The sequence below is a fragment of the Desulfoluna sp. CYM3A genome, from assembly GCF_056829965.1.
In genome coordinates this window covers 394,197-450,623 of record NZ_CP186556.1, presented here as the reverse complement: position 1 = coordinate 450,623, position 56,427 = coordinate 394,197, and the positions used below count along the sequence as shown (strand labels likewise).

The following is a 56,427-nucleotide window of genomic DNA, read 5'->3' as shown; positions in this document are numbered from 1 at the left end:
TTGCCCAGGGGATCGAGGATGGAAGCGGTCTCATCGCTGATGCCATGGGGGATCCGAAACGCGTTTACAGCAGGCACGGCAATGTACTCGGCAAAGCAGCCGGTACGGTTCACGCCGATGCCTTCGGTGTTGCGGCAGAGATGCCGTTTTCCCGCCTTGCAGTTCCGGCAGTAGCCGCAGGTGATGTGCCCCTCGGCAGACACCCGATCCCCCGCCTTGTAGCCCTCCACCTCGCTTCCCACCTCCACGATCTCCCCCACGAACTCATGGCCGATGACCATGGGGGCCGGCACCGTCTTTTGCGACCACTCGTCCCAATTGTAGATATGGATATCGGTGCCGCAGATGGCGGTTTTCTTCACCTTGATCAGAATGTCATTGTGACCGGGCCTGGGAACCTCAACCTCTTCCATCCAGATCCCCGGTTCGGGCTTTGCCTTGCTCAACGCCTTCATTGTCTCCATCGCTCACCTCATCTCCTTGTAAACGTTAAAAAACGCCTCCGGCGGCCCTGCCGGGGGCTAAACTTTTGAAAAGTTGAACAAACAGGCCCCAAAGCCATATTTTAAGTTTGCGCCAACATAAATACGGATATGATTTGACCCGAGGAACGAGGGCAAAGCGCATTCGTAACCAGCTTTCAAGGTGGCACACCTTGCCGCCGAAGGCTTGTTTTTATTCAATGATATGCAACGCTTTGCCCACGTTTATAAAGGCGGCGATGGCCTTATCCAGATGGGCTTTGGTGAGGCCTGCGGACATCTGGGTGCGAATGCGTGCCTTGCCTTTGGGAACCACCGGAAAGCTGAACCCGATGACGTAGATGCCTTCGGGGGTGGCCATACTGGCCAGGGCAGCGTCTCCGAGCATCACGGGGATGATGGGGTGGTTTCCGGGGACGAGGTCAAAACCGGCCTCTTCCAGGGCGGCCCGGAAATACCGGGTGTTTTCTTTGAGGGTGTCGATGAGCTCGGAGCTGGATTTCAAAAGGTCAAGGACGGCGATGGAGGTGGCGGTGACCACAGGAGCCAGGGTATTGGAGAAGAGATAGGGGCGGGAGCGTTGCCGAAGCCAGTCGATGACCTCTTTTTTTCCAGAGGTGTATCCGCCGGAGGCGCCCCCCAGGGCTTTGCCCAGGGTGCCGGTGATAATGTCCACCCGGCCCATGACCCCGCAGAGCTCATGGGTGCCCCGGCCAGTGTCGCCGGTGAAGCCCACGGCGTGGGAATCGTCCACCATGACATAGGCCCCGTAGGCATCGGCCAGATCGCAGATGGAGGCGAGGTCTGCAATGGTTCCGTCCATGGAAAAGACCCCGTCGGTGGCGATGAGGACAAAGCGGGACCCTTTGGCGGCTTTGAGCTGGGCTTCCAAGTCTTCCATGTCGTTGTTGGCGTACCGGAACCGTTTGGCCTTGCTGAGGCGCACCCCGTCAATGATGCTGGCGTGGTTGAGGGCATCGCTGATGATGGCATCCTCAGGCCCCAGAAGGGTCTCGAAAAGACCGCCGTTGGCGTCGAAGCAGGAACTGTAGAGGATGGTATCCTCCATGCCCAGGAACTCGCTTAGGGCAGCCTCCAGCTCTTTGTGGATATCCAGGGTGCCGCAGATAAACCGAACGGAGCTCATGCCGAACCCGTAACGATCCAGGGACGCGTGGGCCGCGTCGATGAGCGTTTGGTTGTTGGAGAGACCCAGGTAATTGTTGGCGCAGAGGTTGATGACCTCACGGGGCCCCTTTACGCTGATCTCAGCCTGCTGCTGAGAGGTGATGACGCGCTCCTCTTTGTAAAGCCCGGCAGCCTTCAGGGCCTCCGTCTCTTTGGCAAGGTGCGTAAGCAGTTCCGTCTTCATAACATCCCCCATGGTTGGTTGAGGCAAATAGAACAGACCCCTTCTCGCATCGAAGGCTTGTGATGATGCCCACCCGGTTAAACAGAAAGGGCCCTGTACCGGCCCCATGGAAAGCTGGAGCCCCCGTTATCGGTCCATCATCGCCTGATTATTGTCAAAACATACTCCTTGTGGGTTGTCAATTAAATTTTGACCCAAAAATTACCCATTACGCAAAATACAACCGTGAAAAATCTTCAATCATGAATTTTGCGTTAACAATTTTCGCATTTCTCAATCCGCAGGCATTTTCACCAGTAACGCCCCGACATGTGGTGGCGATACCAGGGACACCCGGCACAAGAGAACCAACAACAATGCAAAACGAATCCGGCCCGTCCTGAAAAAGGAAACCCAGGGGTAACAAAAAGAGTTGTGCAGCGATATCTTCGTGGGGTAATCAAGGTATATTCATCAGGCGGCAGAGGTGTTGCAGAATCCGAAGGCATGGGCCAAAACGGCGACCGTGTTGCCCGGTGTTTCTCCCTTCCACCAGAACCAAGGAACAAACCATATGTCAGAGCGAAGTTTCCAGACGGACCATATCGACAGGGCCATCATCAAGGCATTGCAGAAAAACGGACGCGAATCGTACAAGAACATCGCAAGGGAGCTTGGGGTATCGGACGGTACGGTGAGGCTCCGCGTAGAAAAAATGATCAGGAACAACTACTTGAAAATAAGCGCGTCGGTGGACCCGCTCTTTTTCGAAAACTGCATCATGGCCCAGATCGGCCTCAATCTCGAAGAACCTGCCAACAAGGAGGTGATGGAACAGATCTCACGTTTTAAGGGCGTTCAGTCCGTCAACAACGTCACCGGACGCTACGACCTTGTCATTGAGGTCTTTGTGGACTCTCGCAGCGAACTCAGAAAATTCCTCATCGAAGACCTTGCAACCGTCAGCGGCGTGAGGGGAACCGAAAGTTTTGTCTTTCTTGAGGCCATCAACAAATGGGCCAGTATTTCCGATTAATGGCCCCTGTTCATTCCGTGCATGACGCCCACCGGCTTATCTGATAAGGAATAGAAAGAGATATTAACAGGCTAAATAACAGCCTGAAACCATCAGATACCGGGCAAAGAACATGCGAAACACATTACTCGTATTTTACTCAAGAACCGGAACCACCAAGGCACTGGCAGAAACAATCCGGGCGCGGCTGAACTGCGACATGGAGGAGGTCTTTGACCTGAAGAATCGGAGCGGCTTTTTCGGGAATCTCATGGGGGGCTTAGACGCCTTGTTTCAGAGGCAGACTGCCATCAGCAAACCGTCCAACGATCCGGCAAACTACGACCGGATCATCGTCGGAAGCCCGGTGTGGTACGGCAACCTATCCCCTGCCATCCGCACCTGGCTAACCCGGAACGCCCCTCTCGCCAAGGAATCGGCCGCAGGATTCTTCTGCACCTTTGCGGGCAAGGGGAATATCAGGGCCGGGAAAAAATTCAGCGGCCTTGCCATGGCAAAGAATCCGGCCCTGCTCTGCGTTCAAAACGGTGAAGAACACGGCATCACCCAGGACAAGGTGGAGGCGTTTGCCGAGGATATGGAGAGGAAATACCCGGGTTAACCTGTCTCCTCGATAAACCCAAGCACCACGCCGTTGGGGTCTTTGACCAGCAGCAGCCGTAATCCGCCGGGCAGGGTTTTGGGACTCTCAAGTCCCGACGCGCCTATATCCAGAAGCCGGGCGTGGGTGGCCTCGATGTCGTCCACGTGGAAGGTCAGGGAGACCGAACAGGCGGCATTGGTCACAGGAGGGTCGGTGGCCCGCTTGATAAGCTCCACCTTGACGCCCGAAGGGTCTGTCAAAAAGGCCAGCTCCACCCCGGGGGACGGGGTCAGGCGACTGCTCAGCTGAAAATCAAGGGCCTCGGTGTAGAAGTTCACCGAGGCATCCATGTCGTCGGTTCCGACGGTTACAAACGCTATCTGCATGAAAAACCCTTTTGCATCAATCCATCCCTTAAAAGAGACGCTTCAGCCTGTTGTGGCCTCCCGCGGCCTTACCTGCCGCCCCGGAGTCCCACCACCAGGGCCACTTCCCCTTTGGGCAGGGTGAGGCGTTCGGCGATCTCGTCCACGGAGAGCCCTTTGGCGGCAAGCTGAACGATTCTCTGGCGGGATTCGGAGATGCGCTGCTCTGCGTTCTCTTCTTCGACGGCGGTCTGTTGTTGACGAGCCATGAGGGCATCGGCACGGTTCAGGTGTAATTTCAGGGAGGCGATGCGCTTTTCCAGGCCCTGGTTCAGTTCAGTGACTATGAGGCGTTTTTCGGCCACATGCCCGTCAAAGGCGTCGGCCACGGCCTTGGCCTCGGAGAGCACGGGTTCCAGCAGGGAGAGCACCCGGGAATGGGCCGCACGCACGGACTCAGCCTCCAGGCGTTGCCGTGTGCGCCGGGTCTGGATCAATTCGGACAGGGCCAGTGCCAGACAGGCAGTACCAAGGCCGAAGAGCAGAAAAGCCAGCATCGTATACAGAGTCATGGACGTGTCCCCCTCTCCTGAAGATCCGTGCTGAAAAAAAACATGGCGAAACATCTCGCGAACCAAACACAAAGGGCCGACGGCCCCTTGCCACCGCCCGGGCCTACATCAGGCGATACCCCTCCAGAACAACCCGGTCAATGACCCCTTCGGTAAGAAGGGCCCCGGCGGTCTTGCGGACCAACTCACGCAACTCCCGCTCCACGGGTTTTTCCCCGGACACCGAGGCGAGCCGTGCGGCAAGCTCATCGTAGATGCGCTTCCGGTAAAAGGTTTCATAGCCTGCCAGGGGATCTTTTTTTACCCCTCTTATGGTAAGCACCACGTGTGTGGCCACAAAGGCGTAGTCGTTTCCGTCGGCGGCAGGGATAAGAAAGTTCTCCAGACGGGAGATCACCTGGGGTTCGCCGGGCTCACCGGAGTCCAGCAAAGCCTCCGCCTCCTCGACCCCGGCGGTCTCGCCCACCTGGGCCACGGGAACGGCAGGGTCGTCCCCTTTGAGAAATATCCAGCCTGCCACCCCTCCCAGAATAAAAAACAGGCCGACACCGGCCGCCATGAGCACCCGCTTCTTCTTTCCGCCGGATGACTCCCGGGCGGGTTCCGGGTCCGCAGCCTCGACAGGCTCTCCAGAGGGAGGTGTTTCGATCTCGTCTGCGCGGGTCTGGGGCGGGTCTTCCAGGGTGTCGGTGAGGATGGTCTCGATCTCTTCATCGGAAATCTGGAACCCCTCATCCCCGGAGGGTGCAGGCTCTTCGGCATCCACACCGCTGTTTTTCAGCAGGCGATCGATGTCGTCCTGGCTGATGAGATCCTCATCGGTGCCCTCGGCCTCGCCGGTATCTGCCGGGGGGACATCATCCAGGGAGAGCTCATCTGGGGGCCCCTCGGGATCTGCCCCGGGCTCCGCCTCGGAGAGCACCCGCTGGATATCGTCCATGGAGATCATGGAAAGGTCTTCGTCGTCTGTGCCATCATCCTCAGGAAGCAGCTCGTCAGTCATCTCATCCTCCCTGCTGGATTCGGGGGTAGCCTCCGGGTCGTCGTCGCTCAGGAGGCGGTCTATTTCATCGGTATCGATAAAGTCCGAAATATCCCCAAGGGAATCGTCACCATCGGGAAACGCAAAGTCACCCTGTCCTTTGAGCAGGGTGTCGATCTGTTCCTGGGAAACGAAATTATCGGCATATGGGCTATTGGGGCGGGACATACGGCGCTACTTTTGATACCGGCGAATGCGTGATCGAAGTTTGATCAGCGACTGGGTGTGAATCTGACAGATACGGGACTCGGTGAGATCCATGATCTTGCCGATCTCTTTTAAGGTCATCTCTTCGTAGTAGTACAGGGAGATAACCGTCTGCTCCTTGTCCGTCAACCGTTGGATGGCTTCGATGAGAACCTGTTTCAGCTCCTTTTTCATCACCGAATCCGAAGGATCGTCTTCGCTTCGGATGCCTTCGGAAAAGGTACTGCCGCTGCCCTCGTCGCTGTCGTCGTTGCGGATGCACGCATCAAGGCTCAAAATGGCGGCGCTGTGAATGTCCGAAAGGGTCTTGTAGTACTTCTCAAGGGGCATGCCCAGCTCTTCAGCCACCTCCAGGTCGCTGGCGGGCCTCTCTTTGCGGGCCTCAATCTTCTGAACGGCAGCCTCTACGTCCTGGATCTTTTTCCGCATGGATCGGGAGTACCAGTCCATGCTTCGGAGTTCATCCAGAATGGCCCCTTTGATGCGATACTGGGCGTAGGTCTTGAGCCCCACATCCTTTTCAGGATCGAACTTGTCCACCGCATCGATAAGCCCCAGGGATCCGGCGCTCACCAGCTCGTCAAAGGCGACGTTGGCGGGAAGGCGAGACGCCACGCGTCCGGCGATGTACTTCACCAGATACGCGTACTTGCGGATCATCTCATCCCGTTCAAGCGGTGAGAAGTGGCATCGCCTCTTCTCCATTTTCTTTTCGTAGGCAGACGTCATGCAAACGATCCGATTATCCGACACGCCCGTCACCGGCGAAATATATCGCCTGCCAACGGTCGCAGATATGGACCTCTCCCCCCCTCGACTGTCTGACCGCTGAAGGCGCTAGGGGTTCTCCCCGGAAATCAGGCGGTTCATGAAAAACGATATGTTGCCGGTACCGGGTGTTCCGGACGGGGATTTGAGGATCTGTTCAGCTATTTTAGTAATACTTCTGCTTGATGCGGCTGCAGGGTATTGCTCAATTACGGGTTTTCTCCCGACGACAGCTTGTCTCAAATGATCATCAAAGGGAACGTACCCCACAAACTCAAGCACAACCCCTTTAAGGAACCTGTCCGCCGCCTGGCTCAAGGTGGCGTAGACCGCCTTGGCTTCCTGAAGGCCGCGGGCCATATTGACGAGCAACTTGAAATGCTTGGTGCCGTTCAGGAACATGACCTTGATCATGCCGTAGGCATCGGTTACCGACGTCGGCTCACCGGTAACGACCACTATACACTCTTCAGCAGCTGAATTAAAGTAAATTACATTTGAGGAAATCCCGGCCGCCGTGTCGATCAACATAATATCGTAAAGGTTATCCAGGCCCTCAAATTCAGCCAAAAGACTCAACTTCTGCCCCTCGGTAAGATCAGCAAAGGCCGTGTCCCCGGACGCAGCCGGGATCACCCCAACCCGACCGGAAGCCGGTGTGATCACCTCGGATAGCTCCTTCTCGCCTGTGATGACATGCCCCACATGGTACTTCGGGTGAATCCCGAAAATGATGTCCACGTTGGCCAGCCCCATGTCGGCGTCAAAGATCAACACCCGCTTTCCCATGTCGGCAAAAGCCACCGCGAGATTGGCCACCATATTGGTCTTGCCCACGCCTCCTTTGCCGCTGGTGATGGAAATCACGCGCGTGGAAGATGCCCGTAAGCCCCCCCTGCGAACGGAAGAGGCCCCTCTGCCCTTAACCATTTCCCTAAGACTGCTTGCCTGATCCACTGTTGTACTATTGCTCCATGTCGGTTTCTTGAGAGGGGTTTGAAAGGACCAGCCCCAGCACACTTTTTCTGTCTGCGACCACCAGGTCCTCCGGCACCCTCTGCCCATTGGTAATGAGCGATAAGGGAAGCCGGGCTTCTGCCATGGTGTCGAAAATCGATGCGGCGCGCCTTGTCTCGTCCACCTTGGTAAAGACAAGGGTCTCCGGCCTTAAGACCGAAAATCGCTGCACCACCTCCCGGGCATCCAGGCGCCCTGTGACGGCGCTCACCACCAGGTGCACCGACAGGGGCACGCCACTGCCCAGGATCGTCTTGAGTTCCTCCATGCGGGCGGTATCCAGATGGCTCTGGCCGGCCGTGTCCACGAGGATCACCTCGCAGCGCTCCAGCTTGGAGAGGGCCGACACCAGGTCCTCCCGGCTGAAGGCCGGAACAAAGGGAATGCCCATGATGGAGGCGTACGTCTTGAGTTGATCGATGGCGCCGATGCGGTAGCTGTCCACGGAGATGAGTCCCACCTTTCTCCCCTGCTTTAAAAACAGCTCCGCCGCCAGTTTGGCGATGGTCGTGGTCTTGCCCGATCCCGTGGGTCCTACAAATGTCGCCACCTGGCGTCCTTCCTGCGCCCGGCCGGAAAGGCCGAAGGGATCGGCCACCTTCACCTGTCCCACTAGCAGGGACAGCACTTCCCGCCCGATGCTGTCGGCGGGCAACTCGCCGTCGCCTGCCCGGCTCGCAAGCCTCTCCTCGGCCCGGGCCACCACTTCACGGGCCCGCGAATCCGAGACCCCGGCACGGAGCAGGGTCGTAAAAATGCTTTGGGTTTCCGGGTTCCGGAGGATCTGACGCTCCTCCTCGGCCTGCTGGGAGAGAAGCATCAGCTCCTTTAACGCTGCCAGCTCCGACTGAACGGCAGCCCATCCCTCGGGCGAAGGTTTCTCTTCGGTTATATCCCGCACCGAACGGGAGTCAACCCCGCCCTTGGTCACAGGGACCGCCTCGGGAAAAAGGGAGTCGGTATTCCCTGCCGGGGGCTTTTCCGCGTCCACCTCGAAGATATCACGTCCGTACGGGTTATTCACCCCCACAGGAATGCGCCGGGTCGATAAAATGATGGCGTCGTCCCCGATGCTCTCCTTCACCTTGGCCACGGCCGCCTGCATACTGCCTGCCGTAAAGGTCTTAACTGCCATGGGCCGACTCCATTCCGCCGGGCAGGGAGACCTTGCCCGTGGCCTTGATGTTCATGTTGCGGGTAATCTCGCCGTGGGACACCACCATCACCGATGGAATCCAGGGTTCGATAAGGGCCCGAACATGCCGTCTCAACACCGGCGAACAGAGAATCACCGGTTGAACATTCAATCCCATATTTCGGTCCACTTCCTTTTGAATTGCCATGATAACCTGTTCCGACACCATGGGGTCCAGGGCGAGCCAGGCGCCCCCTTCGGAGTTCTGCAAGGCTCCGCTGAGCTGGTCTTCCAGAGGCTGATCCAGAAGGATCACGGGCAACGAGCCGTCCCCTTGCTGGTACTGGGAGAGAAAGCCCCTTGCAAGGCGCTGGCGCACATACTCGGTCAACAGGTCCGTGTCCTTGCTCATGGGAGCGTAATCGGCCAGGGTCTCCACAATGGTGAGAAGGTCCCGGATGGAGACCCGCTCCCGCAACAGGTTCTGGAGCACCTTCTGCACCATGCCCAGGGTCATGAGGGAGGGCACCAGCTCCTCCACGGCCTTGGGGCTGGACTTGGCCAGGTTGTCCAGAAGCGCCTGCACCTCCTGGCGCCCCAGCAACTCGTAGGCGTTGTTTCGCACCACCTCGGTGATGTGGGTGGCGATGACCGTGGAGGTGTCCACCACCGTGTACCCGGCAAACTTGGCGTCCTCCTCCCGTTCCATGGGAATCCAGATGGCCGGCAGGTTAAAGGCCGGCTCCCGGGTGGGAATGCCGTCGATGGTCTGGTTCACGTCTCCGGGGTCCATGGCCAGAAGGTGGTTGACCATCATCTCTCCTGCGGCCATCTCCACCCCGCGAATCAACATGCGATACCCGGAAGGCTTCAGTTTCAGGTTGTCGCGGATGTGGATGGGGGGCACCACAATGCCCATCTCCGTTGCAAACTGGCGCCTGATGGCCTTGATGCGGCCCAGGAGGCTGCCGTCCTGGTTCCGGTCCACCAGGGAGATGAGCCGTAGCCCACCTCAAGCTCCATGCTGTCCATGGCCAGAAGGCTCTCCACGTCATCAGGACCGGAGTCGGCCGGGGCCTCCTCCATCTCGTCGGGGGGCATCTCATCCACGGATTCGCCTTCCCGGGGACCGAAGGCATAGGTCGCTCCGGCCAGGCCCAGCCCCAGAATCATAAAGGGAAACCCGGGCAGCCCGGGAACCAGCCCCAACAGAAACACGATAACCGAGCCGACGTAAATAGGAAAGGCACTGGAGAAAATATGCTTGGCAAACTCCTCGCCCATTCGCCCTTCGGAGCCGGAGCGGGAGACGAGGATACCGGCGGATGTGGAGATAACAAGGGAAGGGATCTGGCTCACCAGCCCGTCCCCCACGGTGAGCAGGGTGTAGTTCCCCGCAGCCGTGGCCACGTCCATGTCCAGCTGCATCACCCCGATGACGATGCCGCCCAAAATGTTGATGCCCGTAATGATGATGCCTGCCACGGCATCGCCTTTGACAAATTTGCTGGCACCGTCCATGGCACCGTGGAACTCTGCTTCACGGGCGATGAGCTCTCGGCGCTTCCGGGCCTCTTCCTCATCAATGTTGCCTGCGTTCAAATCGGCGTCGATGGCCATCTGCTTGCCGGGCATGGCGTCCAGGGTAAATCGTGCCGCCACCTCGGCGATACGGCCGGAACCGGCGGTGATGACCTTGAAGTTCACGATGACCAGGATGACAAAGATCACCATGCCCACCACGTAGTTGCCCCCCACCACAAAATTGCCGAAGGCCTGAATCACGGAGCCCGCGGCCGAGGCGCCCTCGTTGCCGTGGAGAAGGATGAGGCGGGTGGAGGCCACGTTCAGGGCCAGTCGAAACAGGGTCAGCACCAGGAGCAACGGTGGAAACACGGCAAAATCCGTGGGTTTCACCGTATAAATGGTGGTGATCAAAACGATGATCCCCAGGGTGATGTTCAGGGCCAGGAGCAGGTCCAGAATCACGGCGGGCAGGGGAAGAATCATGGCGGTGAGGATCCCCATGACGCCTGCCACCACGGCGATCTCCGCCGACTCCTTTTTCAATGCCCCCAAAAGAGGGGGCGCGTTGCCTGTGCTGCTTGCCATCTCGTGTCTGTCCTGCTCTGATCCGAAGTGTTGTCCGGCTGCGTCCGATATCCGTCGGCGGGCGTCATGATTTTGTCACCCCGCCTCCCTGCCGCCCCTTTGTCGCCCCCTGGTGCCGGGCCTTGCGGGCAGCGTCCCGACACGTCTTTTGCATCAAAAAGCGATTACATTACCGCCCTTTGAGTCGGAATACGTAGGCGAGAAGTTCTGCCACCGCCTGAAAGAGGTCGTCGGGGATCTCCCTGCCCACCTCCACTACTTTATACAAATTCCGGGCCAACGGGCGATTTTCCACCAGGGGAACCCCGTTTTCCCGGGCAATTTCCCGGATCCGCTGGGCAATTTTTCCCGCGCCCTTGGCCACCACCTTGGGGGCGGCCATCTGCCCCGGCTTGTAAGAGATGGCCACGGCCAGGCGCACGGGGTTGACCACCACCACGTCGGCGTCGGGCACCTCGTGCATCATCCGCTTTCTGGAGGCCTCGATCTGGAGGTTTCGAATTCGGGACTTCACCAGGGGGTCCCCTTCCATCTCCTTGTGCTCTTCCTTGACCTCCTGGCGGGTCATCTTGAGCTTCTCCTCAAAGCGCCAGCGCTGAAAAACGTAATCAGCCACGGCCACCGCCACCATGGGCAGGGTCACGGCCAGAAAGATCTTAAAGGCCACCCGCCCCATGTAGAGAAAAATCCGCAGGGCCGACTCATCGTAGAGAAGGGGAATGCGGGAGAGCTCCCCTTTGATCACCAGCCACGCCACATAGATGATGATGGTGAGCTTGGCCAGGCTCTTGACCAGCTCTCCCACGGCGTGGAGGGAAAACTTGTTCTGGAACCCCTTGATGGGATCGATGCGCTCGATCTTGGGCATCACCGCCTTGGGTGAAATGACAAACCCCACCATGATCACGTTGGAAAAAAGCCCCAGCACAAACACCGCCAGAAGCACCGGTGCCATGATGAGGAGAAAGAGACCCCCCATATGGAAACACAGATCCACCACGGCCTTGAGGGTCAGCGCCTCCACCGATTCAAAGGCAAAGGCGTCCCGGAAGAGATCCTCAAAATGCCCGGAGATAAAGCTGGAGGTCAACAAAAGAATGAAAATGGCCCCCAAAAGCACAAAAACCGACGGCAGCTCGGCGCTTCGGGCCACGTCCCCTTCTTCCCGGGCCTTCTCCCGTTTTTTCGGGGTGGCCGGTTCGGTTTTCTCCTGCATGGAGTCTTCAGCCACGGGTGCCTCCCATCATCTCCAGCATGTGGGTGAGAAGGGTGGCGTAGTCCCCCACAAAGCGCCCCACCATGATGTGAATCACCTGAAGGGTCAGGCCAAAGAGAAAAAGCCCCACGGCGATCTTCACCGGGAAAGCAAGCACCAGAACGTTCATCTGGGGCACAAAACGGGCGCACATGCCAAAGGCACAGCTCGTAAAGAAAAGGGCCACCATGGTGGGGGCCGCCACGCGGATGCCCACGGTGAACATGGCAGAGACCAGGGTCTCCAGGGTGTTCCAGAGACTCTGGGTGAGCAGCAGCCCCCCGGGCTTCACCAGATAAAAACTGTCGGCCAACGCGGTGATCACCACATGGTGCCCCCCAAAGGCCAGAAAAAGGAGCGTGGCCACGAGATACCCCACCTGACTCATGATGGCCATGGGCGACCCGGACTGGGGATCGATGGTGTTGATCATGGAAAAGCCCATCTGAAAACTGATGATGCCCCCTGCCAGCTGTATCGCGGCAAAAAAGAGCCGGGCGGAAAGGGCCAGGCACATCCCGAGGATCAACTCCGCCCCCATGGTGATCACCATGGGCACTGTCCCGTTCGGAAACACCGGGGCGGTTTTGGCCGCCACGGGCCAGAGGGTAAAGGCCAGCACCAGGGAGAGGGCGGTTTTCACCCGCACCGGGATCACCGGGCTGCCGAAAAAGGGAAAGAGAAAGAGAAGGGTGCTCACCCGTAAGAGCACCAGCAGGAAGATGCGGAACTCCGCGGTGGGAAAGTTGAGGATCTCCATGGGCCTACCGGATGTACATGGGGATGTTTTCGATCACCCGAATGGTAAAGGTGGTGATCTTCTCCAGCATCCAGGGCAAAAAGAAGAGAAACCCCAAAAGCACGGCCACGATCTTGGGCACAAAGCTCAAGGTCATCTCCTGAATGGAGGTGACCGCCTGAAAAATGGAAATCAACAGCCCCACCAGAAGACCCAGAAGCAGCATGGGAGCAGAGAGCAGCAACGTCAAGATGATGCTCTCCTTGGCAAAGGTCACCACAAATTCAGGGGTCATATCAGTAGTCTCCTTATACCCCGAAGCTTTTCACAAGGGACCCCACGATGAGATTCCAGCCGTCCACCAGCACAAACAGCATGAGCTTGAAGGGAAGGGAGATCATCACAGGGGGCAGCATCATCATGCCCATGGAGAGAAGCACGCTGGCCACCACCATGTCCAGAATGATGAAGGGCACATAAATGAGAAAGCCGATGATAAAGGCCGTCTGCAGCTCGCTGATGACAAAGGCGGGCACCAGGGTGGTGAGGGGCAAATCGTCGTGGGTCTCCGGCCGCTTGTCCCGGGCGACCTTGACAAACAGGGCGATGTCCTTTTCCCGGGTGTTGGCCAGCATGAACTTTTTCACCGGCTTTTCCACCTCGCGAACCATCTCGGTAAAGGGGATCTTCTCCTCCAGGTACGGGTTGAGTCCCTTGTCGTAGGCCTCCTGCCACACCGGCTTCATGACAAAAAAGGTAATGAACAGGGCCAGCCCCACCAGCACCTGGTTGGGGGGCGCCGACTGGGTGGCCAGGGCCTGGCGGAGAAAATGGAACACCACCACCACCCGGGTAAAGGAGGTCATGAGAATAAGAATGGTGGGGGCCAGGGCCAACACCGTGAGAAGGGCCAGCACCTCCAGGGCGACGCCCACCTCCGAAGGAGTGGTGGCCTGCCCCACCCCGATCTGAAGGGAGGGGATGGGAAACTCAGCCCAGGCACTCATGGGCAAAAGGAACAACACCCCGATGAAAGCAGCCGGGCAAAAATGCCTTATCAGCCCATTGCGATCACGTCTCATCCGGGGCCTCCCCTTGCTTTGCTTCGCCCCTGGCCATGCGGCGCCTGAGCAGGGTCTCGAAAAAGGACGGAGAGGCCTCGTCCGCATCGGCTATGGCCTCAACCTCACCAAAGGTATGCAGGGTACTGATCCCGGCCGGGGTCACCCCCAGAAGCAGGCGCACGCCCTCCACATCCACGAGCATGAGGCGCTCCTTGGGGCCCAAATGGTAGGTCCCTCGTACCGCCACGGCTCCCTGACCCGCAAGCTGCCGCATGCCGCCGATGCGCTTCAAAAGAAACACAACGCCCATGAGCACGGCCAGCACAACAAGCAGCATGCCCCCGGTTTTAAGCACCAGCGCCCCCATGTCGGGGATCGCTGAAATATCCTGAACCGCTCCCGCCTCCACGGCCTTCCCCCTTTACGACCTCAAGCTTCGCACCCGTTCCATGGGGGTGATGATGTCGGTTAAACGTACGCCGAACTTCTCGTTGACCACCACCACCTCGCCCCGGGCCACCAGCTTCCTGTTGATGTAGATCTCCAGGGGCTCGCCGGCGAGCTTGTCCAGCTCCACGATGGAGCCCTGGCCAAGCTGGAGCAGGTCGTTGACCAGCATCTTTCGACGGCCTAGCTCCACGGAGAGTTCCAGGGGGATATCCAGGATAAAATCGATGTCCTGGGTTTCGGCTCCGAAATCGTCCATTTCGTCAGTTTTGTTGCCGTTGTTATCTTCCATAGGTCTGTCCCTTTGCTATCGGGTGTAGAGTTTTTCTTCAATGCTGAAGGCCTGGAACCCACGCTGGGTCCCGGCAAAGCCCTTGAGCTTCTTCACGCCGCCCACCATGGCCAGAAGGGTGTCTGAGGCATCCTGGGTCAACTCGATAACATCCCCCTCCTTCAGGCCGATGAGGCGTCTACCGGGAATGAGCTGTAACCCGAGCCACTGCATCTCCACCTCGGAGTCAAAGATGATCTCCTTGAGGCGTTTCTGCCAGGTGTAGTCCACGTCCTCGGTTTCCGCCTGGAACCCGGCGGAGAGCTTTCCGCGGATGGGCTCGATCATGGCATAGGGGATGCACACGATGAGGGTACCCGCCGACTGCTCCAGCTCCACCTCAAAGCGGGAGACGATGACCAGGTCCGTGGGCATGACAATGGCGGCAAACTGGGGGTTCACCTCGGACCGGACCATGGCGGGATGCACCTGCTCCACCGGCATCCAGGCCGTCTCGAAATCCTTGAGGCAGGCCTTCACCACCTTGAGGATCATGGCCTGCTCGATGCTGGTAAACTCCCGGCCGTCCACCCGGGCCGTGGAGTTGCCCTTGCCTCCGAAAAACTGGTCGATAAGGTTGAAGACCAGGCGGCTCTCCATGACAAACAGGGCGTGGCCCCTCAAGGGCTCCAACCGGAACACATGGAGGCTCGTGGGCACGGGCAGGCTGCGGCCGAATTCGGCAAACTTCAGGATATCGTGGGACTCTGCCGCAATGTCCACGTTGGTATGCAGAAGGGCCGACAGGCTCGTGCGGATCTCCCGGGCAAACCGGTCGTTCAGGACCTCAAAGGTGGGCATACGCCCACGCACCACCTGGTCCTGGCTGGTAAAGTCGTAGGCACCCCGTCGGGGTCGGGCTGGCCCGATTCGGTTTCCGTTTCAATGTCTCCGGTGCTCAGGCCGGACAGGAGGCTGTCCACCTCCTCCTGTGACAGAATATCGCTCATGGCCACCTACAGGATAAAAAATTCAGTGATATAAACACCTTTGACGCGCCCACTCTCCAGAAGACCGTTGACCAGGCGCAGGGTCTCGTATTTAAGGCGTACCCTGCTTCCGCTGCGCTCCATCTCCTCCACGGACCGCCCGGCAAGGGCAAGGCCCAGGGCCTCGACGATCTCCTCCTTGCGAAGGGTCATCTCCTCGGCCAGCCCCTCGGAGTTGAGGTCAAAACTGAACCCGAGGGTCAGGGTCCGGTCCCCCATGCGCCCGGAAAGGGGCACCTGAATGTCCGTCAGGGGCCACAGGGCCTGGAAGGGCTCCTTGTGACGCGGCGGCAGGGGCTCGGTCTCCGCGGCGACCTCCTCGTCGGGTTGCCCGAGAAGAAACCACGCCGCACCGGCACAAGCTACAGCCAGAAGAAGGCATCCCGCAAGGATGATCACCATTTTTTTATTTTTCAAGAAACCCGGCATGACTCGCCTTTCGCCTTCGTTGTGTCTCCAAACCCCAAGGGGATCAGCCGGATATGCCCGACAGGGACTTGAGACGCCCACTGGAAATGCCACGGGCCCCGGATACAGCCCCAAGCGCGCCACCCGAAGGTAGAGCAACCACCGTGCCAACGCCCCTTGGATTCCCCTTTTCTCGGCAAGGGCTCAAAAAAGTTCGATGTATTTCGAGGTATTGCAACACAGGCGGCCCATAACAAGCGTCCCTGCGACGCACCCCCTCTTTTTCAGGTATCGGCAGAATCGTCAAAAACATGACACCCGAACAAAAAAAACGCGGCCCCGGGCAATGCTCCCCGGTTCGGCCGCGTTTTATAAAAAAGCCATAGATACCCTGGCTATCGCTTCATGGAGATGGTGTCCCCAAGCATGGTGTCCACGGTGGTGACGATCTTGGAGTTGGCCTGGTAGGCCCTCTGGTTGGTGATCATTTTCACGAACTCAGAGGCCATGTCCACGTTGGACTGCTCCAGGGAGTTGGGGGCCAGGCTGCCCAGACCGTTGGTGCCCGGACGGTTGGTGATCACTGAGCCCGAGAGACGGGTCTCGCTGAAGAGGTTGCCCCCTTCCTTGAAGAGCCCCTGAACGTTCTGGAACTTGCCCAGGGCCACACGGAAGAGCGGGGTCACCTGGCCGTTGGAGTACTGGCCGGTGATGACGCCGTCCACGTCCACGCTGATGTTCTGGAGGCTGCCCGCCCCGTAGCCGCTGGCAGACTGGAACACCGTTGTGGAGGCTGAAGCGAACTGTGTGGAGGAGAGCCCTGCAGGGGCCCAGTTGGTGCCGTCAAAGGCGATGCCCATGTCCAGCTCGATGCCCATCTCCGTGGTGCGGTTGTTGCCCCCTAAAAAGTCGGCGGCCACAGTGAAATGCTGATTCTGGAAATCACCGCTCATGTCGGACCAACCGTCGGCGTTGTCCAGAGCATCGGGGTCCCCTGCGGAGATCACCACATCAAAGGTGCTGCCCACGGCCACGCTGGTGTCCTCTTCCAGGCGCAGAACGATGCCGTCCGGGCCTTCCACGGAATTCCCGTTCTTGAAGTCCGCAGGTACGGTGATGGTGCCGGTCTTGCCGCTGCCTGCCGCCGTCCAGTTCAGGACAATGGGGTTGGTGCCAACGATTCCGCCGCCTGCAGCCGGGTCTGCCGCGGGATCTGCCGCTGTGGCGGAAGGGGCCACGGTAAAGCTGTAGGTTTCCGTGGCGGGGGGGCCGCCGGCCAGGACCGCGGGGTCACCGCTCCAGTCGCCGCTGACCTTGGGGGTGCCGCTGGTCCAGGTGGAGTTGGCCACGGTGAGGTTGCCACCGGAATTGCCCACAAACCGTTCAAAGGTCTGGCTTGCCAGCAGGCCGTCGGTGGTGAAGTTCAGCGTACCACGTCCCAGAAGGCCCCGTCCCCTGTCCTCATCGGAGTTAAAAATGTCCCTCATGTCCTCTTCCGGGTTGCAGGTGACGATGTACTCGTAGCTGCCGTCCCCTGCGCCCTTGTCAAAGTAGAGGGTGAGGTCGTGGGTACTGCCCAGGGCATCAAAGGCTTTGACCGTGGTCTGATACTCAAAGGCAAGATCGCTGATGTTGATCCCCGCGCCGGGGCGTCCGTCCCAGGCTGTGGACAAAGGCACTCCGGGACCCACGGTGTTGTCCTTGCCCCTGGCGTCCAGGTTGGTGATGACCGAGATCTTGTTGGTCTTTTCCGGGGGCGAAGTAAAAGACTCCAGCTGGATATCCTGGATGGAGCCCACATCCTCCACGTCACCCGTGGCCTCGTTTCGACGAACAGCCCACCCCTGGGTGATGTAGCCGGAGGGGGTGGTGAAGTTGCCGTCCTTGTCGAACCGGAACTCACCGGCCCGGGTGAAGTACTGCTCGGCTTCGTTTTTGGGATGGCGGACGATAAAGAAGCCCTCACCGCCGATGGCAAGGTCCGTGGGGGACTCCGTGGATTCAAAGGACCCCTGGGCAAACTGTCCGGCGATCTCGCCCACGGAGGTGCCGCGCCCCACCTGGGCGCTTCCGGAGTTGGTGGCCACGGTCTGGCTCAGGACATCCTGGAAGGTGACCCGGCTGGATTTGAAACCGATGGTGTTGACGTTGGCGATGTTGTCGCCGATGACGGTCATGGCATTGCCCATGGCCGAGAGGCCGCTGACGCCTGAAAAGAGTGAACTGGTAAGTGACATGCGTTGATTTCTCCTCTATCGGTTTCCGCCATCGGCAGACGGAGCTGCCTGGGGCTGCGGTGCGGCAGCCATGGCTGCCCGGGGCTGAGCCCCTTGGGTTCCGAACAATTGAGCGGCGATCTCCGGGGGAAGCCCCCCGGGCACGGCACCGCCCGGCAGTGAAGGCCCGGCTGCCACCGGGGGTTTTTCAGGGGCCACCACCGTGGCCACGCTCCCGGGCGCCACCTTGCGGCCGTCCACCACCAGAAAGCTACGCCCACCCTCCCGGGTTACCCCCTCCACCATCCCGCGATCGGTGGTGGAGACGGAGGCGTAGTCGCCCTTGGCATTACGGGCGATGATCTTGTAAACATACTTGCCGTCGGAAAGACGGTTGCCGTCTTCATCGGTGCCGTCCCAGGCGATCTGCTGGCGGCCCTGGGAGATGAAGTCGGTGCCGGAGCTGATCTCTTTGACCAGGACCCCGTCGGGGTTGTAGACCATCACGCTGACCCTGGCCGGCTCCTTCAGAGTGTAGTGCCCGCCGGAGGTTACACTACCGGCACTGAGGGAGACGGGGTTGCCGTTTGAGACCACCTCCTTGCCGATGTAGTCAAAGATATTGTTCTCCTCCTTGCTGGCCTGGTTCACGGCCAGCAGGGATTTTAAGTTGTCGTTCATGTTCACCTGCTGTTCCAGCCCGGAGAACTGGGCCAGCTGCGCGGTAAAATCGGTTCCATCCAGAGGGTTCAGGGGATCCTGGTTTTTCATCTGTGCCACCATCATGGTGAGAAAGGCGTTTTTTCCCAGGGCCTCGTCCTCATCCTTTGTGCGGCCGGTCTTGTTATGGGACTGGCCGTCGAGGAAAATGGATCGGTTGTTGTATGTGCTCTCAACTCCCGGCGTTGTCATGCGCTCTCCTTACTGATTATCACCGATGATTCCCTGTTTGGGCGCCATCGCATCCGCCCCTTGCTCATGCCACCACGCTGATGGCGCCCTCGTGTTCTCGCTTGGTCGGGCCCGAGGCCTCGCCTTCGGGCTCTCCCGTTCCGCCCTGGCCGCCCTGCCGAGGGCTGGAACGCCCCCTTCCGCTTCGACCCTCCATACCCCCGCCGTTTTGGGCCATGAAGTCCATGGTCGCCCCGGTGGCAACCTCAATGCGATCCAGGCGAATCCCGTGGTCGGCCATGAGGGCCCGGAGATCATGCTTGCCTGCAGCAAGGATCTCTCCTGCCTTCTCTTTTTCGGAGACGATGCGTACCGAAACACCTTCGCCCTCTTTTTCGATGCGTATCTGAATCCGCCCCAGGGAGGGGGGACGCACCTGAAACGTCACTTCGCGATCGTTCTTTTTCAAGGAGGTGGCGATCTGCCGCCCCACCTGAAGGGCCAGCTGACGGGTCAGCCCGCTTTTGGGCGTATCCACCGAAGAGGAAGGCTCCAGCTCGCTTGCGGCGGCTGCCACCACGTCCGAGGGGGTGGGCACCACCGGGGCGCCTGCACGGTCGGACCCAACGGACTTTACGGATTGAAGGGGAGCAGCCGCAGGCTCGTCCACCGGAGCCGTTCTGGGTCGGGCTCCGGGGCCGGGAGCCATGGCCGGATGATCTTTCTTGGCCAGCCGGGCTGCCCCGGTGCCATCAAGAGCGACCTCTGCAGGGGACGCTGCTTTTGCCCCGCGCATTGTGGCCCGGTTCCCGGAACGTGCCAGGGTGTTGCCAAGTCCTCCTGCAATGCCTGCGGCTGCAGCCGGGACTTTAGCGTCCGCGGAGGCAGGGGATGTGCCAGGCGCAGACAACGGAGGAGCCTCCTGCCGCGTGGCTTTCTTCCCCTCAGCGGCACCGCGAACCATCTCGGCGAAGCGGTCTACCCCCACCTCTCCAGCGGGTTGAGGAACCTTGCCGGCTGCGGCTGCGCCCCCCCCTTGAGCGGGGCCGGGCGCCATGCCGCCCTTGGTAAAGGGCATCTTTGCCCCGGGCTTTCCGGGTACCCCGGCATTTTTTTCCGATCCGTGTTCCAGCGGGCCCTCTGCCAACGCGGGGCCGCCTGATTTCACAGCCGGAACCAGCGGGGAGACCGCCAACCCGGCAAGAAGCTCGGCCACCGCCTCATCGCCATTGCCCTTGGTGTCCTCTGCCTCGGCGGACGCGCCTTTTTTAACCGGCCCTTTTCCTTCCATCATGGAAAGGGCGGCCTTTTTACCCGACGGGGCCTTTCCCTTTAATAATGTCTTGGCTTCGGCACCCTCTCCCTTGGTTTCAGGGGCCATGCCCTTGGCCGCGTTGCCTTTTCCGAAGAAAGCCGTCAGGAGAGCGGCAAAGCCGCCGGGCTGCTTTCCCTTTGCCCCGCGTTGCCTGCCCGCGGCCTGAAGGCCCGAGGTTGCTTCCGATGTGGTTTGAACTGCTGTCTGCATGAACCTCTTCACTTTCCCGGTTGGGTTGCCTGGGGCTACCGTAATTCCCCCACCCTGTGTCATCAGGTGCGTTCGGCTTGCGGGCCCCACCGGTGGGACACCGCATGCCCTCAGACAAAAAGCAAAGCCCATGCCAACCTTCCAATATCAATTCAAATTGCAATATTTTCAGGATATTAAGCCAAACCAATCACACAGCCCCCACCCCAGCACAATTTTCCCTTTTGACGCCTGAAGGGAAATATCTGCCCCGCCCGCGGCATGTTCATTCTCCGTACATAAACAGATCACCAATTGTACATTCACCCCACCAGCCACGATCCACACGCCGAGCCACCAGAAATTTTACCATACCATTCAAATATGTTATCTTTTTCCACCCATTCGGGTATATATTTTGCTATGTTACCCATGGCACCATCGGTCGACCCGAGGCTTCCGAAAGGTGATGACAATGTAAAAAAACGAAACGACGCTGTAACCGCTCACCACTGCAAGGGTTTTTCCCTCCACAACGTCTCGCCATTTTTTTCCAGGCATCATTTATGACGGTCTGCCATTTTCCTGACACCTGTGACCCAAGAGGCACCATGAGAACCACTGTTTTTGATACCCCCATCCTGCGCACCATCATGCGCTGGGCAGCCATCATGACCCTGAAAGCCGGGGGCTGGAAAGCCGTCGGCACCCTGCCCACCGTGGACAAATACGTCGGTATTGCCGCCCCCCACACCTCCAACTGGGACTTTATCTGGACCATCTGCATCGCCCTGAAGCTTCGCGTCAAGGTCTTCTGGATGGGCAAGCACACCCTCTTCAAAGGCCCGGCCGGCCCCATCATGCGCTGGCTCGGCGGCATCGCCATCGACCGGACCAAGGCCGGAAACACCGTGGAGCAATCCATTGCAGCCTTCAATGAAAACGAAAAGCTTGTCCTCATCATTCCGCCTGAGGGTACCCGGTCCAAGGCCCGGTACTGGAAGACGGGTTTTTACCATATCGCCAACGGAGCAGGATTCCGTTTCCAGTGGCTCAATCTATGATTACCCTGAAAATGGGAGGCTTCGGCCCGGCCTTGATCCCCACCGGGGACATTGAGGCAGACATGGATCTCATCAAGGGGTTCTACAGCAACGTCACCGGCAAATACCCGGACCAGTACGGCGAAGCCGAGGTGTTCTCCGGCAACGACGCCATCGACGCCGACACCCGGGCTTACGTGGACAGCTCCAGCGTCTTCTTCTCTCCCACCGGAGACATGGAGAACGACCTGCGCTTCCTTGCTGCCTACTACCGGGATATCACCGGCCCCGACGGCCCCCGCCCCAGCCTCAACGCATAAAAAAAACGTGCGGCCCTTCTCGGGCCGCACGTTCAAAAACATCCGCCTTACACCACCACCCCGTCCCCTTACCGCGCCACCACCGGCCTCACCTTTTGCGGTCCACCCTGCGTGGGCGAGGCAAAATGGCGCCTCAGGTGATCCACGCGGTCGCTGAAGCTGTCGTCCAGGCGCCCCTCTCGGGCCGCGGCCCCAATGCCTTCAGCCATCCAGGCCGTACGCAGAGAGATGCGCCGCTCTGAAGCCAGCTTAGCACTCCCCATGGCCGTGCCCCGCATGATAAACCGGAACGCCCGGCTGTAAATCAGCTCGTCCACGGCGTAGAGTTCGTCTTCTGCGCCATCGCCGTAATGTCGGGACACCAGCCCCTGCACCACGGGGTGCACCAATCCGTGTTTGCGGACCTTTCCGTACCCGAACATCTTGATCAGCCCGTCCACCCATTCGAGATATGATCCCAGAACCCCGCCTGCGTTGGCCAGGATATCGGGGATGGAAATGCGCCCCCGGTCCTCCAGGTAGGTCTCGGCCTCGGGGGTCAGGGGGCCGTTGGCCCCTTGCAGGATGTAATCCGCATCCACCCGGGAGGCATGGACAGCACCGGTCCGCATCTCCGCGTCCAGGGTCACCACCTCCTCCAGGGCTGCGGGCACCACCACATCCACCGTGGCGGTAAGGGGCCGGGTGGTGTCCCCTTCCACAAATCGACCCATGGTGTCATCCGCCATCTCGGACAGCAGCTTGCCGGAAGCAGCCCCTCGAGCCAGCTCGTCCACCTGGGGTATACCCCGCAGATTCACCAGGGTACCCCCGGCATCGGAGATCATGTGAATGGACGCGCCTTTGCCGTGAACGATGGCGGCAAAGGCACCGCCTACCTTACCAAACCCCTGAACGGCAAAGGAGAGCATGCGAATGTTGGCGTCTGCAGCGTGATAGAACTGGGGTTCCGTGTCCAGGGCTTCATCAATGCGCGCAGGGTTCAGCCAGAGGTCGGCATCGTTGTACCGATGAAACCCTTTGAGCACCGCCAGCACCTCGTAAAGCCCCCGGGCCGTGGCACCGGTCCGCAGGGCCAGGCCGCGGCCCCCGGGCTTTCCGGTGATGGCCGAGGAGGTATACCCCTTGACCTCCTCCCGATCTGCCGCAAGGGTTGTCACAAGAGCCTTGTTCCCCACATCGATACCGAAATGGCGCCTCAGGCGCTCTGCCTTCTCGGAGGCAAGCTCCAGGCTCCCTTCGGCGATCACCGGCGCGGGACACCTCGTCGGTGATCACCTCAAAGAGCGTTCCGATCTCCTGTGGGCCGACCCCCACGTCCCCTGCCGGCACATCGGAAAAGGGCCCGATTCCCGCCTTTTTAAACAAAAATCGGCCGTAGGCGGCAAGGACCCGCTCGCGCACCTCTCCCGTCCCAAGGCTACCCAGAATCCCCCCCTTGCCCGTGGCATAATAGGGAATTCCGAGCCCGAGGCTCTTGAACAGCATGTTGGTGGACAGGGCCCCCTCCCCGGAAAAGGAGACATGGGTTTTGTGACAGCGGATTCCCCCTTTGCCGATTCCCTCCCCGTTCATGCGGATAAAAAGGCAGCTCTTGCCGGAGTGATCATCAAAATAGTTTTCGTAATGAATCCCTCGAAACCGGACCAGCCGGGAGATCTCATCGCCGAAAAGGGCCCTTTTTCCGGCCCCGGGGATCTCCACGGGAACGGTGGCCGCAGCAAAAATATGGTAGAGGGTGGCCCAATAGTAGTCGCTCTTCATCTCCCCGTCCGGTGCCATGAGGTAGTTCCTGATGGTGTCAAAGGCCACCTTCCTTACCCTTTGGCTCTCATCGGAGAGAAGATACACCAGCGGAATGAGATACTCTTTGTGGCGGTGGGCCTGCATCCGGCCCAGATAGGCAAGCTTTCCCCTGTAATCGGCCAGCGCAAGGTTACCCAGAAAATCACCTATCTGCCCCGTGGGAATGGGGTCGCTCTTCATCAGCATGGAGCGGGTGGCAAGCTCGTTGCGCAGAAACCCGTCGAGTTCCGGGGTGATGAGGGCATCGGCGATATAGGTGGAAAAGGCCACCATGCGCCGGTTGGCCATGACAAAGGTTTCAAAATACTGCCGGGTAAAGGGGATGCCCTTTTTGTCGAAAATGCCTTCGATGGTCGTGAGGTTGTTCCGAAAATTCTCGTAAGGGAGCCAGAGCTGGAGCCTTCGTTCCGGGACCGGCTCGTCGGCGATGATGTTCTGGTCGATGCAGATGTGAACCGTCGTCCCCTTTTTCAAGCGACGCACCACCCGGTTCCAGGCCGTAAAATAGTTCTCAAGGGTACGGATCCGCTGATTGTGGAGAAGGGCATGGACAAACCGCTCGGTGGCGGTCCCCAAAAAATCCATCACCTCCTTTTTACCGGCCACCTTCCCCAGCTTCTCCTCCATATATTGGGCCGCATTCGTCATCAACCCCGTTTGTCACCGGGGGTCTCCCCTTCCACAATATACAAGCGGCGGTTGGCCTCCGGGTTCCCTTCCAGGCAGACCACATAGGAACTCATGCGAAAGCTCTGCATGGGGTGTTCCCGCATCAGGGCCTTGATGGCCTCCAGGGTTTCACGTACAAGCTCCCGTGTCTCGGAAATGAAAAAAAGGTGCTTGTTGCCGAAACGGCCGGTGACGTTGATCCCCTCCCCGCTTCCGGAGGCGTAGCGGTTTTTGAGCATCGCCTCCTGATAACGGCTTCCCGCAATAAGGAAAGCGATCTCCTCGGTGGCAAGGGACCGGTAAAAATAGGGACCGAGATCGGTCTTGGTCAGCACGGTCTCGATGGCATCCAGGATGGTGTCGGGTTTGAGGTCGTAGGCGTGGCGGAGATGGTTGTGAGGACCATCTTCTTTATCGGACACAAAGCGGTTGTCCATGTCGCGCAACTTGTCACGCACACCGCTGTCCGTGAGATGGTACAATACGTCTGGGGTGGTCTCCATGATGGCTCCTTTCCGGAGCGCCTGGCCACAACAGGAGGGAAACGCGAAGAAGGCCACAGGCGAGCGCCCCGAAGGCTGGAAAAATGAAGCGTTGTGTTCGGTTACAGACGATTATAACCCGAAACCGGTTCCCGGGGGTAAATTTTCTGAACGCCGCTGCGGCAGATAAATAAACCGGCCCCGACCAGCCGCCCATTCAGAGACCCGGAAACGTGTGCACAAAAAAAGCCCTGGGGCGACAAGACGCCACAGGGCTTTCCAACAAAGCACTTGGAACTTTGAAAAAACTGACTAGTCGTTCTCGGCGGGTTTTTCTTCCTCAACCCCTTCGTCGTTCTTCCAGGATTCCTTCAGCTCGTCAAAGCCGAGGTAAAGAGCGAGTGCGCCACCGAGAAGAAGAAGCGCGGGTACTGTTCCTGCAAGAAGCTGAAGCAGTGCATCAAACCATACCGCAATACCAATCAGGCCAAGAACCGCTGCAATAGCACCACCGATTAACGTCTTCATAAACCAGTTCCTCCTTTAAGCATAAATTTTCTTTATTTTTAACTTTATAATCTCCCCAACCGGGGATCCTTACGAAAGAACACTGCCGATGACACCGGCGGGAGAGGCGGCAGGCTAAATCTTGATAAAAACAACGAAATACAAACTGAATACGTATATCATTTCAACAAAATAGAGCCCTGCATGACGCCTGTTTCTCTTTAGAATATAACTTGTGGAAGGTACCATATCAACGGATTCTACGCAACCCCAAATCCCGATAAATTTACGAGTGATTAGCAGCGATGAACGACCGTTCATTGTCTCTTTTACCACAGGATTTCATGAAAGGATGCATCACATGTCACCTTAATTTATCCATGATGAGTAGCAAGGCGTCTGACAGAGCCCCGGTACCCCTGAAGATGAGTGACAACATCCCGAAGGCGGTTGATCACCGACTCTGCAGCAGCCGCCCCAACCGCCTGAAATAGTAGACCTTTGAAAGCGCACACCCCGTCTCACCCGGGATAATAGAGTTGCACAATCACAGGATCTATATTATTTACAAGCGTTAAACCCAAGAGCCCCTTGCCTGGATACGACGGGGCCCTGGATAGCTCAGCCCCGCTTCTTTGTTTTGTCCCACCGGAGCAGGTGCTGATCAGGCTTTTTTATACCGCTGCGATGCAACTTAAGCAAAAAGAGTTCAAGTGCCTTGCCACGTGTGCCGCCGTGCCTTTCGGCATCCTGCCAGCCAAGGCCGCTTCGCAATCCGGACACCCAAACAATCGGAATTTTTGAGACATGTTGACTTTTCGACGAAAACGCAAAACCAAGACCCCCGTGGGCGATGCCATGCGGGTCCACTACTCGAACTACATCCCCGAAAGAGGGGGCGCCGTCTCCGATCTGCTGCGCCGATTCATGTTCAGAAACATCGTGCTCTCCGAGACGGAGAAAGAAAAGATCACCCAACTGGACGAAAACGGCATCTTTGTTTATGCGTCCAAGTATCGGAGCCACTTCTCTTTTCTCTACTTTCACACCCGGCTCAAACAGATGGGCCTGCCCTTCCCCACCATCGGCTTTGACTGCACCATCTACGCATGGCAGCCCATCGGCCACCTCCTGGGGATCATGGGCTCTCACATCCGCTATTTTTTCCGCCACTTTTCCGTGCCCGACCCGGTGGAAAGCGGCCACTTCAAAAACCAGCTCTTAAACGGCAAAACCGCCATCCTGCCCCTCATCGGACGGGATGCCTTTTACCGAAGCTTCGTCAAGTCCAAAACCGATCCCATCGCCTGCCTGCTGGAACTCCAGGCCGAAACCGACCGCCCCCTGTACATCATCCCCGAAGTGATGATCTTTTCCATGAAGCCCAAGAAAAGCGGGCTCTCCTTTTTCGACATCCTCTTCGGGACCCGGGAGCGCCCGGGAAAGGTCCGACGCCTTGCCGGCATCTTCAAACGCAACAAAGAGAGCTTTGTGGAGTTCTGCGATCCGGTCTGCCTCAAGACCTGGCTGGCCGCCCCGGGCATGGAAGAAAAATCCCTGGGAGAACAGGCCCTGCTTCTGCGCCGCGAGCTCATCGAGCAGCTCAACCGCCACCGCCAGACCATCACCGGCCCGGTCCTTAAAAGCCGCCAGGAAATCCGCGAGAGCATCCTCACCGGAAAGCCCCTCAAGAACTTTATGATCCGGCACGCTGAAGAGAGCGACACCCCCTTGCAGGAAGTGCACAAAAAAGCGGACACCTATCTCGACGAGATTGCCGCCAACTACAGCTCCCGATGGATCCGCATCTTCGAGGTTTTCCTGGACCGTCTCTTCAAGAGCCTTTTTGAGGGCATCGTCACCGATAAAAAAGGGATCGCCCGGGTCAAGATCCGCTCCAAGCAGTCCCCGCTGATCTTGGTCCCCTGCCACAAGAGCCACCTGGACTACCTGATCCTCTCCTACTCTTTAAAAAGCACAACATGCCCTGTCCCCATATCGCTGCAGGACGAAACCTCTCCTTCTGGCCCCTGGGCATTGTCTTAAGGGGCGGAGGCGCCTTTTTCATGCGCCGCACCTTTAAAGGGGCCAAGCTCTACTCCCGGGTCTTCTTCGAGTACATGTCCAAGCTCCTCTCCGAAGGGTTCAACGTGGAGCTTTTCATCGAAGGCACCCGAAGCCGGACCGGTAAGCTCCTCTCTCCCAAAGTTGGCCTGCTCTCCATGCTGGTGGACGCCTGCAGACAAGGGGCCTGCGAGGACCTGCAGTTCGTGCCGGTCTATTTCGGATACGACAGGGTGCTGGAAGAGGACGCCTACCTCCACGAAGTGGAAGGCGGGGACAAAGAGTCGGAAAACCTGGGCCAGCTCATCAAGGCACGCCGTTTCCTGAAACGCCGCTACGGTAAAGTGTACGTCAACTTCCATGAGCCCATTTCCCTGTCCGACGTGGTCAAAGAGCAGGGGCTCGACTTCAAGGCCATGGACACGGATCAGCACAACACCTTCTGCAACGACCTGGGCTACCGCATCATCAACAGCATCAACGATGTCTCCATCGCCACCCCCTACGGAGTCGTGGCAAGCGCCGTCCTCAACAGCATGAAAAAACGATTCACCTTTGAGCAGGCCCTGGAAGACATCCGCCTCTACACCGATCACCTGGACGCCATGGACGTCTGGGTGGCCGACTCTCTTGGGGAAAACCGGGAGCGATCATTCCAGAGCGTTCTGGACAGCTACGTCAGGCGAAAATTCCTGGAGTGCGGTTCCGACTGCAAAGGCCACCTGGACCCGGGAACGGTCTTCAACCTTCCCGACGGCCAGCGCCCCGTTCTGGACTATTACAAAAACAACTGCATCATCCACTTCATCTCCGCGGCCATGACCGCCCTTGCCATCAAGGAGGTCAACCGCTTCCAGTTCCAGGCGGGCGAGCTCCTGGAAGCCTACGACTTCCTGGCCGATCTCTTTGACCCGGAGTTTGCGTTCAACCGCACGGCCACCTCGGAGTACATGGTGCGAAAAGACCTCAAGGCCTTCATCGATACCCACACCATCGTGCCCCACGAATCCAGCCCGGACACCTACGAGATCACCCCGGACGGCCTGAGAAAGCTTACCCTCTTCTCCCGGTTCCTCAGAACCTATCTGGAGTCGTATCTGGTGGCCCTCACCGCCTATGAGTCCAAAAAGGCTCCCAAGCTGGACGGCAAGGCCATGGTGAAAAAATGCCAGACCCTCGGCAAAAAGATGTACAAGGTCAACGAGATCGAACTCCCTGAAGCCCTGAGTGACATCACCTTCAAAAACGCGGTTCGCCACTTCAAGGACAAAGGCATCCTCGACGAGGCCAGCGGAGAAGCCACCCACTCCTTCTACAAAAACTCCATCCGCCACTACCTGGAAGTGATGGAGAAATAGATTGGCTAAAGGCTAAAGGCTAAAGGCTAAAGGACCTTAAGCAGCTTCCGTTGGAGCTGTCACGTGATGAATCAAAGCCGTGGGCGACTCGCTGGAGTGGCCCGCGGCTTTTTTGGTGAACAGAAAAAAAGGGCGTAACTGTTGAGATCAAAAAAGCCTCCGGGGGCCCTGCCGGGGGCCAAACTTTTAAAAAGTTTGACAAACAGGATTCGAGAGCAATTTCGGCCACGTCACTGATACTGGCGAATCATATGCTTTGGACTTAATAAGTCTGTAGCTCTCTTTTCCCTCAGCCCCTCGGGGCTGAGGGAAAAGAGAGCTACAACCGAAAAGTTTTTGGTCCAGCTTTTTTCAAAAAGCTGGCCGCCGGAGGCAGTGCGGTTAAATTCATAATGGCCAAGTAGGAACAACGTATCCTGTTGGGTCGAAGCTTGTGAGGCAGTCCGCACACACCATCAGCGTTTGTGTCGGGCGAAGCCCGAGTCAAAGGCCCTTGCGGTTTGGCCCGAGGAACGAGGGACTAAGCGCAAGGGCAATCAGCTTTCGAGGTGGCTCACTTCGCCGCCGGAGGCAGGCTTTTTCATGCACTTTAACCATAGAAGGCAATGACATGCAGGCAATGATACTGGCGGCGGGGCTTGGGACCCGGCTGCTTCCCCACACCGAGGTTCGGCCCAAGCCCTTGTTCACCATTGGCGGGGTCACGCTCCTGCAGGTGCACATCAATGCCCTGGCCGACGCAGGATTTGACGCTGTCATCATCAACACCTGCCACCTGGCAGAAGAGATCCACCGGTTTATCGACCACAAATCATGGCCGGTAAAGGTCCACCTGCGACAGGAAGAGACCCTGCTGGACAGCGCCGGGGCCGTGGCCAATGTGGCGGACCTTCTGGACGGCTCCCCCCTGCTTGTGGTCAATGGGGACACCCTCACGGACATCGATCCCAAGGCCCTTTACGAAGCCCACCAGGAGCAAAGCAATAAGGCCACCCTGGCCCTTATGGATCGCCCCGAGTTCAACAATGTGTCCGTGGATGCCCAAGGACAGATCCACGCTTTTCGGGAGCCCACCCCCAAGGGCATGCAAAGGCTTGCCTTCACAGGCATGCAGGTACTGTCCCCCGAAGCCGTGGCCACCATTCCCAAGGGTGCGTACGGCATGGTGAACCTCTATCGGGACCTCATCGCCCAGGGCCAAACGGTTCAGGGCATTGCCCTGGAGACCTGCCTCTGGTTCGACTGCGGCACCGAGGCCCGGTACCTGGAAGCCACCAAGGCCCTCATGGTCCCGGAGGCCTTCAAAAACACCTTTGACTCGGCCCAAGGGCCCTTTGAAACAATCCCCTTGAAAGGGGACGGCTCCGACCGCAGGTGGTCCCGCATCACAAGCTCCGAGGGAACCCTCATTTCCTGTGAGCACGGTATTCATCCAGGCTTTGCCACAGGCGAGGCCGAATCCATGATCCGCATCGGTACCCACCTCCACACCAAAGGCATTCCCGTCTCCCCCGTTGTCGGTGGTGATGCCGTCTCAGGCCTCGTCCTCGTCAAAGACGTCGGCAACACCCATCTTGCCGAATTGGCCAGAGCCCTGCCAGAGCCCGAGGTAGAAAACCTATACCAAAAGGTCATCAACACGCTGATCCGTTTCTCGACAGGAGGGTATCCAAGGCTTTAAGAGCGCTTGGTGCTGGCAGACACCTGCGTATGATAAAAAGATGATCCTCACCATGGAGTGTCGCTACTTCATGGACGCCTTCATCAACGGCTACCTTGGCATGACCGAATCCGCAGAGCCCTACCAGGCCGCCTTCAACCTCATCGCCGACAAGGCCCTTGAAGGCGGGGTAACCGGTCTCATGCACCGGGATTTTCAGTCCCGCAACATCATGATCTCAGACAACGACCCTGTCATCATCGATTTTGAGGGAGCCCGCAAAGGCCCCTTGCAGTACGACCTCGCCTCCCTGCTCATCGACCCCTATGCAGGACTCTCCGAAGCCCTCCAGGCCCGGCTCCTGGACCATTGCGTCCAGGCATTGGAATCACTTGGTATCATTATTGATGAAACATTCCACACAAGCTACACCTTCTGCGCCATTGCCCGGAACCTGCAGATGTTAGGTGCCTTCGGCAAGCTCACACAAAAAGGGAAACGAGGCTTTAAGGAGCATATTCCGCAGGCTCTGGCAACAATCGAAAACCGCCTCAAACACCTGAACGACCCAACCCTCGAAGAGCTCTTCAGGCTGGTAAACCAATCGAACCTACGGTGACAGGCGAATAGTTCCCCGCCTCCAAACCTTGGTTTATAGCCTGTTTCCCACCGACGATGGTCGAGGAGACACTCAACGTTGGAGTTCCCCCATGTTATATCAAAAAAGCTATCACGATTTGACCTGATATAGTAGGCGCAGAAAAGCCAACCAGCAGATTGACGGGTTGGCTTTTGGAAATTTCGTTTTTTGTATGAAGTCTACAGATTCGAGCTGCTGTGTTTCCAGTAGTATGAGCGTGACACGGGTATTTCTGGGTCATAAATTCCACCGTCACCAGTTGCAATAAGTACTCTTCCTGAATCTTTATCAAAAATCACTGCCGGTTGAGGCATGGGATCTTCCATATCAGTCCTGATGGATTTAACAGATAAGGAGTGAACACACGTACTGATAACATACACACGCCCAACCCCCGTACCACAAACTCCCTTACACTTTTCCGGCAAATCTGAAAAATCAGTGTCCGAAGAATTTGTCTTGTCTTCATCGGGGGTATAGCTCCCGATAATGAGGATATCACCTAACACGAGCGGTTCGGAGATAACCTTTTCGCCCGGTCTTGTAAATCTGAGATACCACCCTTTGGCGCTAACAAAATCAGAGCTGTTGCCCTTGGGTGTCAATTCATAATAATCAAAGTCTCCTACGGTGCGAGAATAACTCATATCAAAACCGAGTAAATCACTCCGCTCATAGGCAATTCCATCCCACGAATCATCCACAGCATAGATAGAATCAGAGTTCCATTTGATGCTGGGGTGCTCCCGGTCACCTGTTCCAAAAAAAATTTTCGTGCTGTCACACGAATCTCCGACGATGGGGGAGAAAAAATTTTTTGATAGTGAAGATATCTGCCCTCTTCTGTCACCATTTTCGTGCTATTGAATATTTTGTAACGCTTAGGAAACGTATTATCCAAGTCTTTTGTCGGGGGCGGGTCACCCTGGCTTTATTTAAGCCCAAGTAAAAATTATCTGAAAAATGGTATACATTCCCTTTCATGTCCCCGGCATAAATATTTGAAGATATGCGGCCCGGATCATGATCGATGTCTGAGATGAGCCCACGATACATGCATCAATCTCACCGCCACTATAGGTATCCAACTTGGCGACACCACCATTTAGTTGACACACTGCGACAAAACGACCTTTTTTGTCAGTAGCATCAGCATCAGGATTGATTTGATCCTGATTCAAACGTATCCCCCACCGACCACAAAGCCCGGCCGCCATCCCCCCATTCCATTACTTAAACGGCCTAAACCCGAGGCTTACTCCACGACAGCCCCCAATCACTATCATCATCCCCAACGTGACCCAGATATAGAGGTTTATCCATATCATGGACATAAAGAAGGTGATAACATGGCCCCCTCGCCTTTCTCCAAAAACCAGTATGTTGGGGTCACGCTTGCTGTAGACGGCTTTAGTCAAATCATCTACTATATTGCCACCTTTGTCATGGTATGTGACGAAATTGTATAATACGGCGCCACCATCTATGAACCAGGGGTGATTATTTGTGTTTTTAAGTTCATTCAGGCGTGCGTGGTATGTTGGGGAAGCAAAAGCCCACTTTTCGTTTCCATCATCATCAAAGCATTATGCATCATGCCATCGTTTGATCCAGCGAAAAGATATGTATCGACACCCCCGCTTATATTTGGATCTTCCGCAACAGGTACATTGGAGTGAACGATATGCCCAAGTGGCCAATTGGCTCCATAGCCATAAATGTGTTCACTTAAAAAATCCTTTAATGTATCCCCGTCCATCCCAATGCTGCTCCCCTCTTCAGGAATCACCACAGCCCCTATTCCCTCCAACAGCTCGGGCAACTCTTCCGTTCTCATTCCTTTTGCCGTAAAAATACGCCGTACCGAGGACAATTTACTGAACTTGTCACCTGGCGTGTCTGAACTCTCGATATCAGCGCTTAAAATTTTTACATACAATTTCCCCGCGGCACCATCATCTGGTGCAGCTTTATTTTCATGGTCACCAGGAAAATCAACAGACCACTCACTTTTAACCTCACCACTTATCAAGCCCGAATTTATCAGTAAATCAACATAATCCCCACAGCCATCGATCTTCCCTTTTATCGTATCGCCCGACAAAAAGAATTTTTTAATATTTCCCTGCCCTCTTTGCCCGGAAGAAACTTTAAACCAAGTAAGATATATATGATCTCTTGAATAGGTAAGATCGTCCTGACGAACAGGAGTCACGGCCGATGAGAAAGTGGATGACTTCACACTACCCACCAAAATATCGGATAGATAGTCTCTCAGTTCATCTCTGTTCTTTGCTACAGCATGCATACCGCCGCCATTTCTTGCCTGATCTTCCAACAATTTCAAGTCTGCTTGAGAAGAATCTGCATCCATCCGAAAGGCTATTGTGTGCACTCTGATATTTTGTTCTCTATCGAGAGAAGAAAAATCTTCTGAATAGAAGCAGCCACATCATCAAGCCAGCGCATTTTCATATTTGATTCTGTGCAGTCATCCTTGTCGACAAGCCCACATAGTTTATCTTCAGTATCCCCATCATACTCTTTACCCACCAATGTAGACACTAACTGATCCGTATTCTCGTCGTAGTGTTTAAACGGTTTTTCATACACCCATTTATATGTAAAATCTTCACTATCAAACGTAATCATATCTCCGTTGGAATCCAACCATTGAAAATCATCGGATGGTGCCCCATCTGTAATGAGAACAATATGATTCTTTTGATCGGGGCATTCAATGGGACTTTTGTATCTGGCTGACGTCACACTACCCGTATGTGTGGAGTCAAAGAAACTGTCACTCATCGTATAATTATTAAACCAGCTTTGCTGACCAGCAAAATACAAACCCGCCTCGATCAGACTTTCAGCAAGTGGTGTTTCTTTCGATATATCATTTAAGAAAAGGCCATCGTAACCAAAAAACAGTGGTTGCCCATATTCATTATCACCTGTTTTTACCTTGTAACGCTGAAACAAGACAGTCCGTAAGTCAGTTAAACTGGAATTGATAGGTGCTGCTAAATCTGCGCCATTACTTTTGAAGTGAGACACATAGCTACCGGACCAATATGTATTCAAATCGAACTGCATAATTCCGTAACGAACATGATTGTGGCTTGCAGATATCACATCATTAAAGCGATAGCGCCATTGTACTTCCGCGCCCTCTTCATTTCCAGATAGTTCATGAAGTTCCGAGTCATCAAGAGATAACGAGGAGCCATCCATCTCAACAGCTTACAACTTCCGTTATCCAGCTCCCACATTTTCTCTTTTGACCAACCGTTCTTTCTAAGAGATGCTTTTGCATCGTCACACTTTATGTCACTTACCTTTAATTCTTTAGCACAAAATTGCCTTACCACTCCAAGTTGAACATATACATGATCGTCATCAACATTGTACGCTCCCAGAGCAATTTCATAATCACCAAATCCAGCATCCGGAATACTATATTTATGAGTCATATAATTATAATAGTCCGTATTTGGATTATAATTATCCAAATCCGTGCCGTCATACGAAGTTCCGGTAATTCCGGGGCTGAATTCAATTTCTTCCATTTTTTTGTCTACATAATCGAGGTAATTCAAATAATTGCACAAGGTCTTGTCAGTACATATATCGGCACACACTTTTTTTGAGCCACTAACACCATGACAAAGTTCTCCTTGATAGTATCCTTTTATTGAGAATTGTATGCATCAGAACAAGTTACATCATTAATAGTAGAACCAAAGCCAAAGATCGACCAACCGAGATCAGTTTTGGTCTCTTTAAACCTCAGGTAATATGGATCCGGATTATTGTACGGCATATCGGTAGACCAATTTATTTTACTGCATGGCTATATTCCTCTATAGTCTTGTCATGGACATCGGTTTTATTCATGCTAAATGAGGTATCGAAAATCACAAGCACGTTGGGCTCAATAGTTGTCGTACAGTCGCTAAAAATCTCCATATCCCCGTTTCCACTTCCATAAACAGGTACAACAGAAGCAAGCAATACACCAATCAACGTGATAAAATCTCCATTTCATCCCCTTATGCTTAAAAGACATCGGTATCCTGCTTAGCGGGTAATAAAATCCCCTTCTGGATCCATACATAGATAGATTAATTCCGTCCCGTTTGAATGCTGTTGAAGTAATGGCAAAACGACGCCAATCAATTGACCCACCATAATAACGGTGACTTTGTTGTGGTATATTGTTTGCGTCTGCGATGACAAATCCGCCACATTTTGGTAATCAGATTTATTAACGATTCGCCTTATTTCCACTCGAGCAACAAACTTAGCCGAACTGGAATCGACAACATCTGTTTTATAAACCGCTGTTTTAAAGTCAAAATATTTCGAATCATTCAGCACTCTATTAGAGAATACTTAACAACCTCATCACCTGTAGACTCATCCTTTTCCACCGTATCCTCATGAACACCAAAACCTGCCATGCATTTATTTAATGCTGCTTCAGCGGCAGCAAAACCTTCACTGTAGCACCTCGCGTTTTCGGTAATTTTAATCTCAAAAACAGATGTTTGTGTCGCAATGAGACCCATGACAGTAATAATCAGGATAAACATAAAGCGTCGCGGAACCGGTATCGTCGGTCAGGCTTTTCAGCGTCGCCCCCCCTATTGCAAATTATTTTGCGGCTTAATCATTGTGCGCGTCATGGTTTTTATGTCGCCGGTCGTGAGAGACCGCCAGGCAGCCACTCGATAGACGTTTCGAACAGAAAAGTCCGTATCGCCGTCACCGTCCACATCCCTGTCATCAACCTCATGCCGCAAATAAAGCGAAGCCTTCCCGTTCCCCCACGTCATCCACGGGGTACGGATGTTCCCCTTTTGTACATCATCCAAAAAGTTACCCAGCCCAGTATCTGAAAGGGAATTTCCGTTTCGGAAAAGATCGTCTGTCCCCGAGGTAGCTCCATAATCGGTGCATTCAACAACCTCCACCCCGGACGTGAGCAATTGCGCTGCCATGTCTTTTCGCCGGGTCTCTTCGTCGGTCTGGATGGCATTGAGCTGAAGGCCAATAACCCCGAGCATAGCCACAGCAAAAATAGCCATGGCAATAAGGACTTCCAACATGGTAAATCCGTCATTGATTTTCATTGTCAGGTCTCCCAAACGGGTTCAGAATCGAGAATCAAAAGCCCGGTTAGCATTCAATAGTACATGTTCCTGAATTTCACCGTGGTGGTGTAGAGGCGATAGGAATAGTTGGCCGTATCAAGATCAGCCACCGTAAAAATGCGGAATAAAGTCCACTTGATTTTCTGATGCATTTTTGGCCTTGCGTTTTGTGCTTCGCATAAGCAGCCAGATCTTGGCTGCGCGGATTTGTCAAGGGAAGGTTTTGGATCTTTGATTGGGGTGCTACTCACATTATCGGTTGTAAGTTTGCCTGAAGAATCTAACGTATAAAAATCGGTAAGTTCGAGATTTGAATCATTGGGAGTGTTGTCGTGGCCCACCTCACCGAGTTGCTCTCTTTTTCTAAGACGCCATAGCTGCTGGCTCCTGAACCCAGATCATCTTCATCATAGGCATAAAGCACCCGAAAGGCTTCGACATTTTGAAGCAGTGCATTTGTGTTGTTGTTTCGTTGAAGTTGGTTACTGCCATTAAGAAACCTAAACACGGTCCTCTCTTCGTAGCTGTTATTTCCAGCTGAATCTGTATCGTCAATTTCACCAGCATTTGTATCATAGGTAAAATCCATGTGTGTCATGCCGGCAACACGAAAGCTTGCAAGCCTTCCCGAGCCCCCGTCACCCCGTTGAGAAGGGGAATATCCTGCCAGCATCAAGTCATTACCGATGACAGCCAGCGCCGCCCTGCCATTTTGCTGCATCATCACCTTCATCTGGTGGTCTTCGTGGCTCTTGGTCTGATCGATAATCAGGGTACAAATTGCCGTGATTAGAATAATACCGATGCCCGGGGAAAAGACCAGGATTTCAAGGAGCGTAAAGCCCATGGTGCCAGTAGGAAATCGCAAGGCGGATGTTCGCATTGACACATTCTTATGCAAGGTCTTCATGATTCCTCCCCTGGGTCTTGATCGTCCTCACCTTCTGGGCCGCTCCCTGATGCCCCTCCGCTGCTTGAAGCCTCATGAGCCCCCGATACCTGTCTCATGGTGCCCAGGTTGTTTATAACAATGCTGTATTCGCGAAGGGATCTGTCGTTCCAGACCCTCAACGTCCCGCTGTTGGCCCCCAGAAGAATCCCACGTGAGTTGTACCCCATGGATTCCTGATTGGTATCGCAGAGGACATGACTTGATGCAGTAAATACCTCGGTGATTTCAGGTGTTCCGTCTCCATTCTGATCCCAGCTGATCCGAGCCGATGAAAAAGGTTTCGGGGTCTCATCGCTCGCGTCTGACACCGCATCGCACTTGTCATCGTAATATATCACTGTGATTGTTTGCCCCTCCTTAATGGCTTTCATGCGGACGTGCTGAAGGGCGTTGTAGAGTTCCCTTGATGCCCCGGCCGTTCGCCTGTTCGAAAGAAATTCCTGCCAGGCTGGGGAGGATATCGAGACGATAATGGCGACCAATGCAACGGCCACCATCAACTCGAGAAGGGTAAAGCCTCTCTGGTTCTTCATGATACGCTCCTGAGAAACTCTCATAGTAAATATACTTTCTTTAAGAGTGTACTATTATTCTCTATCAAACACCCACAACACAACAAACGACACACAAAGCCATAAATTCTTTAATGCAAGCCTTAAGCCATATGTAAACATTGTTTTAAAATTGATTATTCTACTTATATAGAAGATTCACAAGTAAAGCTTGTTTGACCACATTAATTGCTCTTTAAATGCACTCATTTGATAATCGGAAAACACCAGCCACTCACCGGAATCACTTCACTCAACCAGAAAATCGTTAAATATTTTTACATTTCAAATGTTAGCCCAATAAAAACAGATCTTTAAAAGAGAACACAAACCTTTAAAACATTTTTACCCTTATACTCTCACGGCAAACCAATAACTATAACACCCTATAATAATGATTAAAATAAACAAAAACCTTTTCATCAAGCGTTGCACCCTTTGATAAAAAAAATTTTACGATCGTTTACGAATCAAAAGCCCTGCAAAAGGGCTCAAGGAGATGCCACAAGTCAAAGGGCATCACTTCTTATCGAAAAAGTAACCGAAAGGGATTTCTTTGCGTCATGACGATGCGACGGCGGGCCCGTGATTTGGGATAGTAAAAGCACGACCATGCCGCCTATAAAAGATACAGTGGCTTAACTGGAGGGGTGATGGACGAAGCACGTCGAATGGCGACTTTCAGGGTGTATTGTACAGATACGTTAACTCTTGGTGTGTTTTTCGGGCCTACACTTACTTTAAATGATGAAATTTCATTTTGGACAGGAGGGAGGGGTGGCTGATTTCAAGAAGCCTGGAGGCCTTGGTGCGGTTGCCGCCTGTTTCTTCCAGGGCGCGGCGAATCATTATCCCTTCGAGCTTTCGTACAGCGGCTTTGAGGGAAAATCCGTCATGGAAAAACTCGTCCTTTGAATAAGGTCTTTCCTGTGGTGTTCCCACACTGGCTGCGGGCAGGGTATCGGGTTCAACCTGATCGCCGTTGGCAAGGACCACGGCGCGCTCCATGGCGTTCTCCAGTTCACGGACGTTGCCGGGCCAGGGGTAGGCCAAAAGACGCTTCATAGCGGCTGGAGAGACGCTGGTCACCCTGCTGCCGAGCTTAAGTTTAAACATCTTCAGAAAGTGTTCGCACAGCAGGGGGATGTCTTCCGGGCGTTCCGACAATGGGGGAAGGTCAATGGGAAGAACGTTGAGGCGAAAAAAGAGATCTTCACGAAAGGCGCCTTGGGCTACCTCTGCCCGCAAATCCCGCGAAGTGGCAGCGATGACGCGCACATCGATTTTCCGGGTCTGGACGCCTCCCACGGGGCGCACCTCGCCCTCCTGAAGCACCCGCAGAAGCTTTACCTGCATGGAAAGGGGCAGCTCTCCGATCTCGTCTAAAAAAAGGGTTCCGCCGTGGGCCTCTTCAAAAAGCCCCTTCTTGTCTTGAACAGCCCCGGTAAAGGCCCCTTTTTTGTGCCCGAAAAGCTCGCTCTCCATGAGGGTCTCAGGAATGCCGCCGCAGTTCACGGGGACCAGGGGCCCCTGGGCCCGTTCGCTCGCCGTGTGGATGCCCCGTGCGATGAGTTCCTTACCCGTCCCGCTGCCGCCGGAGATCAAGACCGTCGTAGCATACCGTGCTGCTTTGCGTGCCAGGACAAAAACATCCTTCATGGCATCGCTTTTTGCCACCATGTTGGAGAAGCGAAACCGGCCTTCCATGAGGCCCAGCTGGTCTTTGAGATAGAGGTTTTCGTTTTTGAGATCCCTGTGCTCTGCGGCACGAGAGAGGAGAAGGGTCACCTCGTCGGATTTGAAGGGCTTGGAGATGAAGTCAAAGGCTCCGTGTCGCATGGCTGAAACCGCGGTGTCGATGGTGCCGTAGGCGCTCATCATGATCACCATGGAGCGTGAAAAAACCGCCTTGTTCTCCTTGAGCAGGGAGACCCCGTCCACACCGGGCATTTTCACGTCAAGGAGGATAAAATCATAGGGAGAATCGAGCTTCGCGGCCCTACCGGCCATCTTAACACCGGTCCCCCCTGAAGCCGCCGTCTCCACGGCATAGCCCTCTTTTTCCAGCAAGACCGAGAGCATGTGCCGCATGTTCTTCTCATCGTCAATGATCAGGATCTTTCCCGCCACCCCATCCCCCTCTAAATGAGTTCTGAAAAAACATGCCTCCGGCGGCCCTGCCGGGGGCCAAACTTTTAAAAAGTTTGACAAACAGGTCTCACGTACGTTTTTTGACTATTCGAAGGTGTTTCCTGAATCTTGAGCTCTTCTAATGATCTAACCGGAAAATTTTTGCAGAGCTTTTTTTCAAAAAAGCGACCCTCCGGAGGGAACTAAACCGCTGCCCCCTTCGACGTCTCCAAGCACAGAATCATGCGAGCGCCCTCGCCATGCCGGCTTTCAGCACGCAGGCTCCCGCCGAGTCCCTCCACGATAAGAAAGGAGACAGAGAGCCCCAGCCCGGTACCTTGCCCTGGCTCCTTGGTGGAAAAAAACGGATCAAAGATATTGGGCAGGTCCGCATCCGAAATTCCGCCGCCGTTGTCTTCCACCACGACTTCAAGGCACTGACGCCTGTCGTCTTCAACTACGTTGCGGGTGGAGATCACCAGGGAACCATTCTCCCTGCCGGCACCTTCGATGGCATCGGCAGCGTTTAGCACCAGGTTAAGAAACACCTGGCGTAAGGCGCCTATGGTGGCCATGACGCCATCGTCATGGGCCCCTAAATTGGTCATAACGTTAATATCTTTCAACAGGGGCTGCACACGAACCAGTTCGCGAATCTCGGCTATCAGGTCATGGACAGCCACCACGTCTTTATCCCCACAGTCTCCGCTGCGGTTAAAATCCAGGAGTTGCCGGATAATGCCGTCAATACGTGACAACTCCTCGTTGGTTCGGGCGATATAATCAAAACGTTCCAGATCGGTTTCAGCGGATTGGATAAGGGAAAGGTACCCGGTGATGATCCCCAAAGGATTGCCGATTTCATGGGCGACACCAGAGGCAAGGCGCCCCATGGCCGAGAGTTTTTCGGCACGGACTACGTCCTCCTGGGCCCGGGAGAGCTCGGTATTGAGCTCCTTCAGCTCCCGCACCGAAATCTTAAGCTTCTCACGGTCGGCGTTGATGCGGCTGACCATGGTGTTCAACGCCATGGAGAGTCTTGAAAATTCGCTGCCCGCCTCTTCCTGAAACATGAAGGGATCTTCGGTTCCGGCATCTTCGGCCTTTGCGAGAAGCCGCGCCACCGGCTTGACGGCTACCTTGGAAACCTGGCTCACCCCGGCAAACGTAACCACCACAAGGTTGATGAGGATATAAAGGAGTAGAAGCTTGATGGTGTCGGTGAGCCAGGCACTCACCTTGCCCGTATCCACAACCGCTGCCACACCGCCTCGAACAGGCGCCTCAAAAGGAACAGCTGCAACCACAGCTCCACCCAGTCCCAACAGCCCCATACCGGACCCCTTGACAAGAACCGGCTCTCCCCTTGTCACGGCATTTTCGATGGCCTCCCCAGCCTCTGCCCCGCGCTCATCCGTGCCGAACCCGTAGCTCAGCTGCTCGTCGAGGAGGGACACCTTCACCAGGGTCACGGCGCTGCCCTCCATCATGCCCCCGAGGACCAACCGAAGGCTATCAACGTCTCGCTTCCCGGCCTCGTCGAACCCGTAGTCCGTTACAGCCCGTACCAGGTGCAGGGCCCTTTCCGCCTCCTTTTTCACCATGACCTGACGCATCAGGGTCAAGGCGCAAAAGGCGGTGACCCCCATGGCAAAGAGAAAGAGAAACGCCAGGTTCACACTGATGCTTGTCTTGATGCCGGTGGACATATGCAAGAGGCCTTTTTGTTGACGTTCGCGCACAATCGCCTCCGGCAGCCATGCCGGGGACCAAGCTTTTGAAAAAATAAATAAACAGATCTTGGGTAAGCCTTTTGTAGGCTTTGCCGAAACTATGTCGCATCCGCAGGTCGCTTTGATCGCCCCAAAGGGAGATCAAAGCGACCTGCGGGTGTATTCTGGAAAGTTTTTTGCGGAGCTTTTTTCAATATTGCGGCCTGCCGGAGGCAGCCACTTGATGGTTTTTGACTTTACTCATAGTAAAAAGAGCAACAAAAGTCACCCATAAACATCACGACTTGCAGTGTTTTGCCTTCATCATGGCTGAGGCGCAGCTGATCATCTTCGGGCTCAGGCGGGTAAACCGATCGAAATCGGCAGTAAAGGCAAAGCCAGGGACCAGAGTTTTGACCACGGGAATCTCAAGATCCGTTCGGGTCAGGTCCACATACACAGGAGAAAACCCTTCGGAGGCCAAGAGCTGCTCAAGAAGCTTTTTGTCCCCTGTTGCCGATCCCGTGGAGTAATCGGGGAGTTGCTCTTCGTGGACGGGAACAGGTCGTGTCGGAGGGGCCATGGACGCCTCGCCCCCGGGAAAGGCAAAGGGCACCTCGGTCATGGCCGAAACCGCGGCCCGCCTGGCGTTGAGATGGGCCGCACACCCTTTGGCCACGACGCCCTCATGATCTATCACCATGGCTTTGCAGATGGGCACGCCCAGACGGCCGGTGAGTTCCTGGAAAAACAGGTTCACCCCCTCCTGGCGGTACGCGGACAAAAGCGGGCCCAGGTTTTCGTTGGCGGTATAGAGCTCAAAGCACAGGGCCGGATCGTAGGGCTGGGTGGCCTCTGCCTCTCGCTCCAAGGCTTCATACAGACCGGAGACACACGCTTCATCCAAGGTATTGCCCGAGGCAAGCCCCGTGGACCCCAGGCTGGAAAAAAGAGCGGGTTCGTCGAGGTTCATGAAGAGAAACACCGCCTGAACCGGAACCAGGATGGGTACTTCTGCCCCTTGGGATGTTGTCACGCCTTCCATCCAATGGAGGGGCTCGTCCCCATAGGGGACATCCAGCATCAAGGCGTTGGGGTCCAGCGCTCTTTTCCCGCCTGCCAGAAGCTCGCTGTAGCGGGCCTTGGTCACCTCATGGTCGTTGACCGTACCCACCACGCGTCCGCCTTCGATGGAGGCATAAGAGCTCAGGCGCTCGGCGATCTCCATATACAGGGAGGCCCTGGCATCGGCCACCGAAAGCCCTTTGCCGTAACTGGTCTGCTCACCGGTGAGGGTGTAGGCCAGATCGCCCTGGTTCACCCGCGTTGACACCTGCCACTTCCTCTGCAGGGCAAAGGGGGAAAGAGAGGCCTGGTGACGCATTTCACCGCCGTTGAATATCCCCACTGCTTCTAGCCTGGCCTTGGCCACTGAGGCTGTCTCCGCAGCCGAAACCCGCTGGACCGGCGGAACCTCCTGTCGCACCTGATCCGCCATGCTCCCCACGGGAAGGGGTTCGGAAGGCCCCATGGGGCCAGGGGCCGCCAGCAAAACCGGAGCCTCATCAAAAAAGGGGAGCTCTTCCAGACGGTCCACATTGCCTTGCAGCATCTCTGCCCAGGGGTGGGCAGATACTCCGTGGGCCGACACAAAGCGAGCATAGATCAAGGGGCTCTCCACCTTTTCCGGGGTCCAGCCCTCTTTCTCAAGAGCCTCCCGAATGGCCGGAAATGCATCGAAGGCAAGGGTTGCCTCATAGAGAAGCCCCTTGAGAAGCTCATCGGCCCCCTTAAGCTTTTCGGTCATCCCCTCCTCCCCCAGACCACCCAGCAGGGTCAGGGCAGCCTGACGCATAAAGGCGTCCATGGGGGCCTTGCGCAGGGCCGTAAGGGCCGCATCGAGACTCTCCACGCCTTCCGGCACCACGGCAAAATATCCCGTGGCAGCCTCGGTGGTTGTTAATTTCAATCGGTAGTCAGTCATCTTTTCAGCCTCCGGCGGGTCGCTTTTTGAAAAAAGCTCCGCAAAAACGTTTCGGTTGTCAGGCCTTGCTTCCATCAAGACCTAAACGGTCTATCATGAAATTTGGTGGCGGGCAGGAGAGACCCTTTTGCCTGTCATCCCCTCCCACCGCATGGACTCTCTATTCACCATTTACCATTCACGACTCACTCTCACTGTTCACTCTTTACAAAAAAAGGCCCCGGAATCTCTCCCGGGGCCTTTTCATATCACACGTCATGGGACGCATTGCCGAGAAAAGGCGCGCCCTCAGGTATCATCATTTGAAAAAAAGTTTCATGATGTCGCTGTAAAAGACGTACACCATAAGGGAGAGCAGGAGAAACATCCCGGCCTGGCTGGCCGTCTCCCGGATCCTGTCGTTCACCGGTTTTCCGGTGATCCACTCAATGGTAAAAAAGAGAAGATGCCCGCCGTCCAGCACCGGAATGGGCAAAAAGTTCAGAATGGCCAGGTTGATGCTGATAAAAGCGATAAAAGAGATCAGGGAAGAGAGCCCCACACGGGCCTGGTCCCCGGCCATCTTGGCGATGATGATGGGGCCGCCAAGATCTGCGGGAATGCTGCCCTTCACCATCTTCACAAGGCCCACCACCATGAGCTTTCCAAGGAACCAGGTTTTGGCCACCCCTTCGGTGATGCAGCCGAAAAATCCAAGTCGCTTGTTTACCACCTCGTAATACGGAGCGATACCGATGCGCCAGGCGCCCTCTTTGCCGTCGAGCTGTTCCGGCGTTAGGCTCACGGTAAGCTCTTTGCCATCCCTTAAAACCCGCAGCGTGACAGCCTTGCCCTTGCTCCCCGTAATGGCCGTTACCACATCGGTCCACACAGAAAGGGGGGTGTCATCCACGGCAAGGAGCCGGTCTTTGACCTTAAGGCCTGCCTTTTCGGCAGGCGAATCACTCTGGATCCCTCCGATAATGGGATCCTGGACAGGGCCGATGCCCACGGCCCAGGAAGGGACCTCCTCTCCGAACAGGTTCCGGGAGGTGGATGCCTCGGGGGTGAGCTCCACGGTGCGGGTATCTCCGGCTCGCTCGTAGGTCAGGAAAAGGGGCTTTCCGCTGCTGGATTCTATGGCCTCCACCACATCGCTCCAGAGGGTCACGGGCTCATCGCCCACCTCTGTGACCCGGTCGCCATAGGCCAGACCCGCCCGGGCCGCCGGGGTGTCCGCCACCACCTGCCCCACCACCGGGGCAAGGCCGTTGACCCCATGCACCCCAAAAAGGCCCGTGTAAATCACCACAGCCAGCACCAGGTTAAAGACCGGCCCTGCGGCCACGATGAGCATCCGCTGCCACACCGCCTTGTGGGTAAAGGAGAGGTGCCGCTGCTCGTCAGTAATCTCAGCGTCGGGTTCCTCCCCCACCATCTTCACGTATCCGCCTAAGGGAATGGCAGAGACCAGGTACTCGGTCATGCCTACCTTGCGGCCGAAGATCCGGGGGCCGAAGCCCAGGGAGAACTTTTCCACCCCCACGCCGAACAGGCGGGCCACGAGAAAATGCCCCAGTTCGTGGAAAAAGACGAGAACGCCCAATACAATGATGATGGAAAAAAGGTTGGTCGTCATGAATTGTCCTGCATGGTTGATGCCGCTAAGGGCAAATAAATTCGGTTGCTTTTCGCCGGGCCCAGGTATCGGCCTCCTGGACATGGTCCAGGGAGGGCCGGGTGACCACGGGGTGGGCATCCATGGTTGCTTCGATAATGCGGGGAATGTCGAGAAAACCGATGCGCTCTTCAAGAAAAGAGGCCACAGCCACTTCGTTGGCGGCGTTTAGAACCGTCGGCATCGTCCCGCCAGCACCTGCCGCCTCAAAGGCAAGCTTCAGGCATCGGAACTTCGAAAAGTCGGGTGCTTCAAAGGTCAGGGCGGCAAGGGCTGCAAAATCCGGGGGATCCATGCCGATGTCCATGCGGCTGGGATAATTCAGGGCATAGGCGATGGCACCCTTCATGTCCGGCTGCCCCAACTGGGCCATCACCACCCCGTCCACATAGGCTACCATGGAATGTACAATACTCTGGGGATGGACCACAACCTCAATCCGCTGGGCTTCCACATCAAAAAGATGATGGGCTTCAATAACTTCCAGACCCTTGTTCATGAGGGTGGCCGAATCGATGGTGATCTTTTTGCCCATGCTCCAGGTGGGGTGATTCAAAGCCTGGGCCAGGGAAATTTCCCCCATGGCTTCCCTGGGCGTGCCTCGAAACGGCCCTCCTGAGGCCGTGAGGATCAGCTTGCTCACCTCCCGGGGGTTCTCACCGTTCAGGCACTGAAAAATGGCGCTGTGCTCGCTGTCCACCGGAAGGATGGGTACGCCCTTTTCAGCGGCCAGGGGCATGACCAGATCCCCTGCCGTCACCAGGGTCTCCTTGTTGGCCAGGGCGACGGCCTTTCCGGCCTCGATGGCTGCAAGGGTAGGCACAAGGCCTGCAGCCCCCACAAAGGCGGAAACCACCATGGAGACACCGTCGCAGGAAGCGGCCGCCTTGTACCCGCTCTCCCCGAAGAGAAGTTCTGTGGTGCACGAAGGCGGAAGGAGCGCTTTGAGGCGGTCCCGGTGGGCCTCGTCGATGACGCAGGCAAGCTCCGGCGAGAACTCAAGGATCTGCTCCGCCAACAGTTCCACGCTGGTGGCGGCGCACAGGGTTTTTACCGCAAAGCGGTCCGGATACATCCGGACAATCTCAAGGACGTTTTTTCCAATGGACCCGGTAGATCCCAGCAGGGTCAGGTATTTCATGGGACTCCCCTTCAGGCGCCAAGCACCATAAAGAAATAGAACAGAGGCGCCGCGAAGAGAAGGGCGTCGATACGATCGAGCAGGCCGCCGTGGCCCGGAATGAGCTGACCGGAATCTTTGATGCCGGACGAACGTTTCAGGGACGACTCAAACAGATCGCCCAGAGGCCCCATAGCCCCGGCCAGGGGAAAGAGCAGCAAACAGGCAAGCCAGCCAAGTTCGGGGACGAAAAGAGCCTTCATGACAAACCCGGCCACAAGGGCCCCGGCCATGCCGCCCATGAACCCCTCCACGGTTTTGCCCGGGCTTACGGCCGGGCAGAGCTTGCGCTTGCCGAAAAAGGTCCCTGCGTAAAAGGCGCCGGTATCGCAGGCAGCCACGGTCACAAGCAGGGTAAAGATCCACATCACCCCGTGCTCGGGGTCCAGGCGAAGTCGCATCACGGCAGCCAGCATCATGGGAATGTACAAAAGACCGAAGATGTGGGTCAGGAGGTGTTTCACCACCTTGGGATCGGTCTCGAACCGGGAGAGAAGGAAAAAGCCGCCCAAGGGGATGTTGAGGAACACCACACCCAAAAGGGCGCCCCAGGGGTTGGACATGCCATGGGCCAAAGCCACCATGACAAGGGAGGAGCCGTACCCGAGAAGGGGAAGGGCATCGAACCGGTCGGTTGTATCGTCCACCAGGGGGTAGTACTCGGACAGGGCGATCACGGCCACGGCCATGATGAGAAGTGTGAAGAGCAGGGCCCCGCCTTTTAAGATAAAAAGCCAAAGCAGGGGAATCGCGACAACCGCTGAAAGAATCCGTTTCAGGTGCATGGGTTTCACATCCTTTTTAATACAGCAAAAGGGAGACCGGTCCCGCCGCATGCGGCAGCCGATACTCCCTTCGGGTACCCACGTTGTTCACTCTCGACTCAGGACTGAAGCACCTTTCCATAGCGGCGCTCACGCGCCTGGAAATCCTTGAGAATGGAAGCAAACTCCGATTCATTAAAATCGGGCCAAAGGGTCTCGGTAAAAAATATCTCGCTGTAGGCGCACTGCCAGAGCAGAAAGTTGCTGAGGCGCATCTCCCCGCTGGTACGAATCACCAAGTCGGGATCGGGGATACCGCGGGTAAACAGATGCTGTGACACCATCTCTTCATCCACATCGGCGGCCCGGAGACGCCCCTGGCTCACCTCGTCGGCGATGCCCTGCACCGCCGCCACCAGCTCGGAACGGCTGCCGTAGCTCAGGGCCAGGCAGAGGGTCAGGCGCTCGTTGTGACGCGTTGCCTCCATGGCCAGGTCGAGCTCACGCCGCACCTCCTCCGGCAGGCGATGAAGCTCACCGATGGCCGTCAGGCGGACGCCGTTTTTGACGAGCTGCGCTTTCTCGTTTCGAAGAAACCGCGTGAGGAGCCCCATAAGGGCATCCACCTCTTTTTTCGGCCGCTGCCAGTTTTCCGTGGAAAACGCATAGAGGGTCAGGTAGGGGATGCCGAACTTCGTGCAGCTCTCCACCACCGTACGAACCGCGCCCGCGCCCTTTTCATGGCCCTTGACACGGTTCATCACCCGCTTTTTGGCCCACCTGCCGTTGCCGTCCATGATAAAGGCGACATGCTCGGGCAGCTGGTCTGCTGACAGTCCGTCGGGAAGCTCTCGTTCCATCAAACCTCGAGAATCTCTTTTTCTTTGTCTTTGTAAACCGCGTCGATCTTGCCCACAAAATCATCGGTGACCTTCTGGACCTGATCCTGGGCCTTGAACTGATCGTCCTCGGAGATCTCCCCGTCCTTCTTCAGGCTTTTCAGGGTCTCGTTGGAATCGCGCCGGATATTTCGGACCGCCACCTTGTGGTCTTCACAGGTCTTGTGCACAAGCTTGACGATCTCTTTACGCCGCTCCTCGGTGAGGGGGGGCACGGAGATGCGGATCAGCTTGCCGTCGCTGGAGGGGGTCAGGCCGATGTTTGCTTTGAGGATGCCCTTTTCGATCTCTTTGAGGGCTGTAGCATCCCAGGGCTGAATGACGAGCAGGCGAGGTTCCGGAACAGAGACGGAAGCCATCTGGTTCAGGGGGGTCAGGGTACCGTAATAGTCCACCTTCACGCTGTCGAGCATATTGGCCGAGGCGCGACCGGTGCGAACACGTCCCATCTCTTTTTCAAGAGCGTCCATGGTTTTGCCCATTCTCTCACTGGTCTCTTCGAGAAGCGCGTTGATCATATCGTCACCTTTCCTGTCTTCATTAAGATTAGATGGTTGTAAAATCAGGTATGGCAAGGGGGGGGATAAAAAGGGATCAAAGACCGGTCAGAGCTCAGGTCCGGTGCCTCCCCCTGAAACAGAAAAAGATCAGGCCCGCGTATCGCGAACCTGATCTCATTCATACCCGTAAGATCATCAGTTGTCAATCAGGGTGCCTACATCCTTGGCCCCGGTGACCACTTTGAAAATATTTCCCTTGCCGGAGAGATTGAACACCGACAAGGGCAGGTTGTTGTCCATGGCAAGGGAGATGGCAGTCATGTCCATGACATTGAGCTGCTTCTCCAAGACTTCCATGTACTTGATCCGGGGGAAGAACGTGGCGTCCTTCTCCTTGACAGGATCTTTGTCGTAGATGCCGTCCACCTTGGTGGCCTTCATCAGGAGTTCCGCGTGGATCTCCTGGGCGCGAAGCACCGCCGCCGTGTCGGTGGTGAAGTAGGGACTGCCCGTCCCTGCGGCGAAAATCACGGCGCGTCCCTTCTCCAGGTGGCGAACCGCCCGACGGAGAATAAAGGGTTCGGCCACCTCATGCATGCTGATGGCGGACTGGACCCTGGTGGGAATGCCGATCTTTTCAAGGGCACCGGAAAGGGCGATGCTGTTGATGACGGTGGCCAGCATCCCCATATGGTCGGCAGGTGCCCTGTCCATGCCGTAGGAGCTTGCGGCGATACCTCGAAAGATATTACCGCCGCCAACGACAATGGCCACCTCAACGCCCAGCTCATGAATCGACTTCACCTCTTCGGCGACGTATTTCATCATGTCGGGGCTGATACCGAAGCTCTGATCACCCATCAGAGCTTCACCACTTAATTTAAGAAGAACACGCTTGAAGGCAGGCTTCGCCGCTGTCATCTACTCTCCTAACTGGTAACGGACGAAACGGCGGATACGGATGTTCTCGCCCATTTTGCCGATAACCTCTTTTGTATAGTCCTCAATGGTGATCTGGGGATTCTTTACGTAAGCCTGGCTCATGAGGCAGGAATCCTTGTAGAACTTCTGGACCTGACCTTCAACGATCTTGTCCACGATGTTCTCAGGCTTGCCCTGCTCAAGGGCGCGCTCACGGTAAATTTCCCGCTCCTTGGCTACAACGTCTTCGGAAATGTCCTCAGGGGCAAGACCGGCAGGGTTGACGGCTGCAATGTGCATGGCGATGTCTTTGGCGAAGGCCTGGAAGTCTTCGTTTTTGGCAACGAAGTCAGTTTCGCAGTTGATCTCAACCATAACACCGATTTTGCCGCCCATGTGGATGTAGCTCATGACGGTGCCTTCGGAAGTGGCTCGGGCGGAACGCTTTGCAGCGGCTGCCAGGCCTTTTTTCCGGAGGAAGTCGAGGGCCTTGGCCACATCGCCGTCGCTCTCCTTCAGGGCTTTTTTGCAATCCATGATTCCGGAGCCGGTCTTTTCACGAAGTTCTTTTACCATTGCTGCGCTGATTTCTGCCATGACTACTCTCCTGCATTATCGGCCGCGGCGTCTGCTGCCGGGGCATCATTCTCGGTTTTCTTACGGATCACTTCAACCACGGGCCCTTCTGCGTCACCTGCAGCGGCCTCGGCAACAGCTGCTGCCTTGGTTTCCACTTCGTCGTTACCTTTGTCGCTTGCGGCAGCACGCTTTTCGTTGAAGCGCTTGCGGCCTTCGATGCAGGCATCGGCAAGGCGGGAGGTGATCAGACGAATGGAGCGGATGGCATCATCGTTACCGGGGATCACGTAATCGATGGGATCCGGGTCACAGTTGGTATCCACAAGAGCAACGATGGGAATGTTGAGACGCTGAGCTTCCTTGACGGCGATGCTCTCTTTCTTGGGGTCCACGATGACGATGGCACCGGGAAGGCCGTTCATGAAGCTGATACCGCCGATAACGGCTTCCAGCTTGTCGCGCTCTTTACCGAGCTTGAGGCGCTCTTTTTTGGTGTAGCTCTCAATGGTTCCGTCGTTCTGGATCTCATTGAGCTTGTTGAGGCGCTCGATGCTGGTTTTAACGGTCTGGAAGTTGGTGAGCATGCCGCCGAGCCAGCGGTTCTGCACGTAGAACATCTCAGCGCGGTTGGCTTCTTCGTAAATGGCTTCTCGGGCCTGCTTCTTGGTGCCCACGAAAAGTACGGACTTTCCGGCAGCGGCCACATCAGCGACGAAGTCGTAGGCGTTCTTGAACATTCCGACGGACTTCTGAAGGTTGATGATGTAGATACCGTTGCGGGCGCCGAAAATATACGGCTTCATCTTCGGGTTCCAGCGTTTGGTCTGGTGACCGAAATGGCATCCGGCTTCGAGAAGCTCTTTCATGCTTACGTAAGACATATCCTTACTCCTTTGGTTTTTCCACCGCCCCCGTCATCCCCGGAATCAACTCGCCCCGATAAAAACGGAGAAAGAACCTGATACGGGTCGGAAGGCGTGTGTCATTAAAATGCATCTGCCCGTGAATCGGGCAAATTAAACAAAAGCGGCTGTTGACGCCGCTTGAAAATTGGCACCCCGGAGGGCACGCTCGGACCGTCGGGCGCAAAAATGCGCCTCGATCGATAAATCCTAACATTCATAACAGGTCCAGAGACGCATGACAAGGGCAATCCAACCAGCCATCAAAAAACCCCGGCATCGGCCAGCGAGAACCCAACAGATGTAAAGGAAGACCGCCCCTCCAGAACACGGACCGGAAAAATGACGCCGCGCCTGCGGCATGGGAAGAAAAAAAGACAACTGCCCAAAATTTAAACTTTGCGGGACCACAAAAAAAACCCTCTGGAAAGCATGACAAACAGACCTTAGCCAAGCGTTTCCATACCCCGCCGAAACAACGCCGACACCCTCAAAGCCGCACAGAGACATCAAGCCTTGCGACGAGCACGCACCGCCCTGTTGTTGCCTGCGTAGTCATCAAAAAAGCGAATGGAATCAAAAATCCCTTCTACTTCAAGGAGCCCGCGAACCGCCTCGCGCTGATCCCAGCCCATCTCAAGGAGAAGCCATCCGCCGGGTTTCAGGTGCGTTCGACACCCGGAGATAATCAGGGAGAGATCCCGCAAACCGTCGGCATCGCCGTCCAGGGCCAGGCGAGGCTCAAAAACCGCCACTTCCGGCTCCAGCAGATCGATATCCGCCGTGGGAATATAGGGAGGATTGGAGACAACCACATCAAACAGCGGAGCCTCGGCAAAGGGGGCAAACCAGACACCCTGAATAAACGAAACGCGACCTTCCAGATCGTTACGCCGGGCATTTTCCCGAGCCACACCAAGGGCCGTTGTGGAACGGTCCGTTGCCAAAACCGTGTGCTCGGGACACGCCTTGGCAAGGGAAAGAGCAATGGCACCGGACCCTGTTCCCAGATCCACAACGCGCTGCACTCCCTTATCCCCACCCTGCAAAACCTCCAGAGTCGCTTCCACCAGGGTTTCGGTATCGGGCCGAGGCACCAGCACCCCGGGGGCGACCGTCAAATCGAGATCCCAGAACCCGGTCTCACCCATGATATAGGCAATGGGCTCCCGCTCCAGCCGCCTCCGGACAAGAATTTCGTACCCCTTCTTCAGCGACGCTGAAGCAGGGTCGTCTTTTCTCAACAAAAGACCGGCACGCCCCACCTTGAGGTGATGCATCATCAAAAGGTCCGCGGCAAGCTTCGGGGAATCCACACCGGCATCTTCAAAAAGACGGGCAGCCTCCGCCAGCACCTGGGCGATGGTGACGGAGGTTTCAAACAGATAATCAGAGGGTTTGTTCATTTTGGAGGGCCTGGGCCTGGGCGTGGGTTCTAAGGGATGCGATGATCTCTTCGATATCCCCTTCCATAATGGCATCCAGTCGGTAGAGGGTCAGCCCGATGCGATGATCGGTCATGCGACCCTGGGGAAAGTTGTAGGTACGGATACGCTCACTGCGGTCCCCGCTGCCGATCTGGCCTTTCCTGGCGGCGGAACGTTCGGCTTCCGTCTCCTGGATCATCTTATCCAGAATACGGGACCGAAGCACCTTCATGGCCTTGTCCTTGTTCTTGTGCTGGGTTCATCCTGGCAGGTGGCTGTGATACCTGGGAAGGTGCGTAATACGGACCGCGGAGTCCGTGGTGTTGACGCTCTGACCATGCCAGCCCGGGGGTCTCTGAAAATATCGATACGCAGCTCATTGGGCTCGATCTTCAGCTCCACATCTTCCGCCTCGGGAAGCACCGCCACGGTCACGGCAGAGGTATGGATACGCCCCTGGGTCTCCGTAGCGGGAACGCGCTGAACCCTGTGAACCCCGCTCTCATACTTGAACGAGCTGTAAGCGCCCTTGCCGTTCACCTGGAAGACGACTTCCTTGTAGCCGCCCACATCGGATCCGTGAGAGTCCATGACCTCCACACCCCAACCCCGACCTTCGGCATATCGGGTGTACATCTTGAACAGGTCCCCGGCAAACAGTGAGGACTCGTCCCCGCCGGTACCGGCGCGAAGCTCAACGATGACACTCTTCTCATCCAGAGGATCCTTGGGAACCAGGAGGTACAATCTTTTCCTCCATCTCCTCCACCTGGGCTTCCAGGGGGCCGATCTCTTCTGCGGCCATCTCTTTCATATCGGGATCGTCGTCGTTGAGAAGCTCCCGGGCTTCCTCAAGCTCAGCCACAACCTTCTTGTACTGACGATACGCTTCCACCAGCTTGGTGATCTCACCGTGCTCTTTGATGTACTTCTGATACTGAACCCGATCGCTGACCACAGCGGGATCGCTGAGAAGCTGCTCCAGTTTTATGAACCGGTCTTCCACACCTTCGAGTTTACCAAACATTATCTTGCCTGCCCCATTACCCCTTTGTCATGCGCCACCGGCACACAAAGGGAAGTGTTCGCACCGTCGTTGCCCGGACCCGCCGTCCGGACGACAAAAAGGGAAATCGTAAAAACCGATTCCCCTTCTTCTCCCAAGCCATACGGTCTTGATTTCGTCGCGATACTTACTTGCCAACCTTGCTGGCATCGAAGTTTGCGAATTTCTTACGGAAACGATCGATACGACCAGCCGTATCCACAAGCTTCTGCTTACCGGTGAAGAACGGATGGCAGCTTGAGCAGATTTCCACCTTGATCTCTTCGCGGGTAGAACCCACGGTCATGACGTTGCCGCATGCACAGGTGGCAGTGGCTGCTTTGTATTCGGGATGAATGCCCTTTTTCATGAGGTAAAACTCCTTAAAAGATAAATATATGAAAACATACCACCTGAGGGGAACCCCGAAGGGCCGCCTTACGCTGCCGATGATAGGCAGCGGTGGTATCATGAATTCATGGAATCAAGAAACTCCATATTATCCTTAGTTCCACTAATCTTGTCAAGCAAAAAGCCCATGCTGTCCACGGTGTTGAGGGATGCCAAAAGCTTGCGCAGGATCCAGATCCTGTCGAGTTGGCCCTTCTCAACGAGAAGCTCCTCTTTTCGGGTACCGGACTTTTTGATGTCAATGGCAGGGAACATGCGGCGATCAGCCAGCTTGCGATCAAGAACCAGCTCCATGTTGCCGGTTCCTTTGAATTCCTCGAAGATCACCTCGTCCATGCGGCTGCCCGTATCGATAAGCGCCGTGGCGATGATGGTAAGGCTGCCGCCCTCTTCCACGTTTCGGGCCGCGCCGAAGAAACGCTTGGGACGGTGCAGGGCGTTGGAGTCCACACCACCGGAGAGGATCTTGCCCGACGGAGGCATCACCGAGTTGTAGGCACGGGCCAGACGGGTGATACTGTCCAGAAGGATCACGACATCTTTTTTGTGCTCCACAAGGCGCTTGGCCTTCTCGATAACCATCTCAGCCACCTGAACGTGACGTTCGGCGGGCTCGTCAAAGGTCGAGCTGATGACTTCAGCCTTGACGGAGCGAGCCATGTCGGTCACTTCCTCGGGCCGTTCGTCAATAAGAAGGATAAAGGGAACAATATTGGGATGGCTCTTGATCATGCTGTTGGCGATGGTCTGCAGGATCATGGTTTTACCGGAACGGGGAGGGGAGACGATGAGCCCCCTCTGACCAAAGCCGATGGGAGCCATGAGTTCGATGGATGCGGGTGGGAGGCTTGTCCTTGTCGTTCTCCAGCTGAACCTTTACTTCGGGGTAAAGGGGCGTGAGGTTGTCAAAGAAGATCTTTTCACGCGCCACATCGGGGTCTTCATAGTTGACCGCCTGCACCTTCAGAAGGGCGAAGTAGCGCTCAGACTCCTTGGGCTGGCGAATCTGACCGGAAACCGTGTCCCCGGTCTTGAGGTTGAATCTGCGAATCTGAGAAGGGGAAACGTAGATATCATCGGGCCCGGGCAGGTAGTTGCAATCCGGAGACCGAAGAAAACCGAACCCGTCGGGAAGCACCTCCAGGGTACCCTCCCCGTAAATCTGACCCTCCCGCTCAATCTGGGCCTGGAGCAGCATAAAAATGAGCTCCTGCTTGGGAAGACCGCCGGCGCCCTCTATATTGAGACTCCGCGCCATCTTGGCCAGCTCTTCAATCCGCATCGCTTTCAATTCAACAATGTTCATCAACAGTTTCCCCACATGTTTATATGCTCATCCAGAACAACAATCAGCGTCGTCCCAATCCGTATTGATTCGGTGCAATAATACCCACTCCTTCCGTATTACCCGCAATGGAAAACATAAAAAGGCCCCTTCGGAAGGCACATCGTGCCACACAGGTCACCTGTGAGGCCGGGATGTGTTACAGATTTTTTACCATGATTTCTGTAAGGTGAGTGTCTGTTCTGCAGGTCCTATAAGGATCATGACGTTGGTAATAACAAAAAGAGCGGTTTTATTGGTTAGATACAATCCCGCGCGCGGCATGTCAAGGACTTATAAATGGGCACCTCATTTTTTTACAATTTTTTCAAACACCTTATAAAATGCCCCTTTCAATTCGGAAAGCCCCCGCATATTTTCAATCACCAGATCAGCCCGATCCCGCTTGTCGCCATCCGGCAACTGAAGATCCAGAAGCCGCATGGCCTCCGCTTCGGCAACGCCATCCCGCTCCATCAACCGGGCGCACTGGGTGGCGCGATCCACCCCCACATGGAGGGTCACATCAAACATGGCCTCAAGGTTCAATTCGAAAAGCAGGGGCACCTCGCACACAGCCATCACCGCCCCCGATGCCTCTTCCCTTTCAAGAAACACCTTCATCAGGCGAATGACCTCGGGCTGCACAATGGACTCCAGAACGCGGCGCGCCTCAGGGTCGGAAATCAACTTCCGCCTCAACGCGGGGCGATCCAGGCCGCCGTCCGCCCCGACCACACCGTCACCAAACCAGGCCACCACCGCGTCAAACCCCGGACTTCCCGGGCTCACGGCTTCCCGGGCCAGCTCATCGGCAATGGACACCGCCACACCTTTTTCCCTGAACAGGCGACATACCGTCGTTTTTCCGGAGGCAGCCCCCCCGGTCAACCCAACCTTGACCATCCCCGCATCATCCTTCCACCCGGCGCCAGCGCGTCGGGCCATCAATCAGCGCCCGAAAGGCGCCCCAATACGTCAAAAAAACCTCACAACACCCCACACCACAGGGAACTTTCTGCGCAACATCACACCCAGGACGTCATTGAAAATTCGCCCTGAATCAGCCCCCATCCTCCCATACAATGTATCCCTCCCCTTGACAAGCCACCTACATTCTATTACTTAAACTTTTTTGATGATTATGTAAAAAATAATCGAAGAATGGATTCCTCAATCAGGCTCGGCCGCCAAAAGGCGTTGCCGTTTTCCAAACCATTGGCTAATAATTCGTACCGGCCAGGCGAGGAACCCCTTCTTTGCACCCCGC

Annotated in this window: 57 protein-coding genes and 2 pseudogenes (1 of these 59 cut by a window edge); 8 read left to right on the top strand and 51 right to left on the bottom strand. The window is 56.0% G+C overall.

The genetic code is table 11. The annotated features are described in order from the left end of the window. On the bottom strand, positions 1–464 hold the beginning of the coding sequence (tdh, locus tag ACOYW1_RS02385) for an L-threonine 3-dehydrogenase (RefSeq protein ID WP_482421520.1). 574 nt of this gene lie to the left of the window's left edge; 464 of the gene's 1,038 nt are visible here — the first part of the coding sequence; it begins with the start codon at positions 462–464; its stop codon lies beyond the left edge, outside the window. 211 nt (positions 465–675) lie between these two features. Continuing rightward, a complete protein-coding gene (locus tag ACOYW1_RS02380) occupies positions 676–1,854 on the bottom strand; it encodes a glycine C-acetyltransferase (RefSeq protein ID WP_482421519.1) in 1,179 nt (392 codons plus the stop codon). 553 nt (positions 1,855–2,407) lie between these two features. On the opposite strand from ACOYW1_RS02380, the gene ACOYW1_RS02375 reads away from it, so the two are divergent. Then, entirely contained in the window at positions 2,408–2,869 is a 462-nt protein-coding gene (locus ACOYW1_RS02375) for an Lrp/AsnC family transcriptional regulator (protein WP_482415020.1), read from the top strand. A 112-nt stretch (positions 2,870–2,981) separates the two neighbouring features. Next, entirely contained in the window at positions 2,982–3,470 is a 489-nt protein-coding gene (locus ACOYW1_RS02370) for a flavodoxin family protein (RefSeq protein ID WP_482421518.1), read from the top strand. On the opposite strand, the gene ACOYW1_RS02365 is transcribed toward ACOYW1_RS02370, so the two are convergent. The 19 genes and pseudogenes from ACOYW1_RS02365 to ACOYW1_RS02275 all read right to left on the bottom strand — a co-directional run bounded on the left by ACOYW1_RS02365 (position 3,467) and on the right by ACOYW1_RS02275 (position 20,535). Then, the gene (locus ACOYW1_RS02365) at positions 3,467–3,838 is read right to left on the bottom strand and encodes a VOC family protein (RefSeq protein WP_482421517.1); all 372 of its coding nucleotides are present in this window, start codon (positions 3,836–3,838) and stop codon (positions 3,467–3,469) included. The two genes, ACOYW1_RS02370 and ACOYW1_RS02365, sit on opposite strands and share 4 nt — an antisense overlap. A 68-nt stretch (positions 3,839–3,906) precedes the next feature. Continuing rightward, the gene (locus ACOYW1_RS02360; protein ID WP_482415017.1) at positions 3,907–4,389 is read right to left on the bottom strand and encodes a DUF6115 domain-containing protein; all 483 of its coding nucleotides are present in this window, start codon (positions 4,387–4,389) and stop codon (positions 3,907–3,909) included. A gap of 103 nt (positions 4,390–4,492) precedes the next feature. Continuing rightward, positions 4,493–5,599 carry a hypothetical protein gene (locus ACOYW1_RS02355; protein WP_482421516.1) on the bottom strand — a complete coding sequence of 369 codons (1,107 nt, stop codon included), beginning with the start codon at positions 5,597–5,599 and terminating at the stop codon, positions 4,493–4,495. A 6-nt stretch (positions 5,600–5,605) separates the two neighbouring features. Continuing rightward, positions 5,606–6,367, bottom strand: coding sequence for a FliA/WhiG family RNA polymerase sigma factor (locus ACOYW1_RS02350; protein WP_246317682.1), 762 nt, complete (start codon positions 6,365–6,367; stop codon positions 5,606–5,608). Positions 6,368–6,475: 108 nt separating this feature from the next. Further along, positions 6,476–7,363 carry a MinD/ParA family protein gene (locus ACOYW1_RS02345; RefSeq protein WP_482415014.1) on the bottom strand — a complete coding sequence of 296 codons (888 nt, stop codon included), beginning with the start codon at positions 7,361–7,363 and terminating at the stop codon, positions 6,476–6,478. Between the two features lie 7 nt (positions 7,364–7,370). Next, on the bottom strand, positions 7,371–8,558 hold the full coding sequence (flhF, locus tag ACOYW1_RS02340) for a flagellar biosynthesis GTPase FlhF (RefSeq protein ID WP_482421515.1): 1,188 nt from the start codon (positions 8,556–8,558) through the stop codon (positions 7,371–7,373). Further along, positions 8,548–10,568 (bottom strand): annotated as a pseudogene (flhA, locus tag ACOYW1_RS02335) (flagellar biosynthesis protein FlhA). The gene flhF and the pseudogene flhA overlap by 11 nt, the downstream one beginning before the upstream one ends. 271 nt (positions 10,569–10,839) lie before the next feature. After that, positions 10,840–11,901: a flagellar biosynthesis protein FlhB gene (gene flhB / locus ACOYW1_RS02330; RefSeq protein ID WP_482415011.1), complete on the bottom strand. Its 1,062-nt coding sequence runs from the start codon at positions 11,899–11,901 to the stop codon at positions 10,840–10,842. Next, positions 11,894–12,685, bottom strand: a complete 792-nt coding sequence (gene fliR / locus ACOYW1_RS02325) for a flagellar biosynthetic protein FliR (RefSeq protein WP_482421514.1) — start codon at positions 12,683–12,685, stop codon at positions 11,894–11,896. The genes flhB and fliR overlap by 8 nt, the downstream gene beginning before the upstream one ends. A gap of 4 nt (positions 12,686–12,689) precedes the next feature. Further along, on the bottom strand, positions 12,690–12,959 hold the full coding sequence (gene fliQ, locus ACOYW1_RS02320) for a flagellar biosynthesis protein FliQ (protein WP_180136866.1): 270 nt from the start codon (positions 12,957–12,959) through the stop codon (positions 12,690–12,692). A 13-nt stretch (positions 12,960–12,972) separates the two neighbouring features. Next, positions 12,973–13,671 (bottom strand): flagellar type III secretion system pore protein FliP, encoded by a 699-nt coding sequence (fliP, locus tag ACOYW1_RS02315; protein ID WP_482421513.1) that lies wholly within the window; start codon positions 13,669–13,671, stop codon positions 12,973–12,975. A 64-nt stretch (positions 13,672–13,735) separates the two neighbouring features. Then, positions 13,736–14,137: a flagellar biosynthetic protein FliO gene (gene fliO / locus ACOYW1_RS02310; RefSeq protein ID WP_482421512.1), complete on the bottom strand. Its 402-nt coding sequence runs from the start codon at positions 14,135–14,137 to the stop codon at positions 13,736–13,738. A gap of 12 nt (positions 14,138–14,149) precedes the next feature. After that, a complete protein-coding gene (gene fliN / locus ACOYW1_RS02305) occupies positions 14,150–14,467 on the bottom strand; it encodes a flagellar motor switch protein FliN (protein ID WP_180136868.1) in 318 nt (105 codons plus the stop codon). A 15-nt stretch (positions 14,468–14,482) separates the two neighbouring features. Next, the gene (gene fliM / locus ACOYW1_RS02300) at positions 14,483–15,307 is read right to left on the bottom strand and encodes a flagellar motor switch protein FliM (protein WP_482421511.1); all 825 of its coding nucleotides are present in this window, start codon (positions 15,305–15,307) and stop codon (positions 14,483–14,485) included. Continuing rightward, on the bottom strand, positions 15,286–15,456 hold the full coding sequence (locus tag ACOYW1_RS02295) for a hypothetical protein (protein WP_482421510.1): 171 nt from the start codon (positions 15,454–15,456) through the stop codon (positions 15,286–15,288). Before ACOYW1_RS02295 ends, fliM begins: the two co-directional genes overlap by 22 nt. Before the next feature lie 6 nt (positions 15,457–15,462). Then, a complete protein-coding gene (locus ACOYW1_RS02290; RefSeq protein WP_482421509.1) occupies positions 15,463–15,912 on the bottom strand; it encodes a flagellar basal body-associated FliL family protein in 450 nt (149 codons plus the stop codon). 386 nt (positions 15,913–16,298) lie between these two features. Beyond that, complete coding sequence (locus tag ACOYW1_RS02285) at positions 16,299–18,140, bottom strand: flagellar hook protein FlgE (RefSeq protein WP_482415005.1); 1,842 nt, start codon at positions 18,138–18,140, stop codon at positions 16,299–16,301. 15 nt (positions 18,141–18,155) lie between these two features. Further along, positions 18,156–19,031, bottom strand: a complete 876-nt coding sequence (locus tag ACOYW1_RS02280) for a flagellar hook assembly protein FlgD (RefSeq protein WP_180136872.1) — start codon at positions 19,029–19,031, stop codon at positions 18,156–18,158. A 64-nt stretch (positions 19,032–19,095) separates the two neighbouring features. Further along, positions 19,096–20,535 (bottom strand): flagellar hook-length control protein FliK, encoded by a 1,440-nt coding sequence (locus tag ACOYW1_RS02275; protein ID WP_482421508.1) that lies wholly within the window; start codon positions 20,533–20,535, stop codon positions 19,096–19,098. 590 nt (positions 20,536–21,125) lie between these two features. On the opposite strand from ACOYW1_RS02275, the gene ACOYW1_RS02270 reads away from it, so the two are divergent. Together ACOYW1_RS02270 and ACOYW1_RS02265 are read left to right on the top strand one after the other, a co-directional pair. Further along, complete coding sequence (locus ACOYW1_RS02270; RefSeq protein WP_482421507.1) at positions 21,126–21,578, top strand: 1-acyl-sn-glycerol-3-phosphate acyltransferase; 453 nt, start codon at positions 21,126–21,128, stop codon at positions 21,576–21,578. Next, positions 21,575–21,877, top strand: coding sequence for a hypothetical protein (locus ACOYW1_RS02265; RefSeq protein WP_482421506.1), 303 nt, complete (start codon positions 21,575–21,577; stop codon positions 21,875–21,877). Before ACOYW1_RS02270 ends, ACOYW1_RS02265 begins: the two co-directional genes overlap by 4 nt. Before the next feature lie 68 nt (positions 21,878–21,945). Here ACOYW1_RS02265 and ACOYW1_RS02260 read toward each other — a convergent pair whose 3' ends face one another. The 4 genes from ACOYW1_RS02260 to ACOYW1_RS02245 form a co-directional block, all read right to left on the bottom strand. Continuing rightward, entirely contained in the window at positions 21,946–22,905 is a 960-nt protein-coding gene (locus tag ACOYW1_RS02260) for a Rossmann-fold NAD(P)-binding domain-containing protein (RefSeq protein ID WP_482421505.1), read from the bottom strand. Beyond that, positions 22,844–24,310 carry a Glu/Leu/Phe/Val dehydrogenase dimerization domain-containing protein gene (locus ACOYW1_RS02255; RefSeq protein ID WP_482421504.1) on the bottom strand — a complete coding sequence of 489 codons (1,467 nt, stop codon included), beginning with the start codon at positions 24,308–24,310 and terminating at the stop codon, positions 22,844–22,846. Before ACOYW1_RS02255 ends, ACOYW1_RS02260 begins: the two co-directional genes overlap by 62 nt. Before the next feature lie 20 nt (positions 24,311–24,330). Continuing rightward, entirely contained in the window at positions 24,331–24,855 is a 525-nt protein-coding gene (locus tag ACOYW1_RS02250) for a hypothetical protein (RefSeq protein WP_482421503.1), read from the bottom strand. Between the two features lie 291 nt (positions 24,856–25,146). Next, positions 25,147–25,362 (bottom strand): hypothetical protein, encoded by a 216-nt coding sequence (locus tag ACOYW1_RS02245; RefSeq protein ID WP_092207469.1) that lies wholly within the window; start codon positions 25,360–25,362, stop codon positions 25,147–25,149. Positions 25,363–26,148: 786 nt separating this feature from the next. On the opposite strand from ACOYW1_RS02245, the gene ACOYW1_RS02240 reads away from it, so the two are divergent. The 4 genes from ACOYW1_RS02240 to ACOYW1_RS02225 all read left to right on the top strand — a co-directional run bounded on the left by ACOYW1_RS02240 (position 26,149) and on the right by ACOYW1_RS02225 (position 31,042). Further along, positions 26,149–27,387 carry a lysophospholipid acyltransferase family protein gene (locus tag ACOYW1_RS02240; protein WP_482421502.1) on the top strand — a complete coding sequence of 413 codons (1,239 nt, stop codon included), beginning with the start codon at positions 26,149–26,151 and terminating at the stop codon, positions 27,385–27,387. Continuing rightward, a complete protein-coding gene (locus tag ACOYW1_RS02235) occupies positions 27,324–28,763 on the top strand; it encodes a 1-acyl-sn-glycerol-3-phosphate acyltransferase (RefSeq protein ID WP_482421501.1) in 1,440 nt (479 codons plus the stop codon). The genes ACOYW1_RS02240 and ACOYW1_RS02235 overlap by 64 nt, the downstream gene beginning before the upstream one ends. A gap of 610 nt (positions 28,764–29,373) precedes the next feature. Further along, a complete protein-coding gene (locus tag ACOYW1_RS02230; RefSeq protein ID WP_482421500.1) occupies positions 29,374–30,444 on the top strand; it encodes a nucleotidyltransferase family protein in 1,071 nt (356 codons plus the stop codon). Positions 30,445–30,484: 40 nt separating this feature from the next. Further along, entirely contained in the window at positions 30,485–31,042 is a 558-nt protein-coding gene (locus tag ACOYW1_RS02225) for a phosphotransferase (protein WP_482421499.1), read from the top strand. Between the two features lie 200 nt (positions 31,043–31,242). On the opposite strand, the gene ACOYW1_RS02220 is transcribed toward ACOYW1_RS02225, so the two are convergent. From ACOYW1_RS02220 to coaE, 26 genes and pseudogenes are all read right to left on the bottom strand, one after another. Further along, positions 31,243–31,767, bottom strand: a complete 525-nt coding sequence (locus tag ACOYW1_RS02220; protein WP_482421498.1) for a hypothetical protein — start codon at positions 31,765–31,767, stop codon at positions 31,243–31,245. Positions 31,768–32,585: 818 nt separating this feature from the next. Further along, positions 32,586–33,437, bottom strand: coding sequence for a hypothetical protein (locus ACOYW1_RS02215; protein WP_482421497.1), 852 nt, complete (start codon positions 33,435–33,437; stop codon positions 32,586–32,588). An 8-nt stretch (positions 33,438–33,445) separates the two neighbouring features. Further along, positions 33,446–34,297, bottom strand: coding sequence for a hypothetical protein (locus ACOYW1_RS02210; protein ID WP_482421496.1), 852 nt, complete (start codon positions 34,295–34,297; stop codon positions 33,446–33,448). Further along, positions 34,195–34,632: a hypothetical protein gene (locus ACOYW1_RS02205; RefSeq protein ID WP_482421495.1), complete on the bottom strand. Its 438-nt coding sequence runs from the start codon at positions 34,630–34,632 to the stop codon at positions 34,195–34,197. The genes ACOYW1_RS02210 and ACOYW1_RS02205 overlap by 103 nt, the downstream gene beginning before the upstream one ends. Before the next feature lie 804 nt (positions 34,633–35,436). Continuing rightward, a complete protein-coding gene (locus ACOYW1_RS02200) occupies positions 35,437–35,658 on the bottom strand; it encodes a PilX N-terminal domain-containing pilus assembly protein (RefSeq protein WP_482421494.1) in 222 nt (73 codons plus the stop codon). 51 nt (positions 35,659–35,709) lie between these two features. Further along, the gene (locus ACOYW1_RS02195; protein WP_482421493.1) at positions 35,710–36,198 is read right to left on the bottom strand and encodes a type IV pilus modification PilV family protein; all 489 of its coding nucleotides are present in this window, start codon (positions 36,196–36,198) and stop codon (positions 35,710–35,712) included. A gap of 301 nt (positions 36,199–36,499) precedes the next feature. Then, on the bottom strand, positions 36,500–37,129 hold the full coding sequence (locus tag ACOYW1_RS02190; protein WP_482421492.1) for a PilW family protein: 630 nt from the start codon (positions 37,127–37,129) through the stop codon (positions 36,500–36,502). Continuing rightward, entirely contained in the window at positions 37,126–37,704 is a 579-nt protein-coding gene (locus ACOYW1_RS02185) for a GspH/FimT family pseudopilin (protein WP_482421491.1), read from the bottom strand. The genes ACOYW1_RS02190 and ACOYW1_RS02185 overlap by 4 nt, the downstream gene beginning before the upstream one ends. Positions 37,705–38,457: 753 nt before the next feature. Then, complete coding sequence (locus ACOYW1_RS02180; RefSeq protein ID WP_482421490.1) at positions 38,458–39,852, bottom strand: sigma-54-dependent transcriptional regulator; 1,395 nt, start codon at positions 39,850–39,852, stop codon at positions 38,458–38,460. 203 nt (positions 39,853–40,055) lie between these two features. Further along, a complete protein-coding gene (locus ACOYW1_RS02175) occupies positions 40,056–41,594 on the bottom strand; it encodes a sensor histidine kinase (protein WP_482421489.1) in 1,539 nt (512 codons plus the stop codon). Between the two features lie 268 nt (positions 41,595–41,862). Further along, the gene (locus ACOYW1_RS02170; RefSeq protein ID WP_482421488.1) at positions 41,863–43,548 is read right to left on the bottom strand and encodes a YcaO-like family protein; all 1,686 of its coding nucleotides are present in this window, start codon (positions 43,546–43,548) and stop codon (positions 41,863–41,865) included. Between the two features lie 298 nt (positions 43,549–43,846). After that, positions 43,847–45,166 (bottom strand): RIP metalloprotease RseP, encoded by a 1,320-nt coding sequence (gene rseP / locus ACOYW1_RS02165; protein WP_482421487.1) that lies wholly within the window; start codon positions 45,164–45,166, stop codon positions 43,847–43,849. A gap of 25 nt (positions 45,167–45,191) precedes the next feature. Further along, positions 45,192–46,346 (bottom strand): 1-deoxy-D-xylulose-5-phosphate reductoisomerase, encoded by a 1,155-nt coding sequence (locus ACOYW1_RS02160; RefSeq protein ID WP_482421486.1) that lies wholly within the window; start codon positions 46,344–46,346, stop codon positions 45,192–45,194. 11 nt (positions 46,347–46,357) lie between these two features. Then, a complete protein-coding gene (locus ACOYW1_RS02155) occupies positions 46,358–47,170 on the bottom strand; it encodes a phosphatidate cytidylyltransferase (protein WP_482421485.1) in 813 nt (270 codons plus the stop codon). 98 nt (positions 47,171–47,268) lie between these two features. After that, complete coding sequence (locus ACOYW1_RS02150) at positions 47,269–48,009, bottom strand: isoprenyl transferase (protein WP_482414987.1); 741 nt, start codon at positions 48,007–48,009, stop codon at positions 47,269–47,271. Continuing rightward, the gene (gene frr, locus ACOYW1_RS02145) at positions 48,009–48,566 is read right to left on the bottom strand and encodes a ribosome recycling factor (RefSeq protein ID WP_180136889.1); all 558 of its coding nucleotides are present in this window, start codon (positions 48,564–48,566) and stop codon (positions 48,009–48,011) included. The genes ACOYW1_RS02150 and frr overlap by 1 nt, the downstream gene beginning before the upstream one ends. A gap of 177 nt (positions 48,567–48,743) precedes the next feature. Continuing rightward, the gene (gene pyrH / locus ACOYW1_RS02140; RefSeq protein WP_180136890.1) at positions 48,744–49,469 is read right to left on the bottom strand and encodes a UMP kinase; all 726 of its coding nucleotides are present in this window, start codon (positions 49,467–49,469) and stop codon (positions 48,744–48,746) included. Continuing rightward, positions 49,470–50,066 carry a translation elongation factor Ts gene (gene tsf / locus ACOYW1_RS02135; RefSeq protein WP_180136891.1) on the bottom strand — a complete coding sequence of 199 codons (597 nt, stop codon included), beginning with the start codon at positions 50,064–50,066 and terminating at the stop codon, positions 49,470–49,472. It abuts the gene before it with no gap. A gap of 2 nt (positions 50,067–50,068) precedes the next feature. Next, the gene (rpsB, locus tag ACOYW1_RS02130; protein WP_180136892.1) at positions 50,069–50,929 is read right to left on the bottom strand and encodes a 30S ribosomal protein S2; all 861 of its coding nucleotides are present in this window, start codon (positions 50,927–50,929) and stop codon (positions 50,069–50,071) included. A 530-nt stretch (positions 50,930–51,459) separates the two neighbouring features. Continuing rightward, positions 51,460–52,356 (bottom strand): peptide chain release factor N(5)-glutamine methyltransferase, encoded by an 897-nt coding sequence (gene prmC, locus ACOYW1_RS02125; RefSeq protein WP_482421484.1) that lies wholly within the window; start codon positions 52,354–52,356, stop codon positions 51,460–51,462. Beyond that, positions 52,340–52,609 carry a peptide chain release factor-like protein gene (locus tag ACOYW1_RS02120; RefSeq protein ID WP_482421483.1) on the bottom strand — a complete coding sequence of 90 codons (270 nt, stop codon included), beginning with the start codon at positions 52,607–52,609 and terminating at the stop codon, positions 52,340–52,342. Before ACOYW1_RS02120 ends, prmC begins: the two co-directional genes overlap by 17 nt. Next, positions 52,606–53,404, bottom strand: a pseudogene (locus ACOYW1_RS02115) (PCRF domain-containing protein). Before ACOYW1_RS02115 ends, ACOYW1_RS02120 begins: the two are co-directional and overlap by 4 nt. Before the next feature lie 166 nt (positions 53,405–53,570). Beyond that, the gene (gene rpmE / locus ACOYW1_RS02110; RefSeq protein WP_180136895.1) at positions 53,571–53,792 is read right to left on the bottom strand and encodes a 50S ribosomal protein L31; all 222 of its coding nucleotides are present in this window, start codon (positions 53,790–53,792) and stop codon (positions 53,571–53,573) included. 98 nt (positions 53,793–53,890) lie between these two features. Next, entirely contained in the window at positions 53,891–54,655 is a 765-nt protein-coding gene (rho, locus tag ACOYW1_RS02105; protein WP_482421482.1) for a transcription termination factor Rho, read from the bottom strand. Beyond that, a complete protein-coding gene (locus tag ACOYW1_RS02100) occupies positions 54,597–55,139 on the bottom strand; it encodes a Rho termination factor N-terminal domain-containing protein (protein WP_482421481.1) in 543 nt (180 codons plus the stop codon). The genes rho and ACOYW1_RS02100 overlap by 59 nt, the downstream gene beginning before the upstream one ends. A gap of 327 nt (positions 55,140–55,466) precedes the next feature. Beyond that, positions 55,467–56,105, bottom strand: coding sequence for a dephospho-CoA kinase (coaE, locus tag ACOYW1_RS02095; RefSeq protein WP_482421480.1), 639 nt, complete (start codon positions 56,103–56,105; stop codon positions 55,467–55,469). Positions 56,106–56,427: the final 322 nt, after the last annotated feature.

What these genes read in the sequence shown, in the direction of transcription:
- ACOYW1_RS02380 (WP_482421519.1), bottom strand. Translation starts at nt 1,854, where the DNA reads ATGAAGACGGAACTGCTTACGCACCTTGCCAAAGAGACGGAGGCCCTG.
- ACOYW1_RS02375 (WP_482415020.1), top strand. Translation starts at nt 2,408, where the DNA reads ATGTCAGAGCGAAGTTTCCAGACGGACCATATCGACAGGGCCATCATC.
- ACOYW1_RS02370 (WP_482421518.1), top strand. Translation starts at nt 2,982, where the DNA reads ATGCGAAACACATTACTCGTATTTTACTCAAGAACCGGAACCACCAAG.
- ACOYW1_RS02365 (WP_482421517.1), bottom strand. Translation starts at nt 3,838, where the DNA reads ATGCAGATAGCGTTTGTAACCGTCGGAACCGACGACATGGATGCCTCG.
- ACOYW1_RS02360 (WP_482415017.1), bottom strand. Translation starts at nt 4,389, where the DNA reads ATGACTCTGTATACGATGCTGGCTTTTCTGCTCTTCGGCCTTGGTACT.
- ACOYW1_RS02355 (WP_482421516.1), bottom strand. Translation starts at nt 5,599, where the DNA reads ATGTCCCGCCCCAATAGCCCATATGCCGATAATTTCGTTTCCCAGGAA.
- ACOYW1_RS02350 (WP_246317682.1), bottom strand. Translation starts at nt 6,367, where the DNA reads ATGACGTCTGCCTACGAAAAGAAAATGGAGAAGAGGCGATGCCACTTC.
- flhF (WP_482421515.1), bottom strand. Translation starts at nt 8,558, where the DNA reads ATGGCAGTTAAGACCTTTACGGCAGGCAGTATGCAGGCGGCCGTGGCC.
- fliR (WP_482421514.1), bottom strand. Translation starts at nt 12,685, where the DNA reads ATGGAGATCCTCAACTTTCCCACCGCGGAGTTCCGCATCTTCCTGCTG.
- fliQ (WP_180136866.1), bottom strand. Translation starts at nt 12,959, where the DNA reads ATGACCCCTGAATTTGTGGTGACCTTTGCCAAGGAGAGCATCATCTTG.
- fliP (WP_482421513.1), bottom strand. Translation starts at nt 13,671, where the DNA reads ATGAGTGCCTGGGCTGAGTTTCCCATCCCCTCCCTTCAGATCGGGGTG.
- fliN (WP_180136868.1), bottom strand. Translation starts at nt 14,467, where the DNA reads ATGGAAGATAACAACGGCAACAAAACTGACGAAATGGACGATTTCGGA.
- fliM (WP_482421511.1), bottom strand. Translation starts at nt 15,307, where the DNA reads ATGCCCACCTTTGAGGTCCTGAACGACCGGTTTGCCCGGGAGATCCGC.
- ACOYW1_RS02295 (WP_482421510.1), bottom strand. Translation starts at nt 15,456, where the DNA reads ATGAGCGATATTCTGTCACAGGAGGAGGTGGACAGCCTCCTGTCCGGC.
- ACOYW1_RS02285 (WP_482415005.1), bottom strand. Translation starts at nt 18,140, where the DNA reads ATGTCACTTACCAGTTCACTCTTTTCAGGCGTCAGCGGCCTCTCGGCC.
- ACOYW1_RS02280 (WP_180136872.1), bottom strand. Translation starts at nt 19,031, where the DNA reads ATGACAACGCCGGGAGTTGAGAGCACATACAACAACCGATCCATTTTC.
- ACOYW1_RS02275 (WP_482421508.1), bottom strand. Translation starts at nt 20,535, where the DNA reads ATGCAGACAGCAGTTCAAACCACATCGGAAGCAACCTCGGGCCTTCAG.
- ACOYW1_RS02270 (WP_482421507.1), top strand. Translation starts at nt 21,126, where the DNA reads ATGAGAACCACTGTTTTTGATACCCCCATCCTGCGCACCATCATGCGC.
- ACOYW1_RS02265 (WP_482421506.1), top strand. Translation starts at nt 21,575, where the DNA reads ATGATTACCCTGAAAATGGGAGGCTTCGGCCCGGCCTTGATCCCCACC.
- ACOYW1_RS02255 (WP_482421504.1), bottom strand. Translation starts at nt 24,310, where the DNA reads ATGGAGGAGAAGCTGGGGAAGGTGGCCGGTAAAAAGGAGGTGATGGAT.
- ACOYW1_RS02250 (WP_482421503.1), bottom strand. Translation starts at nt 24,855, where the DNA reads ATGGAGACCACCCCAGACGTATTGTACCATCTCACGGACAGCGGTGTG.
- ACOYW1_RS02245 (WP_092207469.1), bottom strand. Translation starts at nt 25,362, where the DNA reads ATGAAGACGTTAATCGGTGGTGCTATTGCAGCGGTTCTTGGCCTGATT.
- ACOYW1_RS02240 (WP_482421502.1), top strand. Translation starts at nt 26,149, where the DNA reads ATGTTGACTTTTCGACGAAAACGCAAAACCAAGACCCCCGTGGGCGAT.
- ACOYW1_RS02235 (WP_482421501.1), top strand. Translation starts at nt 27,324, where the DNA reads ATGCCCTGTCCCCATATCGCTGCAGGACGAAACCTCTCCTTCTGGCCC.
- ACOYW1_RS02230 (WP_482421500.1), top strand. Translation starts at nt 29,374, where the DNA reads ATGCAGGCAATGATACTGGCGGCGGGGCTTGGGACCCGGCTGCTTCCC.
- ACOYW1_RS02225 (WP_482421499.1), top strand. Translation starts at nt 30,485, where the DNA reads ATGATCCTCACCATGGAGTGTCGCTACTTCATGGACGCCTTCATCAAC.
- ACOYW1_RS02215 (WP_482421497.1), bottom strand. Translation starts at nt 33,437, where the DNA reads ATGGATGCAGATTCTTCTCAAGCAGACTTGAAATTGTTGGAAGATCAG.
- ACOYW1_RS02210 (WP_482421496.1), bottom strand. Translation starts at nt 34,297, where the DNA reads ATGGATGGCTCCTCGTTATCTCTTGATGACTCGGAACTTCATGAACTA.
- ACOYW1_RS02205 (WP_482421495.1), bottom strand. Translation starts at nt 34,632, where the DNA reads ATGGAAGAAATTGAATTCAGCCCCGGAATTACCGGAACTTCGTATGAC.
- ACOYW1_RS02200 (WP_482421494.1), bottom strand. Translation starts at nt 35,658, where the DNA reads ATGTTTATCCTGATTATTACTGTCATGGGTCTCATTGCGACACAAACA.
- ACOYW1_RS02195 (WP_482421493.1), bottom strand. Translation starts at nt 36,198, where the DNA reads ATGAAAATCAATGACGGATTTACCATGTTGGAAGTCCTTATTGCCATG.
- ACOYW1_RS02190 (WP_482421492.1), bottom strand. Translation starts at nt 37,129, where the DNA reads ATGAAGACCTTGCATAAGAATGTGTCAATGCGAACATCCGCCTTGCGA.
- ACOYW1_RS02185 (WP_482421491.1), bottom strand. Translation starts at nt 37,704, where the DNA reads ATGAAGAACCAGAGAGGCTTTACCCTTCTCGAGTTGATGGTGGCCGTT.
- ACOYW1_RS02170 (WP_482421488.1), bottom strand. Translation starts at nt 43,548, where the DNA reads ATGACTGACTACCGATTGAAATTAACAACCACCGAGGCTGCCACGGGA.
- rseP (WP_482421487.1), bottom strand. Translation starts at nt 45,166, where the DNA reads ATGACGACCAACCTTTTTTCCATCATCATTGTATTGGGCGTTCTCGTC.
- ACOYW1_RS02160 (WP_482421486.1), bottom strand. Translation starts at nt 46,346, where the DNA reads ATGAAATACCTGACCCTGCTGGGATCTACCGGGTCCATTGGAAAAAAC.
- ACOYW1_RS02155 (WP_482421485.1), bottom strand. Translation starts at nt 47,170, where the DNA reads ATGCACCTGAAACGGATTCTTTCAGCGGTTGTCGCGATTCCCCTGCTT.
- ACOYW1_RS02150 (WP_482414987.1), bottom strand. Translation starts at nt 48,009, where the DNA reads ATGGAACGAGAGCTTCCCGACGGACTGTCAGCAGACCAGCTGCCCGAG.
- frr (WP_180136889.1), bottom strand. Translation starts at nt 48,566, where the DNA reads ATGATCAACGCGCTTCTCGAAGAGACCAGTGAGAGAATGGGCAAAACC.
- pyrH (WP_180136890.1), bottom strand. Translation starts at nt 49,469, where the DNA reads ATGACAGCGGCGAAGCCTGCCTTCAAGCGTGTTCTTCTTAAATTAAGT.
- tsf (WP_180136891.1), bottom strand. Translation starts at nt 50,066, where the DNA reads ATGGCAGAAATCAGCGCAGCAATGGTAAAAGAACTTCGTGAAAAGACC.
- rpsB (WP_180136892.1), bottom strand. Translation starts at nt 50,929, where the DNA reads ATGTCTTACGTAAGCATGAAAGAGCTTCTCGAAGCCGGATGCCATTTC.
- prmC (WP_482421484.1), bottom strand. Translation starts at nt 52,356, where the DNA reads ATGAACAAACCCTCTGATTATCTGTTTGAAACCTCCGTCACCATCGCC.
- ACOYW1_RS02120 (WP_482421483.1), bottom strand. Translation starts at nt 52,609, where the DNA reads ATGAAGGTGCTTCGGTCCCGTATTCTGGATAAGATGATCCAGGAGACG.
- rpmE (WP_180136895.1), bottom strand. Translation starts at nt 53,792, where the DNA reads ATGAAAAAGGGCATTCATCCCGAATACAAAGCAGCCACTGCCACCTGT.
- rho (WP_482421482.1), bottom strand. Translation starts at nt 54,655, where the DNA reads ATGGCTCCCATCGGCTTTGGTCAGAGGGGGCTCATCGTCTCCCCTCCC.
- ACOYW1_RS02100 (WP_482421481.1), bottom strand. Translation starts at nt 55,139, where the DNA reads ATGAACATTGTTGAATTGAAAGCGATGCGGATTGAAGAGCTGGCCAAG.
- coaE (WP_482421480.1), bottom strand. Translation starts at nt 56,105, where the DNA reads ATGGCCCGACGCGCTGGCGCCGGGTGGAAGGATGATGCGGGGATGGTC.